The organism is Bacillus luti (assembly GCF_001884105.1).
Taxonomy (GTDB): domain Bacteria; phylum Bacillota; class Bacilli; order Bacillales; family Bacillaceae_G; genus Bacillus_A; species Bacillus_A luti.
Genome location: NZ_MACI01000010.1, coordinates 1 through 57,671 on the forward strand (window position 1 = coordinate 1; position 57,671 = coordinate 57,671).

Here is a 57,671-nt window from a genome sequence, read left to right on the forward strand (position 1 = left end):
GCCCCGAAGATAGACCGATATTCTATTTTCCCCTTCATTATACAACAACCTCATAACATTGTGAACTAAAAAATTGTAACTTATTAAAAATTAGTTATTTATTTTTAATAACCTAATAAAAATGACGAAATATTTTACAATACAACCCATATTTTTTATTATTCGGCATTTCTCTTATGAATTCCCTAGTCATATATAATTAAAAGTGATAAGATGTTGAATTGTTAAGATAAGAACATTTTCTGAATTATGGAGGAAATGTCATGAAGAAAGATAAGAGACACTCTATTCGAGAAGCAATGAAAAAAAACTTAAGAAAAGAATACTTTTATTTAAAAAAAGAATTACTTTTCTGCTGTCCAATCGATTTAGGCACATTCTCAAGCGAGACATACTATGCTGCTTTCGATGAAGATGGCATCAGTATTTATCAGTATGATAAAAAGACAGAAAGTAAATTAAAATTGTGCGAACGTCATCCATGGAAGAATTGGAATAAAGTGAAAGTTGATCACTATTTGACAACGTCTCAATTTATTTTTCAAGGTGAGCGAAACTGGATTTTATCCCTTTTCCAAAAAGGAAAAGAAGCTCAAAAAATTATCGAGGAGCATACAACTTTACAAACAGAAGTTGTTTCCCGCTCTTTCTTAAAAAAACTTCCTGGTTTTCGTTCTAATACACCTTTGAATAAATACATCGGCAGCATTTGCTACACTGCACTTATTGCATTTTTATTAAAATGGATGATTCCATTTCAAGCACCACAAATCGCCTTGTACTCTATTTCAATTGGTTGTATGCTTCTTGGCCTACTCTGTCTGACAATCGGTTTAATTGAACCGACTATTGTACTGTTTCGGACAAATGAGAAAACAAGAACAAAAGTCTTTTACTTATATAGCTACTTAGCTATTTCTGGATTTATATGTGTCTTTATTTTTTGGTAAAAGAAGCCGTCCCAAAATATATTTTGGGACGGTTTTCTGTTAGAAATAAGTTGCTCTTGTTATAATATTTCGTTGCTAAGTCGCTATCTTTTGGCAAAACATCGATACAATTTCATTTCCTATCGTAATCTTAAAAAAATAAATCTATTCAAAGTTTATACTTTCGGCACGTTTCCCTTACTTAACATATAATTGTTGATTTGGATAAATTCGCTCTTGCTGCAATCCATTTTTTTCTTTAATTTCATTAACTGTCATACTAAATTTCCGCGCAATACCGACTAAAGTATCTCCTTTTTGCACGATGTATAATGATGAAGAAACGACTTCATTTCTTTGTTCATTTAAAACAAACAATGGATTCATCGCATTCTTTTTCGCCATCGTCCACCTTCCTTGATGAACTTCTAAATGTAAATGCGCTCCTCGCGATTCTCCTGTATTCCCTACCTCTCCAACTATTTCCCCCTTTGAAATATAATCCCCTTGAACTACATATCTCTTATTTAAATGTGCATACACAGCCTCATATTCTCCATGTTTAATAAATACAACATTCCCATAACTACTTGAATAATAAGACTTTGTAACCTTCCCATCTTGAATGGCTGCCACAGGCGCTCCGATCGGTGCCGCTATATCAATACCATAGTGTTTTCCATTTCTTGTCCCAAAATAATCACTTATCTGACCTTCAACGGGCCATGTCCATCGATTTTCTTCTGCGTAAACATGTAATTGAGATAAATACAATACAGTCAATAACAAGACGCCACATTTTAACACTTTCATATACATCCTCCGTTTTCTAATCACCGCCATACCTTCTCTATTTTGGTATATTACAGAAAAAAGTATACAAAAAAAAAGAAAGTGAATCACTCCACTTCCTTCTCTTTTTTATCTCGAAAAACGATTGCACTGCGATTATACTCCACATCTTTCACTTGTAATCGAGCATTTATTACTCTAGCTACCGCAAACAAATAATCAGATAATCTATTTACATACTTTAGAACAACTTCATTTATTTCCCCTTCTTTTTGTAAAGACACTATACATCGTTCTGCTCGCCTTACAACTGTACGTGCAATGTGAATAGCAGCTGCCGACTCACTTCCACCGGGTAAAATAAAGCGCTCTAGCGGCGGTGCTTCTTCTATATACGAATCAATTCTTTTTTCTAAGCTTTCTACCATTTCGATTTTTACTTTATAAGGAATTTTCCCCGCTACTATCGCCAAGTCTCCCCCGCAATCAAATAGTTCATGTTGAATATTTTCAAGTTCATTGTAAATATCTCCAAAAGACTCGCTTTGTAGCTTAGTCATCGCATATCCAATATGAGAATTCGCCTCATCTATCGTGCCATATGCTTCCACTCGGATATCATCTTTATCCACTCTGCCGCCTATTACACTTGTTATCCCTTTATCTCCTGTTTTTGTGTATAATTTCATCGCTTTACGACACCCCTCTTATTCTTCTTCATTCGACTAAGATAGAAAAAAGTTCTACTATTATTTATTTAATTGATTTTACAAAAAAATAAAAAACAGCAGAACTTTATTCATTATCAACTTTAAAAATACATATCTAAATTATACGATTCGGTAAATATACAGAGAATGTAGTTCCCTCTCCAACAACACTTGAAACAGCAATTTTGCCATCATGGCCTTGCACAATATTTTTTGCAATCGCAAGCCCCAGTCCTGTTCCACCTTTTTTTCCACGTGTTCTAGCTTTATCAGCTTTGTAGAAACGATCAAATAAAAATGGAATATCTTCTTCTGGAATACCAGCACCCGAGTCTTGTACTTCAAAAATAAGACCATTATTTTTCGTATCAATTACAAGCGTTACATGTCCGCCTGCATTCGTATGACGAATTGCATTATCAATTAAATTCGTCAATACTTGTTCCATACGATCTGCATCAAACGGGTATTGCTCAATTGGATTTTTGAAATCAACCGTTAATGCGACTTCTTTATCCTTTGCAATCCCTTGGAATTTACGACCTATTTTTTCAACGAAAGGATGAATATCAACTTCACCTATATGTAACTCTACATTACCACTTTCCATACGCGCTAAATCTAATAATTCATTTACAAGTTTACCTAAACGAACAGATTCATCATAAATGATTTGAACAAATTCATTAATTTCTTCTTTCGTTTGCACAATATCATCTAAAATTGCTTCACTATACCCTTGAAGCATTACCATCGGTGTACGAAGCTCGTGTGATACGTTCGCAATAAAGTCCTGACGCATCTTCTCAAGACGGCGTTCTTCCGTCATATCACGCAATACAGCTACCGCCCCGCGAATTTTTGTTTGGTTGTAAAGCGGTGTCATAAGAACTACGTAATTACCTTTTTGTAAATTAATTTCAACCACTTGTTGTTGTTCGCTTTCTACAACGAGATGGAATAGTTCCACAAGTTCAGAAGGTAGTTTTTTACTTAGCTCTATCTCTTTTTCTTCTTGCCAAACTTGTAAGAAATGTTCAGCTGGCGGATTGATTACAACGACTGCACCTTCTTGATTTAACGTAATAACCCCATCTGCCATACTACTTAAAATACTAGCTAACTGTTCTTTCTCTTGCTGCAGAGCGTTCATATTAAACTTCAACTGTTTTCCCATTTGATTTAAGGCCGTTGCAAGCTCACCAATCTCGTCCTGAGATACCATAGGAGCTTTCGCATCAAACTTCCCACGCGCCACCTCAAAAGCAACCTCACGCATTTTACGGAGTGGCGCTGTAATTCGAGTAGATAGGAAGAATGCAAAGAACGTCGTTAATATAATCGCAATCCCTGCTGATAAGAATATAAAATCAGTCGTTCTCTCCATACCTTGTATCGGTACTTGTAAAGATTCGTATACGAACACTGCACTTTGATTTTTTGACTGTACTGGTTTTCCGACAATCATAATATCATTTTCAGTGTTTTTATTCTTTCTACTATTAGAAGCTTTTCTAATGTTATTCTTAATTTCTTTTTTGTCTGTAAAAACAGCCGCTAATTCTTTATCCTCTTTCAAATCATCCATTGTAAGAGTGACTAACCCTTCTTGTTTCGGCGAAGAAGATATTTCTTTACCATCTTCTACAATAATGATCCTTGAAAGTGGATCAGAGAATTTGTACGCGATATTCTCAATCGTTTTTACATCCGCACCTTCTTCAATTAACTCTGAAACACTTGTTGCAACTTTTTGAAGCCTAGCTTCACTCATATCAACATAATATGTTCTAAAAAACTGTGAAAGTAAAATCGCAACAAATCCAAGTACAAACGAAACGAGAAGTAATATGGTCATCCATAACTTCCCTACTACACTTCTCCAAAGCATCAGTCGTTCACAACCTCAAACTTGTAACCTACGCCCCAAACGGTAACAATCATCTTCGCAGCATCTGGTGATTTTTTGCTTAACTTCTCACGCAAACGCTTTACATGCGTATCAACTGTACGTAAATCTCCGAAGAATTCATATTGCCATACTTCTTTTAACAATTGCTCACGATCGAATACTTTATCAGGCGCTTTCGCTAAGAATAATAGTAATTCGTACTCTTTCGGTGTTAAGTTCACCTCATTACCATCTGCTGTTACACGGTGTGCATCATTATCAATTGTTAAATGAGGGAACACAGTAACATCTTTTGTCGTTGTATCTTGTGTAAAGAATGTTGTCGGTACAGAACGGCGTAAGACCGCTTTCACTCGAAGCACTACTTCACGTGGGCTAAATGGTTTCACAATATAATCATCAGTTCCTACCTCAAACCCTTGTACTCGATTTACTTCTTCACCCTTTGCAGTCAACATAATAATCGGCGTCGCTTTCTTCTCACGAACCCCTTTGCACACTTCAATACCATCTTTACCAGGCATCATAAGATCTAATAGGATTAAATCATAATCATTTTGCAGTGCCATTTCTAAAGCTGTATCACCATTGTCTGCTTCATCAATTGTGTATTGTTCTCTCTCTAAATACATTTTTAACAAACGACGAATACGATCCTCATCGTCTACAATTAAAATTCTTGATTCATTTTCCATTTTTACCCGTTGCGTACTTTTACCACAACGGTTCACACCTACCCTTCTACACTATTATGTTGCGCTATTCTCGTTTATTTAAGCAATCTTCTAAATGTTTCACTTTCCATATTATGCTTCACAAGAATAATAAAGTTTGTTCAATTTTTTTCCAAAACTATGTATTTTTTTTGAACAGTATATAATGTCCTCGACATCATTTTACAAAATCAACCGCTACTTTGTCATGTTTTTCTCAAAAAAGAAGAAAAGTTGACAAAAATAAAATAGGAAAGTGACATTCACTCTCCTATTTTATTTCTCTATGCGTATGAATGTAAACCCGCGATAATTAAGTTTACTACAATAAAGTTGAACATAATGATTGCAAAACCAATTACCGCTAACCACGCTGACTTCTCTCCGTGCCATCCTTTTGATAGGCGTAAATGTAATACCGCAGCATAAAAGAGCCAAGTAATAAGCGCCCAAACCTCTTTCGGATCCCATCCCCAAAAACGTGTCCACGCTATTTGTGCCCAAATCATCGCAAAAATTAATGCACCTAATGTGAAAACTGGGAATCCAATTGCAATAGAGCGATATCCGATTTCATCTAGTAAATCACTATTCGTATTCTTGACTAGCGGCTGAAGTGCTGCTGATACTCGTTTCCGTAAAACAAGTCTTAATACAAGATAAAGTAATGTTCCGACTAACACTGACCAAATAACAGTATTTAATTTTTTCGCATTTACAATCGCTGGAACTTCAACTGTCGGCTCTAATTTATTTTCTGTCAGTAACTTTCCTTCATGTGGCCCCACTAAAGCCGGAAGATTGTACTTCATTTCCACTTGTTGTTCATTTTTATCAATCCATTGAAACTTCGCTTCATATTTCATACTAGAAAATACTGTTGTGACTCCAATAAACCCAACTGTACAAACAAGTGTGAACACGACCGTTTCTAACCAAAATGTACGTTTACTTTTCACTGATTGATCTACATTTTTTAATAAATACATAACGCCCGTAATAAAACTAATTGCTAAGATCGCTTGTCCTGCTGCTGCAGTCGTCACGTGAATATGTAACCAATTACTTTTTAAAGATGGAATAAGCGGAGATATTTCCCTCGGAAACATACTCGCGTAGGCAATTAATAAAAGCGCAACTGGTAACGCAAAGAGTCCGATAATACTTACACGATACATAAAATACATGACAATAAATGCTCCGACAAGCATCATGCCGAAAAATGTACCGAACTCAAAAAAGTTACTCACTGGTGCATGTCCTGATGCAATCCATCTTGTAACAAAATATACTGTTTGTGCAATAAACCCTAAAATTGTAATCGTTATTCCTACATTTGCCCATTTATGACCCTTTTCTTTAATTGCTCCCCCGAAAAATAGAGTTGCAATTAAATATAAAATAAATGCGGTAAAGAGAAAGTTACTACTTATTTGCACCATATCGTTTCCCCACCTTAACTAATTTTTTTATCGACTACTTTATCGCTTGGCTGCGGAATTGCTGTACCTTCTATTACTCTTTCAATATCTTTCTTTAAACCGAACCAATTTTTATTCGTATGTCCTGCAATCCACCATTCATCATTAACGCGTTGTATCCAAATACGGCGATGATTCCAATACATCCCTTGAATCACACCAACCATAAATATAAATCCTCCAATACCGAGAATCCAAAGCGTTAAATCTTTCCTTATAGTAAGTGCTGTTGCATTTTGCATTTCCACACCTGCAAAGGACATTTTATATTTGTTATTCCCATCAGGTTCTATATTTTGCTGAATACCAACAAAACTCACTTCACCATCTGGTGTTTCAGGCGTAAACATTTTAAAGACGAATGCAGGATTGTTTGGTAATTTCGTTTTTGTGTTCGGTCTTCCATTCTCGTCAAAATAAAAATCAGGGAAATAACTTAATAGTTCTAGAGAATAACCATTTCCTAAATCATATTTTTCTGTAGGATTCGCTAAATTTACTTTAATCGGTCCCCACTTTTGATTACTTTCTTTATTTTGCAAGTTAAAGGACATACTTTTAAATTCACTTTCTTTATAATCGACTTGATAAACGGCAAATCGATCAAATTTCAGCGGTTCATTCACTCGAATTTCCGCTTCTTTTACTTTTTCTAGTCTCGGTTTTTGTCCTGCTATATTTTCGCCGACCGCTTTATATAATACAGCATTCGTTTGGAAGTTTTTCGCAATCATTTTATCACCTACACGATCAATTGCTTCATCAAAAACTTCCTTGTCTTTACTCTTATCATAAACTTCCTTTATAAACTTCTCGTTTTTTAAATAGTATTGACCATCTGTCCCTGGTATTTCTTTCGTTTCACCATCACGTAACCAAAGTGCTTCGTCTACGTACATACTTGGTAAAAAACGAAGCATCGCACCGAATAAAAAGATAATAAGACCGATATGATTCACATATGGACCCCAGCGTGAAAACCGTCCCTTTTCAGCTAAAATGTTACCGTCTTCCACTTTCACGTTATAGTTCGCTTTCTTTAAATTCTTTTGCACTCTTTCAAGGTCACCATCTTGCGGCGTACCAGTCCCATATAACCTTTGTCTCTTTAAAAAACTAGGATGTCTTTTCACCCCTTGTTTTTTTAGAGCTTTATAAAGTGGAATGACGCGGTCTAAACTACAGATCACAAGTGAAATACCGATAGAAGCAATTAAAATCATATACCACCATGAACCGTATAAATTATTAAATCCTAATTGATAGTATAATTGCCCTAAAAATCCGTATTCTTGTTTATAATATTCAGCTGGTGCAATCCCTGGAGTTATGTACATTTCTTGCGGAAAAATAGTTCCAATCGCCGATGCAGCTAAAGTGATTACAATGAGCCATACACCCACTTTTACAGAAGAGAAAAAACTCCAAATTTTATCGACTACCGTCTTTGTCTGCGTGAGAGATCTTCGAGCACTCCCCTCATAGCGCATATCCAATAGTTTTACATTTTCACTGCTTTCAAATGGTTTCCCACAAGCTTCACAAAAAACGGTTCCTATCGGATTAACATGTCCACATTCACACTTAATTTCTTTCAACACTCTCACCGCCCCTGTATCTATATGTACTATTGTATATTCTAACCTCAAGTTACCGCAATACTCAGAATTTTTAAACCAGAGGCACTATAGGTATGCACCTCGTATGTAAAGGCTTTCTTTATTGCGGCGTAATTTTCTTTAAATATCCTTCTAACTGTTCTTTCGTTTGTTCACCTATAATTTGCTCCACTACTTTTCCATCTTTATCAATCAAAAAACTTGTCGGTAATGGTCCTACTCCATATGTCCCAATAATCTTTTGACCTTTATCAATGGCAACTGGGAATTTCAAACCATATTGGTTGACAAAGTTCTTTACTGCGATATCCGTTTCGTCTGCATCTAACGCAATAATTTCAACGCCTTTTTCTTTATACTTTGGATATAATTCATTCATATAAGGCATTTCTTTTTCACAAGGTTTACACCAAGTTCCCCAAAAGTTTAAAAATACACCTTTTCCCTTTAAATCTTTTAGTTCAATTTTCTTTCCTTCTAAATCCGTCACAACAAAGTTAGGTGCTTCTTTTCCGATTTGCATTTTCTCTTTATCAGCAAAGAATCCTTGATAAAGTGTAAATCCTACAGCACCGCTTAAAATGAGCAGAATAATAACACGAAATAATAAGCGATTTTTCTTCATATTACCTCTCCTCTCCTCGGTAAATGATATGTAACATCTTCTGTAAATGTTGTATTGAATAAATCACCAGCAGAGCACTCTACTGGTGAAATTTTAACTCTATAAGCTTATCTTGGCTTTGTAGAAGCCAATGCACGTAATTGTTTCACCTCATGTGGTGTCAATTCTCTCGCATCACCAGGTCGCAAGCTTCCTACTTCTAGGAAAGCATAACGTTCACGCTTTAGTTTCACTACTTTACAATCTAACGCTTCAAACATACGACGTACTTGACGGTTACGTCCTTCATGAATTGTTAATTGTACAATCGCCATTTCTTTACGCTTGTCCCAAGAAATAATTTTCACACGTGCCGGTGCTGTTTTTCCATCTTCTAACATGACACCACGTTCTAACATGCGAATTTTCTCACCTGTTAATGGCCCTTTCACTTTTGCAACATATGTTTTTTCAACTTTATACTTAGGGTGCATTAACACGTTTGCGAAGTCCCCATCGTTTGTCATTAATAATACGCCAGACGTATCATAGTCTAAGCGTCCGATTGGGAATAAACGTTGTGTAATTTCAGGGAAAAAGTCTGTTACAACACTTCTTCCTTTATCATCTGATACACTCGAAATTACGCCAGTTGGTTTATATAGTAAAAAATAAACAGGTTCTTCTTTTTCAAGAGGGATGTTATTTACTTCTACTTTATCTTGAGGAGTTACTTTCGTTCCTAACTCCTTCACTATTTTTCCATTAACTTTCACTTTTCCTTGCTGAATTAATTCCTCAGCCTTTCTTCTCGATGCAATACCTGCTTGCGCAATCACTTTTTGTAATCGTTCCATTTCTTTTTTTCACCTCGAATTTATCTTACCTTACATTAGAAAGACTTGGCAACCGCATACGCTTTACGGCTTTTCGCCTCATCTTACTTAAACAACATAGCGATGATAATAAACATATAAAGGTTAAATCATGTTTTTACCTTTTATTATTGTCCATATTTTTCATATTGCTCACAATAAAAGTTCATTATTTTGTCAAAAATACCGCATAAAAAAACCACTATTAAGCAACACCTTAATAGTGGTCGTATACGTATTATAAGCGAAATAGCATAAAAAATGAATAGCATTACTGAAACAATAGAGAAACGAACACAATTGAGCATATAATTCCGATTAAATCAGCAAACAGTCCTACCTTTAATGCATCGCCCATTTTTCTAATACCAACAGCGCCGAAGTATACTGTTAAAATATAAAAAGTCGTATCTGTACTCCCTTGCATCGTAGAAGCCAACCTTCCAATAAACGAGTCTGGCCCATATGTGGCAATTAAATCGGTCGTAATACTTAAACCAGCTGATCCTGAAATCGGGCGTATAAGTGCTAGTGGAACAATTTCTGCTGGGACATGAATTAAATCTAACATCGGCTTCATTACAGATATCATCGCATCTAATGCACCTGAAGCTCGAAAAATTGAAATCGACACAAGCATTCCAACCATAAATGGTAAAATCGAAACTGCAATTTGAATCCCTTCTTTTCCTCCCTCAACGAACGATTCATAGGTCGGAACTTTTTTTATCGTGCCGTATAAAAGGATGAATCCAATTACACACGGTATGACCCATAATGAAATTGTATTTACAATACTCATTTTTTCCGCCCCTTTCTACTCCTTCTTCTGTAAAAATAGCGGTCAATCCAAATTGCTCCAATCATTGATAACACTTGTGCTATAAATGTTACCCCAACAATTTCAGTAGGATTTGCTGATTCATATGTCATTCGAATCGAAATGACGGTAGTTGGAATTAACGTAATAGCTGATGTATTTAATGCTAGAAACGTCACCATAGAACGACTTGCTGAATCCTTCCCACCATTTAATTCTTTCAGTTGTTCCATGGCTTTAATACCAAGAGGGGTCGCTGCATTACCTAATCCAAAAAAGTTCGCCATCATATTTGATAAAATAAATCCCATTGATGGGTGATCCTTCGGTATTTCTGGGAACAACCTTTTTACTATTGGCATAAAAAGTGTGACTAATTTTTTTAACAACCCTGCTTCTTCTGCAATTTTCATTAAACCGAGCCAAAATACTAAAACACTAATAAGTCCTATACAAATTGTTACCGCGTCTTTTGACCCTTCAAATACGGCTTTAGTCACTTCTTCCATCGTTCCGTTTATCATAGCGTACACAATCCCAATAACTGCCATCGCTGCCCAGACGAGATTAACCATCCTTCCCAACACCTATCATGTAAGAAAAAATTTCTTCCACATTATTCCAGTACATTCCCGTTGTAGCTACTAACTTCCGTTTACTATAAAATAAATTCCGTTCTCCAACCTTCTCATTGCCAACATATACGTCTGTCTTTCCAACCTTTACTCCATCCGTAAGTTTTGCACTTTTATCGAGTTCAACTTTTAATACTACGCTCTTTTTTTCCTCCTCAGTTAAAGGCACAGAAAAACTATTTTTCGTATAAACATGATTCGCATATTTCTTTTCATTTATTTCAGCCAACGCTCCTTGTCCTAAAACTTTCGTTTGCTTGAAACGTTCAAAACCTTTATCAAATAAATTCATATGATCATCCCAATCGCTAGAAGCGCTCAAAGTTACGACAATTAAATCTAGTCCATCTTTTGATGCTGTTGTAACAAGCGTCCGTCCTGCTTTCTTCGTAAAGCCTGTTTTTCCTCCTGTTGCAAATTCATAATAAGACGTCACAAGTTTATGTTTGTTTTTCCACGGATAATCCCACGAATCTGATTTATACGTTTTTGTTCCAAAAATCTTCTTAAAGGTTTCGTTCCCCATTGCATACTTCGTTAAAAGTGCCATATCGTAAGCCGACGAATAATGGGATCCATCTCCGTCTAAGCCATGCGGGTTTGAAAAGTGAGTATCTTTCATTCCAATTTGTTTCGCCTTTTCATTCATTAAATATACAAACCCTTCTATACTCCCTCCTACATTTTCAGCAATTACTTGTGCTGCATCATTACCAGATCTAAGCATAAGTCCGTATACTAAATCCTCTAACTTTACTTTCTGTCCAGGCTTCAAATAAATTGCTGAGCCTTCTACTCTCACTGCTTCATTACTAACCGCGACCATTTCCTTCATTTTTCCTGATTCAGCAGCTAACAAGGCAGTCATAATTTTTGTTATACTAGCAATCTTTTGTGACTCATGCTCAGCTTTTCCGTATAATACGCGACCTGACTGTTGCTCCATTAATACAGCATTTCGAGCACTGACATTACTGTTCATCTTTGCATATGTAGGAATTGGCATAACGCTTGCGTACATAATAAGAAGCGTAATTATTACACAAATTCGTCTCATATTTCCCCCCACGTCCTTTTGGCACTTTTTGTACAAGTGTATGCTTGGTCTTTTAAAATATGAACGAAATCTCCTTCTCCTTCCAATAAAAAAGACGCAGGGAACCTGCGTCTAATACGGTGTCCATTCTATTTGTTTCGCACTTTCAAATCTTTTTTCTACATCAGGCCAATTTACAACATTCCACCAATTTTTAATATATTCATCTTTTCGATTTTGGTATTGTAAATAATACGCATGTTCCCACACGTCTAGTACAAGGATCGGTATCGTATCCCATTGTGTAAACAATTGATGAAGTGTACTCTGCAAAATTTCTAACCTTCCAGATCGTGGTACCCAAACGAGGATCGCCCATCCTGACCCTTCCACTTTAGAAGCTGCTTCTGTGAAATGTTTTTGAAAACGTAAAAAACTCCCAAAATCTTGTTCAATCTGTTGTGAAAGAGCCCCTCTTGGACTTCCGCCACCATCTTTTTTCATGTTATTCCAAAATATCGTGTGTAAGTAATGACCTGATCCATGAAAAGCTGCTTCTCTTTCCCAATGCTTAATCAAATCAAATTGATTTGTTTTTCTCGCTTCGTCCATCATTTTCTCTGCCTTATTTAGTCCTTCCACGTAACTACGATGGTGTTTATCATGGTGTAACATCATAATTTCTCTAGAAATATACGGTTCTAACGCATTATACGGATAAGGTAATGGCGGGAGTGTGTGTCCTCCAATTGGAACAGCTCGTTCACTATCCCCTCTTTCATATAGTTCATATTCCTCTTCTTCCTGCACGAACACTTCCTGCAAATGATGCTGAATATGTTCTACATCATCACTTATTTCATACATAAACTCTGCATCTGTATCGTACTCATGCTCTTTCATACGGTCTAATAACGTTTGAATTTTATAAGCAAGCATATGGACATCATACACTTCCATTGCACGGCTATCTAATACGTGAAGAACACTTTCACACCAGCTTTCTACTTCATGAAAGTAATCTGTAAATACACCTTGCTGACTCATGTTACACCTCCTTAATGCTATCCCCTTAAATATATTCAAAGGAAATCCCTTATATAACTCTACAAAAGGAAAAGAAGCTAAGTCCCCCTAGCTTCTTTTTCGCAATTAATATTTGTGTAACATCTTTGTTTGGTAATCCGTTTCATAATATTCTAGTTCTTCACGCATCAATTGAAATTTACCTTCTAAATTCTTCATTACTTGCTCTATAGATGCAGGTGGCGTTTGTTGAAAAACGATAGAATTTTTCCCTGTATATGCAGAACGACTATTTTCATACCAATGATCGCTCTTTGGTGAAAAGAACTCTGCAATTACTTGATGATAAATTTTATACAAAATTTTTTCAGCCGCTATTTTTCGAAATGGCTGGTTATTCAACAAAACAAAACACGCATCATGCCCTTCTTCACAAAAAACGAGAAGACGTCTTATTGATGCTAATAACCCTTTATAATATTGCTCATTCCCTGCCGGTGTCTCTTCTAATAAAGAAGGCAACGTATGATAATTTACATAATTGGTTATCGAAGTAATAACATCTTCTAAAAATATAGAAACTTGTTCTGTTTGATTTTCAACCATCAAATTAGACATTTCTTCTCTCTCCTTTGCAATTTCACGCAATTTCTATTCTTTTATTTTTATGTAATTCAGCCAATATTTCTTGTACTTCCACCACTGTTTCTTCATTAAAATATTGCTTAAATTCTTCTATATTATTGAGATATAAACGTTTTTGTGCGCGAAGTTCCTTATCTTTTACTAAACAAGATATCGCTACAATATCCCGTAAATATATGTCTTGTTCTTCTACTTTACATACTGGATTTCCTTCAAAAGGAGTAATTTCTTGTAAAACTTCTTCAAAATATCGAAGGTATAAAACCGAAAAAGTTTTCTCCTTACCATTTAATATATATGTCACTTCAGATCTATTAAAAAAATCTTCTGATGTATTAGGCTTTGCTTTCTCTAATTCATACCCTGCATAACCTATTATAATCATCTGTTTCCCCTCTCTTCCGTCTTTCACTTTATTCTAACTTAATTTTCTAATAAACAAAATATTCTTTTAAATATACCTATATAAAAAATAGCTTCCCTATACAGGAATTTACCTTTTTATTTTTCTTGAAGTTTGTCATAATAATATTATTGTCTCAGTTTTCTTATACAAGGAGAGTTGTATTTATGTCGTTTTCATGGAAACGTTTCTTACAAATCGGGAAAATAATCTTCCCATTTGTTGTATTAACAATTGTATTCTTTCAAGCAAAAAAAGAATTGGCAGGCATTTCTTTCTTAGAAGCGATTGATACAATTAAAAACATTCCAACTGGAGGAGTCTTTTTAGCAATTACACTTGGTGCATTTGCTGTATCCACAATGTTCTTTTATGACTATGTGATGCTTCGTTACTTGAAGGCTGATATACCTGTCCAAAAGATTTTCCGTATCTCATGGATTGCTAATACTTTAAATGGGTTTATCGGATTTGGCGGTCTCGTTGGAGCTGGTGTACGCACAATGCTGTATCGTCCATACATAAAAGAAAATGGAAAGCTTATTAAAAGTATTGCCTGGATGACAACTGCCTTTATTAACGGATTGGCCATTCTTTCATTCCTCGGTCTTATCGGAATATTAGACACTCGCTTTATTTTACATGAAAAGCCGTGGCTCTGGCCCGTTATTATCTTCTTTGCTCTGTTCGTACCTATATATATTGGCTTTTCTAAACTTAAAAATAGAAAAACAAAGCAAACCGAAGAACAAGAAGAGGAAGAGAAAAATCCAACCGTTTTATACTCATTAGTATCATTAGTCGAGTGGGTATCTGCTGGTATTGTTATGTACGTCATTTTAATCTTATTTGGAATTGATATCGAATTTCAAAAGTTTTTAGGTGTGTATGTCATTGCTGCTTTAGCTGGTGTCGTCAGTCTTGTTCCTGGTGGTCTTGGTTCATTTGACCTTGTCTTCTTAACTGGACTAGGACAATATGGCATTGATACTGGTGTATTACTGCCTGCTATGTTATTATATCGCCTCGTCTATTACATCTTACCGTTCTGCATTGGTCTCATTTTTGCAGCTTTTGAAATGACTGGAGTGGCCATTAAAAAGTTTGAAGACAAGCCTTTTATTGCGCCTGCATTAGAAACAACTGGTGTTATATGGACTTTGCAGCGTGACTTTTTAGGAAAACTAGGTTCATGGGCATCTGCTGCTTTAACAGTTTTTGCTGGGTTAATGGTTATTTTATCGACCATTCTACCAACAAGTATAAACCGGGCACACGCCTTACATATTCTAGCACCAAAATATCTTATTCAATTTTCTTTTAGCTTATCGCTAACATTCGGTATTCTCCTCCTAATCCTCTCACGGGGGATATATTACGGAACAAAACGTTCTTATTATATGACGATTGTTTCGTTAATTGGAGCAGCTATCTTTAATACACTAAAAGGAATTGATATTGAGGAAACATTTATTTTATTAATCGTACTCGCTGTATTATATATGCTTCGAAAAAGGTTTGTACGCGAGAAAATGGAAGTTTCACTTTCTGATATCGTAAAAGTTTTTATATTCTTATTAGTAACATTATATTCATATAAATATTTAGGCGTTTTATTTGCAAGTGCAAAAGAAGCTTTTAAACCTGATTTTGTCGTTCGTAACATTACACAAGTGAAACGAAGTGCATTAGCCGCTGCCTTTTTCGTTCCTACTTTTTTACTGATTGGCTCACTCATTGCCAATCGTTATCGAAATGAATTTCCCGGGCAACCAGCTAACGATAAAAGATTACAAAACTTTTTAGATGAACATGGTGGAAATGTACTTAGTCATTTAGGCTTCTTAGGAGATAAACAATGCTTCTTCAGTAGTGATGGGAAAGCGCTCCTTCTCTTCTCCATAACCGGGAAACGTCTTGTTGTACTAGGTGATCCAATTGGTGATTCATCATCCTATCGTACTGTGTTGCAAGAGTTTTTAGCTGAGGCTGATCGATTTGGATACATTTGCGTATTCTATCAAATCGAAAGTAAATGGATGAGTTTATATCATGATTTTGGTTATAACTTCTTTAAGCTTGGTGAAGAAGCTGTCGTTGATTTAAATACATTTACAATAACAGGAAAGAAACGCGCTGGTATGCGAGCGACTTTCAACCGTTTTGAAAGAGAAGGCTATACATTCTCTATTCATGAGCAACCATTCTCAGACGAATTATTTGAAGAGTTACGGAAAGTTTCAGATGCATGGCTCGGCGGAAAAAAAGAAAAAGGTTTTTCACTCGGATACTTCGATCGTGAGTATATTAGCCGCGCGCCTATCGCTACATTATCTGACGCAGAAGGACAAATCATCGCGTTCACAACCTTTATGCCCGTATATCAAGACGGATCATTGTCTGTTGATTTAATGCGTTATTATCCAGATGCGCCTAGCGGTATTATGGATGCCATTTTCATTCACTTATTCCACTGGGCAAAAGAAAATGACTACCACTCCTTTAATATTGGGATGGCACCACTTTCAAATGTTGGTGTATCAACACAATCGTTTTGGTCTGAACGAGTTGCCGCTGCCATCTTTAATAATGTTCGTTATACGTATAGCTTCAGCGGATTACGACATTTTAAAGAAAAATATAAGCCAGCATGGAGCGGTAAATATTTAGCATTTAGAAAGAATCATTCTTTACCAATTACAATGCTCTCTGTAACAAAATTAATAGGAAAACGAAAAAACAGCTAAACATTTAGCTGTTTTTTCGTTTTTGAACTTGTACAATAAACTCCTTCTCATATTTCTTGCCATTGATATAGAAAGTTCCCCACATTTTATATGTTCCTTCTACAGGAAATGTAATGCGATATTGTAATTGCTCTTCTGTATCAACAGGTATAGCGTATAAAAAGTTTTCCCTCTTATCATCCACGATATAGAGAGACTCTACTTCGCCCCTCTCTGAATGTAATTTCAATTTCACACCCTTTTTTGCTTGAAACTGAAATGTTAACGTCGCAGGCTCATTCGGATGCAATGCACCAAATAAAAGAGAAACTTCATATTCTCCTATTTTTTTTGTAAGTACACTATCGATTGGGGTTTTCACCTTTTTCTTATTTTTCTCCTCTATTTCTTTCCCAAAATTTTTCTTAGCGAATGATTCTACGGACTTATTTTCTTCTTCATATAAAAATATTGTATACTCTTCATCTTTCGCTATTTTGGAAGATAGCTTATATGATCCATTCCCTGCAAATGCAGGTTTCATTTGTTGTACCTGTTTTAATTGTCCATCTACAATAACTGCCCTAATTTGATCATTCACACCACGAACTTCATTATTGTTTTTATTTCGTAATTGAAACAAAATATCAACTTTCTCATTTCCCTTTCCATTTGACACATCCCATTTTACTTCCTGAACATCTCCTACCGTCTCTACGGTTTCTTGATATTTTTTTATGTAAAATCCTCCTGCTACAATAAATAACAAAGCAACAAGTCCAATGAAAAGGTTCTTCAAAACATCACCTACCATTTTTATTGTCTTATCCATACAAAACTTCTTACATATATATTCTAGATTATGATTTATGAAATCCTTCTAGTTTGCACATATTACAAATTATAAAAAGATTTTAATTGAGAGGATTCGTAGTGTATAATGCAAATGATATTGATTTCTATCAATACATTATAAGGAGGACTTTTCATGAGTGTACATATTGAAGCAAAACAAGGTGAAATCGCTGAATCTATTCTATTACCTGGTGATCCATTACGTGCAAAATATATCGCTGAAACATTTCTAGAGGACGTTACTTGCTATAACAACGTACGTGGTATGCTAGGATTCACTGGAACTTATAAAGGAAAACGAGTATCTGTTCAAGGTACTGGTATGGGTGTTCCTTCTATTTCTATTTATGTCAACGAATTAATCCAAAGCTACGGGGTTAAAAATTTAATTCGCGTTGGAACTTGTGGTGCGATTCAAAAAGACGTAAAAGTACGTGACGTTATTATTGCAATGACAGCCTGCACTGATTCTAATATGAACCGTTTAACATTCCCAGGTTTTGACTTTGCACCAGCTGCAAACTTTGATCTTTTAAAGAAAGCTTACGATGCAGGAACTGAAAAAGGATTACACGTTCGTGTTGGTAATGTTTTAACAGCAGATGTATTTTATCGTGAAAGCATGGACATGGTTAAAAAGCTTGGAGATTACGGTGTATTAGCAGTAGAAATGGAAACAACTGCTCTTTACACATTAGCAGCGAAATATGGTGTAAATGCCTTATCTGTATTAACAGTAAGCGATCACATCTTCACTGGCGAAGAAACAACATCTGAAGAGCGTCAAACTACATTTAACGAAATGATTGAAATCGCTTTAGATGCAGCAATTCAACAATAACACACTAAAGAACTTGTCATACGTCTGGCGAGTTCTTTTTATGTGACTTTTTATAAAAAACTACTTTAGGAAGAGACAGATTTCTCCACTCTACTTTCTTGTCACGTTTGCTATAATAAAATAATCATTTACAGTATTTCTCATAAGAGGTGACGCAGTGAAAAACAGAAGTATCGTCTTTAAACTATTCTTATTAACGTCAACATTATTTACAATCATATTCCTCCTTTTTTTCCTAGGACAATCTTTATTTTTAGAAAAATTTTATATTAATAAAAAAGTAAAAACCGTTCAAACCGCTTTTGAAAAATTCATAGACAATTACGAAAAAAGTGGTAAAAGTTATGAGGAAATTAGAAAACTTAAACAAGAATTTCATGATAAAACCAATGCTGACATGCAATTTTTAGATTCTAACGGCATTATTAAAAGCGAAAACAATTTCTACATTGATGTAATTAATACTAACAATCACAAAACGTACTCTATCCCACTCAATAATCTTTTAACACCTGAAGAATATAATAAATTTGAAAATTTGGGTTTGAAAAAAGATGGAATGATTCATGTAGCTGGATTCGTACAGGGTAATATAATAACACCACTAGAATTAACAACAAATTATAATCGATGGCGAAACGAACATGTCAATTCAGATTTCCAATCAATAAATGGTAATCCTTCTAAAAATAAACTTACAAGCCGATATAAAACTACTACTCAAATTGTGTTTACTGGTGTTATCTCTAAGTTACAACTCCCTTCAAAAGCTGAGGTTCGTCTTGCAAATGATTTTGAAACATTACAAGCCGTTCAATCTTTTGCAGGTACTATTAGGGATGGCACTTCTAACTCCCAGCAATTAAACACTTATATATTAGATGGCGGAGAGAATATAAAAAATAGTATCTTTGTAAAACCTATTATGGAAAACGGAAAGATTACAGAATATGCTTTTGCAATAGCATCTTTGCAACCTGTTAATGAAGCTATGCTCGTTTTAAAAGACTATTATGTCTATGCCTTAATCATCGTGTTTCTCGTAATTATTTTGTTATCCTTCTACTACTCAAAAATCATTGTAAAGCCATTAATTAAGATTAATCGCGTTACGAAGAAAATGGCTAATTTTGATTTTAGCGAGAAATTACCAGTTACAGCAGACGATGAAATCGGCGGACTTTCTGGCAGTATTAATACATTGTCAGTAAATTTAAAAGACCGGATCGATCGATTAAATGTTGCCAATACAAAATTACAACAAGATATTGAACGTGAACGCCAATTGGAAAAGACACGAAAAGAATTCATCTCTGGTGTATCACACGAATTAAAAACACCACTTAGTGTAATTAGAAGTTTCGCCGAAGGGATTAAAGATGGCGTTAGTAAAGATACGACGTATTATACAGATGTTATTTTAGAAGAAACAGAAAATATGAACAGACTAATTGTAGAAATGTTAGAATTAGCAAAATTAGAATCTGGTACGTACAAACTAGAAATGACAACATTCTCAATCGGTGAATTAATTCAACAAGTCTATACAAAGTTATTATTTAGTATGGAGGAAAAGCATTTACAAGTGGATGTCGATGTAAACTCTTCCATCTATGTGAAAGCGAATCGTAGTCGTATTGAGCAAGTAGTTGTGAACTTACTAAGCAACGCCATTCGTTATACGCCTGATGGAGAAAAAATACAAGTCTCTGTTGTAGAAACGGAAGATACAGTAAAAGTCGAAATCGAAAATACAGGAAATCCCATACCAGAAGAAAGTCTTGAAAAAATTTGGGATCGCTTCTATCGTTTAGATGCATCTCGTAGCCGCCATACTGGAGGTACCGGTCTTGGGTTATCTATTGTTAAAAATATTTTGGATCTCCATCATGCCGAGTACGGTGTATATAATACGGCTAATAGTGTTGTATTCTATTTTAATTTACAAAAAGTAAAAGAAGTCAAATAATTTGTCTTAATTTCACTAGGAGTTCACATGAAATTCACACTCTCCCTTTATAGTAAGAAACAAGTTAATCCTTTCCTTTACACATATAAAAGAGGAGAGTGCGTGAAATGAAACAAGCAGGACAACCTATTCAAAATGAAAAACAATTAGAAACTATCAAAAATATACTTTTACAATCTTCGAAACGTGATGGCTTATTATTCGTATTAGCTGTAAATTCTGGTTTAAAGGTAAGTGAAATCTTACAGTTAAAAGTTAGCGATGTAATTGATGAAAATGAAAATGTTCGCCATTCCATTTTATTTTACAATGAAAAAGTAAAGAAACATAAATGGTTTGCTGTAAATGAAGACTTACAGCACGCAATCGAAGACTACATGAAAGAACGTAAAACTTGGAAACGTAATGAGCCATTATTAAAGTCTCAAAAAGGAACAAAATCTATTACGAGACAGCATGCATGGTACATTTTAAACAAAGCTGCAAAAGAAGTTGGATTAGAAGGGATTAGCTCACATACACTTCGAAAAACTTGGGGCTATTGTGCATACAAATCAGGTGTTGACATTGCATTTTTACAACACTTCTTTGATCATAGTACTCCATCAAAAACTTTAAAGTATATCGGTATTGCATAATAATTTTTATACATAAAGAAGGTTACCATTTATAGTTTTGGTAACCTTTTTTATGTTTCACATCCACTTCTCTTGTCTCTCCTATACTGTAGTGGTACTCTTATAGTAAGGGGGAGAAATTATGAACACATTAACAATTGAATTACCGCAAGAAACGGCTGAAAAACTTGATTTATTAAAACAAGCTTACGAAAAGAAAACAGGTGCTACCATTTCTGAGAGCACTCTCGTTCAAACACTTATCTCAAAAGAATTTATCCAAGCGATAACTCCTTTTGATTTACAACAATTTATCAATGGAAAAGAACAGCATTAATCGCTGTTCTTTTTTATTTCTATTCAAAATATAAAAAGTTTTTTACTTATTTTTCGAAAAACCATTGACAATGATAATGATAACCATTATCATTTATTACGAAGCCAACAATTGATGAATCAACCAAACGCTCAGTAACATTGTTACCCCTCTTTTTCATATAGAAAGGCACTGTACATTCCCCCTGTTTGTACAGTGCCTTTCTTGTTTTACCACTCGAACAAATTTAATTGCTCCGGTTTCGGCTCACCATATGTAACGTTCATCATTTTCATAAGTTGCTTCGCATTATCTGCGGCATCTCCACCTGAATTGTTGTTAAATAGTACGTAAATGTCCTTTGTCTTCTTTTTTAATTGTTCTAAGCGTTCTACCCATTCTTCCAATTCTTTATTGTTATAACGATATAAACAGCGAACCGCCCTCCAATTTTCCCCTTTATCCAGCCAGCCATGTACATTCCGGCCATGAAAACGTATTAATGCCATGTGTGAATTCGTTACTTCTAACACGAGTGGTACCGACCCTATTCCTGCCTGCGGTTCATCACAAATTGTATGAATCCATTTCTCCTGTTCTAAAAACTGTATAGTCTTATCTCTCATTTTCGGATAAAACCATGTTTGATTTCGAAATTCTATTGCGCACGGTAAACCTTCCATTTTTTCTTTCGTATATCGAAGGAAATCTACATTTTTCTTTTTGCAATCAAACCATGGTGGAAATTGAAATAAAATTGTTTTTAACTTATTCGCTTCTATTAAAGGAAGAATGGATTGTTTATACACATCAAACATCTCATCAAACGTAGAAAAAGGAATTTCTCCTTTCATATGCCCTGTCATTCCTTGATATGCTTTTACGACAAATGAAAAATCTTTTGGTGTTTCTATCGCCCATTTCGTATAATTTCGTGCAGGTTGCATCGCATAAAATGAACTATCTACTTCTACAATGGGAAAATGCTCACTATATGTCCGTAGCTTATTTCTATTTTCATAGGGATCTATATATAAAGAATCATGATCTCCCCACCCTGTCACTCCAATGAAAAGCAAACCTATTCCTCCCTTTCTACCTTCATCTTACATTCATTTTACTTACTTCCTAATCCCTTCGGCTAATCCATTTCATTCAGTAGCCTTTTCTTTAAGAGTATCCGTATAAAAGTATGATATACTAAATGGAAGAATTTTTAAATTGAGGGGTTATTTATTTATGCTTCCAAACGATGCTACTGTATCTCATGAAAAACGAATAGAAGAACTAGAAAATAAAGTACGTTTTTATGAAGAACTTGTGGATCAATTACCACATCATTTCACATATAAAAATCCACATATTGGTTTACAAATAAAAAAAACACGAACAACCCATTCCATTCACAACATACGTAAAGAGAATAAAGAGGCAGATTTTCAACTTACTTGCGATTCACTATTTTTATTTGAACAAATCGAAAAACACTTTGTTCATATTTTTGATGCTTTTTCACATCATGTAACCTTCATTGATAGTCAAGGCAATATTACTTTATGCAATCAAGCTGCTGCAGATGATTTTGGCGTAATACGCAACGAAATAATCGGCAAGCCAATTCAACAATTATTAAACTTGCCAAAAGAAAAAATTAAAGCTATTGAAACATTAAAAACAGGCACCGAAATATATAATGAAGAAGTTTTAGATAAAAATTATGGTATTATAAATAACCGGATTATTCGTGATTATAACGGAGAGATTTTTAGAGTTATTAGTGCCTTTCATTATTTAAACACAGAACGTGATGCAGAGAAATTTTCATTAGCAGGGAGAATCGCAGCTGGGATTGCACACGAAGTACGCAACCCACTTACAACCGTACGAGGATACTTACAATTTTTACAAGAAAGTGTTTCGTCATCTAATAAAGACTTATTTAAGAATTTACTGATTCCTGAATTAGACCGTGCAAATAGTATTATTACACAATTTTTAGCTATTTCCAAAACACGTGAATTTACAAGGGAACCCTTTTCTATTAATACATTTTTACGTGAATATATTCAGCAGCTACTCGCCAGTGAAGTCTTTTTACATAATATTTCGATTGACTATAATTTTTCCACCAAATTAGATGGTGTGTTAGTCAATATTGATCGTCATGAGCTGGTACAAGTTTTTTTAAACTTATTTCAAAATGCTGTCGATGCCCAAGGCGAAAAGCCTCTTTCTATTCAAATCTCTAGTTATCGCCTAGATAACTTTGTTCGGATTACTTTCACAGACAACGGGACTGGTATTCCTCCAGCTATTCAAGAATATATTTTTGATCCATTCTTCTCAACAAAAGACTCTGGAACAGGACTAGGCTTATCAGTAACGAAGAAAATTATTCAAAATCACAACGGTACATTAAAAATGGCTAGTAATCAAAACGGTACGACTTTCACGATTTCTATTCCCATTTCACCCCAAACAAACCTGGAAAAAATGAATCAATACAAATGATAAACTCTTTCACAAAATACACGCCAATCGTTAAGTTACGTTTAACGATTGGCGTGTATTTTTTATTCTAACCTATTTTTCTTTACCTTATATAAACCTTTCTCTATCTCACAATTCTTCTTACTTAATAGGTAAACTTCTTATTTTTTTTTGAAAATGGTAGTTTGTCCATCACGAATTTAGCTTAATTTTCATTTTAATATATAGTAATGGCTATTTATTATATGAAAGAAAGAAAGAAATGAACAGATGAACAATAAGAATAAAGGAAAAGTATTTTATGGTAATGATTGTTGCGAAGTAAGAGCTTGTAGTTTTATTAACATCTCTAAGTCCGAACTTAAAGAGTTCGTTAGACTTCTTCAAGTTCTTGGTCAAGCTATTCAAGCTGTCTTTCAAAACCCTTCTCAAGATCATATCGATAACTTGATTGATGATTGATGCCCTAAATAATCTACAAAAATTTCTCAATTGCTTAGATTTGTCTCCTGCACAAAAACAAATCGGAAATTCTATTATCGCTAATCTATTAACTATTTTAAAAACACAACCTTTCTCATGTGGTGCATTATATGTTGAACTACAAAGCCTGCTTAATTATTTATTATATATTGCTAAGTTATTCAAAATTGATTGCTGTGCTACTGATAAACTCGTTAAGCTCATTGCAGAAATTCAAGCTATCTTAGTTCAATATGGATCTGGATGTCTAGGTGGCAGTACTACAGGCGCTACTGGCGCTCAAGGGCCAGCGGGTGCCCAAGGCGCTACTGGTGCTCAAGGTGCTACTGGACCGGCGGGCACTCCAATTCCTGTAACTATAGCTGTAATAGGAAACTCAAATCCTCAAACTATATCACCTGGAACAAACATTCAATTTAATCAAGTTTTCGAATTAAATAACATTAATTTTAATGACACTTCAGATACTTTAACAATTTTAGAAACAGGCGTATATGATATTAGTTTCTCAGCATCTACAACTTTCCCAGGCTCTTCACCATTTGGATTCGGCATTTCATTCAATGGCCAACCACCTACTCGTAATTTTTCAACTAACGTTATCGGTAGTGCTGTTTCCTTCTCTACAATCGTTACTTTACAAGCTGGTACAACAATTGCTGTACAACCTACAGCAAATACGATTTCTATTCCGAACACAGGTGACACAACAGCAACACTATCTGTCTTCCGAATTTACTAATTGTTACTGTATAAGTATATTTATATTAATGTATTTCGTTTGACTGTGTATTAAATCTCTCTTTATATAGAAAGGAGCACTTATTTGGGAGGATAAGTGCTCCTTCTTTACGTTTCTTTACCTCAAATTTACTCTACCTTAATCCTCGTTTTGTATGATAAATAGTGAAGTCAAAGATATGAAAGAGGGATGAAAATGAGAGTTATATCACTATTACGCATTTGGATTGGTCTTATGGTATGCATTATTTTATGTGTAGGATTTTTTTTAACTCTAAAATATTCCACTATATCAAAAGCAGAGAGAAAAACAGTTCCATACGAACTTCTGTATACAAAGCAAAATAGCATTCCATATTCTTCTTCTACTCATAATGAAAAAAAGGTTATAAAAGGAATGCTTATTACAAAAGCTTCGACTTACGAAAACCTACTTCAAATTGCTGAAACAATTAAAGATCAGTATAAAAATAAAGACATAGATGAAATCACCCTTTCCATCCATAATGAAAATAATGGTGATTATGAAGAAGAATTACCTTATGAACCTATTAGTAAGGGGAAAATAATCGTCACATACGACCCTCAATCTTTTGGCAGTACAACTGTTACACTTAACGAGTAATATCATTTATCCCGATTGGTGTGAGCTAATAATCAGTGCGGATGAACAAAATCCCACTGATTATTACTTTAATTATCCATAGAAAAAAGAGGCGAATCTCATTATTCGCCTCTTTTTATTACCAAAATGATGGGATCAGTTCTTTCACTTTATCAAACCACTCTTGCTGCACTTGTTTTCTTTGTTGTTCCTCTTCTTTCCTTCGCTTCTCTTCTTCTTTTCTACGTTTTTCCTCTTCAATTGTTTGCAATTGTTTTTTGTAATCAGCCTCAGATATGAGCGACAACTGGAATGCTTTTTGAGCTGGATTCGCATTCGCCTTTTTCATAATATCCCGGAACATCGTCGTCGTAATTTGACTTCCTCCCGGTACATAATGCTCATTATCCGTTTTATCATATCCTACCCAAATCGCACCTACTAAATCTGGCGTATACCCAACAAACCATGAATCCTTCGCACCAGCACTTGGCCCATTTACAAGTTGAGTCGTCCCTGTTTTTCCTGCTGTATCAATATTGTTAACTTTCGCTTTTTCACCCGTTCCTTTTTCGACAACACCTTTTAATAAGTATGTCATCTTTTGAGCAATTTTCTCACTCGTCACACGTGTCTCTTTCTTATACCATTTTCCAATTGTTTCACCTTCAGCATTTTGTATCTCTCTAATTGCATGAGCTTCCACTTGAACACCATCATTTGCCAACGCACTGTACGCTTGGGCCATTACAAATGGAGAGGTTCCCACATGCATCCCGCCCAAAGCGATTGGATACGTACGATCTTCTGGTACTAATGGAATACCAAATCGCTCTAAAGATTTCAACCCTTTGTCTAACCCTATTTGCTCTAATAGCCAAACAGCTGAAACGTTGTATGACTTTGCCACCGCTTCATACATTGTCACATCACCGTGAAAAGTATGATCACTATTTTGCGGTTTATATTCTTTAATATTAAACGGTTCGTCCTTTAATATATCGTATACTTCATACCCCTGTTCTAAAGCTGGTACATATACAGCGAGAGGCTTTAATGTTGAGCCGGGTTGTCTCTTTAATTGGGTTGCATGGTTAAACTGTAAAAACTGATATGGTCCTCTACCCCCAACTAAAGCTGGAACACCACCTGTTTTTGGATTTATAAGAACTACACCCGTTTGCATAAGTTGGTCTGAGCCGTTATCTTTGAAATAATTATCATTATTTACAACATCTTCTACAGCCTGTTGTTTTTTCGGATCAAGCTCTGTATAAATACGATAACCACCTGCTAAAATTTCATTTTGTGTCAATTCGTACTTATCCATCGCTTCTCTAACAATATAGTCTACATATTGAGAATATTTCCCTTTATATTTGTCATCAACACCACGTCTTAATACAAGTCCTGTCTCTTTTTCTTTATTGTACTGTTCTTCAGAAATATAGCCTTGCTCTTTCATTAAACTTAATACGACATTACGTCGTTCGATAGATTTATTAAAGTTTTTATAAGGCGAATACGCAGACGGTGCTTTAATCAAGCCCGCAATCGTAGCAGCCTCTGAAATTGTTAGATCTTTTACATCTTTATCAAAATAAGACTTAGCTGCCCTTTTTATGCCCCAAGCACCTTCACCAAAATAAATTTGGTTCATATACATTTCAATAATTTCATCTTTTGTATAAGTACGCTCTATTTTTTTTGTTAAAAAATATTCCTTTATTTTTCGAGAGTATGTGCGGTCTTGTGTCAGAAATACATTTTTCGCAAGTTGTTGTGTAATTGTACTTCCACCTGCCACAACTTCTCCTGCAGTGAGATTTTTAAAAACAGCACTGATAATTCCACTGTAGTAAATACCGTGATGGTTAAAAAATTCCTTATCCTCTACAGCAACAATTGCTTGAACCATAATGTCAGGAATATCTTTCCGTTTGACACCTTCTGTTTTAGAAGAAGCTAATTTAGTCGCAACTTCATTATTTGCATCGTAAATTAAAGTCGGTTGTGGAACAGCTTGTTTTAATTCAGATATGTCTTGAATGGAAATTATTATATTTATAGCTATAAATAAAATAGCGAGCAAACTCCCTAATACAATTAATGAATTACGAAGTTTCTTCCTCTTATTGAACCACTCAAGCATTTTTTTAAAGTGAGTGTTCTTCAATTTCATTCGTTCACTTCCTTCGTTTGTTTACACTCTTCTTTTCAAAAGGAAGAATATACCTCCTTTTAAATTTATTATAATAACGTAGTGGTTCCTATAGTGTAAAGCTTTTCTTTCACATTCATACTTTTTGCAAGAAAAGGACATTCTACAAGTAAGATATTCCTTATCGAATACTAATATTATTAATAGAACAACGCGAGTTATGTTAAGTTTTTGTAAACTTTTCGATAAAATGTTTTAAAAAACGACAGTTTTTTGTTAGAATTGATTAGCCAATATATTTTACATATATTACTTTTGTGGGGGTAACAATAATGGTCTTTAAATCAAAAAAAGATAAATTTTCTGAAATGCTAATGAATGTTTCCGAAAATTTAAAAGAAGGCGCGCAGTTTTTCGTGGAGTATAAAATTAAAAATGCTAGCGATTTAAAAGAGTTTTCTATGCGCATGAAAGAGTATGAGTCAAAAGGTGACTCATTTATTCACGAAATCATTATGGAGCTAAACAAAGCGTTTATTACTCCTATTGAACGTGAGGACATCCTACAACTTGCAATGAGTATGGATGATGTATTAGACGGATTAGATCACAGTGCTGGTCTGTTCGAAATGTATTCTATTACAGAAGCTGATGAATACATGATTAAATTCGTAGAAGCAATTAATCAATGTGCAATTGAGATTGCAAACTCTGTTGAATTAATGTCTAACAAAAAATTAGTCGACATTCGTACAAATGCGATTAAGATTAAGGATTACGAGTCACAATGTGATGATATTCGCCGTCATGCGATTAAGCACTTATTCTCTCGTGAAAAAGATCCGATTAAGATTATTCAATATAAAGAGATTTACGAAGAGCTTGAAGAAGTAGCAGATAGCTGCCAAAGCGTTGCAAACGTATTAGAAACAATTATTATGAAGAACGCGTAAGGAGTTTGATCATGGATACACTCTTGATACTGACCGTTTTAGTAGTCATTTGCGCTTTAGCTTTTGACTTTATCAATGGATTTCACGATACAGCAAACGCTATTGCAACGGCTGTTTCAACGAAAGCTCTAAAGCCTAGACATGCAATTATTATGGCAGCTATTATGAATTTTTTAGGTGCGATGACATTTACAGGTGTAGCAAAAACTATTACAAAAGATATCGTTGACCCATTTGCTTTACCTAATGGTTCTCTTGTAATTTTAGCTGCTTTGCTTGCGGCAATAGCATGGAATTTAATCACTTGGTACTATGGTATTCCAAGTAGTTCTTCTCATGCAATCATTGGCTCAATCGCAGGCGCAGCAATCGCTGCTGCTGGTATTAGTTCATTAAACTATAAAGGATTTATAAAAATTCTTGAAGCTTTAATCATTTCACCGATTATCGCTTTTGTTATTGGTTATATCGTATACAGTATTTTTAAAGTCGTCTTTAAAAACTTTAACTTAACGAAAACGAACAAAAACTTCCGTATATTCCAAATATTTACTGCAGCATTACAAGCCTTTACACATGGTACGAATGATGCACAAAAAGCAATGGGAATCATTACGATGGCTCTTATGGCCAATAACTATCATACTTCTGACGAAATCCCTTTCTGGGTACAATTAGCCTGCGCAACTGCAATGGGTCTTGGTACTTCTGTCGGTGGATGGAAAATTATTAAAACTGTCGGTGGACAAATTATGAAAATTCGTCCTGTAAATGGTGTAGCTGCTGATTTATCATCATCACTTGTTATTTTCGGTGCAACATTCATTCACTTACCGGTTAGTACAACACACGTTATCTCTTCTTCTATTTTAGGGGTTGGGGCTTCTCACCGTGTGAAAGGTGTAAAATGGGGAACTGCTAAACGCATGTTAATTACATGGGTAATTACGCTTCCTATTTCAGCTTCTTTAGCTGCTTTATTTTACTATTTACTACACTTAATCTTTTAATTAAAAGTCGTCTTCCTTATTTTTCTAGGAAGACGACTTTTTTGTGAACAACCCTATTTCTCATTGAAAAGCGTGTATAATAATTGGTGTATAAGTTATTTAGAGGAGTTGGCAATTTTGGAATACATCATGTTACTTTTCATCGGACTAATCGCCGGGACAGTCGGAAGCCTAGTTGGACTCGGAGGCGGAATTATTATTGTTCCATTATTAATTGGATTACACAGTTTATCCCCACAGCTCGCAGTGGGAACTTCTATGGTAACAGTCGTTTTTACAGGACTGTCTTCCACCCTTACTTACATGAAGCATAAGCGAGTAGATTACAAAAGTGGACTTATTTTATTTATTGGGAGTGGCCCTGGAGGTATTATCGGATCATGGGCAAACAAATTTTTAAACCAAGATACATTTTCTTTATATTTTGGGGTGTTCCTTATTTTCGTCTCAATTCTTCTTATGTTACGAGATAAATTAAAACCTCTTTCCTTATCAAATATGACTGTAATTAAGCGTTCTTTTACAGATAACGAAGGAAATACTGTAAACTATCAATTCCCACCGCTTCTCGCTATCTTTATTGCCTTTATAGTTGGATTTATTTCTGGTTTATTTGGAATTGGTGGCGGCGCCTTACTTGTTCCAGCGATGATGCTCCTTTTTGCATTCCCAGCACACATTGCTGTAGCAACTTCGATGTTTATCGTATTTCTATCAGCAATTGTAAGTTCTGCAACTCATATCTCCCTTGGAAATGTTAGTTGGATTTATGCATTAATTCTTATTCCTGGTGCGTGGATTGGTGGAAAAATCGGGGCTTATATAAATACAAAACTTAGTGGTAAAGCAGTAATTAATTTATTACGTATCACATTAATTATTCTTGGAACTAGATTAATCATTACGTCCGTCTTATAACGCGTTCTTTTTAGAATGCGTTTTTTTCTTATACACATGAATATAAAAACGTTCCAAGGAGAACAAGTAAGATGAGACAAACACCTAATAGCATAAAATTTGAAATATGTACGTTCCTCAAGTTGACCACTCCTATAGCTACGACTGTTACCTTAATGATAGCGAAAAAAGAGTCCACTTGCAGTTACAAAGTGTTAACAATGCAAAATCATTTATTACAAATCTTATCCATATATTTCATTTCGTTGTATAATCTATCGATTCAATAAAAAAAGATGTCATATTGACATCTTTTTAGTGAAGAAGTGACCATCCCATAAAGTCCTCATGTACTTGGCACGCCCTCTTATCGTTTCGATCATATAATTCAGCATAACTATCGGTTTCTTCATCATAGGCCATTGTATAAATAATTTGGCCGTCTATTTCAACGGATAGAACAACTCCACCTTTCATCTCTTCCACATGAATGATAGCATTCGCCGGAATTCTCATATCCGTCATCTTCATCGCATCTAACAATATACTAAACCCCCTACAGCGTATTCATTGCTAGTACTATTACACACTAAATAGTATACTACTGTAATAGCATACATTTCGTCAATGAAATTGCTATTTAAATAGCATATTGTCTTTATACATATAAGCTAAAATAGAAGAAATAGAACTGTTTAAATGGGGGGCTAACATTGATTTTACACAAGGGAGATGTACTATTCCGTCAAGGCGAAGACGGTCCTTTATATTTTATTAAATCCGGTTTATTAAAAGTGGTTAGGTTACAAGAAGATGGGACATCATTTTTATTTAACATTATCGTTCCAGGTGAAACGATACCTCACCATTCATTAATTTCACCGAAAGAATATCACGGTACAGCTATCGCTTTAATAAAAACAGAGGTAGAACCTATTATGAGCAGCGAATGGTACGATAAACTTCAGGCAAATCCTGAATCATATGCCAATATCGCTATGCAATTACAATCAAAATTAAGAATGATGCAACAACGTATTGATCAATTGACAACCGTCTCTCCGAAAGAGCGCCTTCATCGTTTACAAGAGTGGTTCACCTTATATTTAGGTGATATCCCTATTTATGAAATATTAACACAAAGTGAAATTGGTCAACTAATAGGTGTACGCCGTGAAACAGTAAATCGATTATTAAGAGAACAAGCAAAAAACGAGGTAAAATAATACCTCGTTTTTTGTTTGTTCCAGCTCCCACTATTGTAAGCTTGCTGCTGGACCGAAAAATTCATAATGAATGTGCTCTTGTTTCACACCTAAATCAGTTAGTGCAGCATTTATATGCTTCATAAATGGCACCGGACCACAGAAATAAAATTCTGCTTCAGTTGTCGGAATAATAGATTGTAACCATTCGCCTTCAATAAAGCCTTCCTTATCAAAGTTCTTCATTTCTAAATCTTTTTCAGTCGGTGCAGAATAGCAAGTGTATGCTTTAACTTGTTCGTATTCATTATCTACTGCCTCAACGTGTTCTTTCATTGCATGTGTATTACTATTTAGCGCTGCGTGAACAAAACATACATTACGTTTTGACTCTTGTTCAATTAACGTATTTAGCATACTCATCATTGGTGTAATACCTACCCCACCACTAATGAGTACAACTGGTAATGTCGAATTCATGTTTAATACGAAATCTCCTGCTGGTGCACTTACTGGTAACATATCCCCTTCTTCTACATGATCATGTAAGTAATTAGATACTTTACCATTTGGTGTATCTACACCTTTTTCTTTCTTTACACTAATACGATAATATTCTTTTCCAGGAGCATCTGATAAGCTATATTGACGATTATGTGTATATGTTTCACCTTCGATATTGATTTGAACCGTTACATATTGTCCTGGGATGAATGAAGAAACTTTCCCGCCATCTTCAGGTTTTAAATAGAATGACGTAATAACATCACTTTCTTTCACTTTTTTAACGACCACAAAGTTACGGAAATCTTTCCATCCACCTTCTTTATGTGCCGCTTCTTCATACATCTCTGCTTCAATGCTAATGAATGCATCAGCAATGACACCATAAGCTTCTCCCCATGCGTTTAAAACTTCATCAGGTGCACCTGCGACCTCTTTAATTGCACGTAGTAAACATGTACCTACAATCGGATAATGCTCTGCCTTAATACCTAAGCTTCTATGCTTATGACCAATTTGTTTTACAACTGGAATAATAGCTTCTAAATTATCAATGTACGTTGCAGCTGCATAAACAGCATTCGCTAGCGCTTGTTGTTGTCTTCCCTTTTTCTGGTTCGTATGATTGAAAATATTTAATAACTCCGGATGTTCCGAAAATAAAATTTCATAAAATCTCGTTGTAATTTCAACGCCTTTTTCTTGTAATAACGGTACTGTTGACTTTACGATTTCAATTGTTTTTTCACTTAACATTGTATCCCACTCCTCTATTTCTTTAACTGTTTTTAGTGTAACTGAATTGTGTAATACAGATTGTGATTTTAATCACTATTAACACGGTGTTTTTGTGAAAAATATATGAACATTGCACTTACAAAAGAAAATAAGCCAACTAGAATGCTAGCTAGCTTATTATTTAGACTGTATTGCTTGTTCAATTACCCTTATATCTTTCCCATCTCCAAATTCTGTATACCCCCAGATGTTCGTTTCACCTCTATATTTATTTACGATAATATCTAAGTCATGGTATACACGATGTGCATAAACTACATACTCAATATTTTGAAGTTCCACACCTTTTTTTACAATTTCATAGCTTCTATTTACATCACGTTTTATTTTTTCATTCTTTATTTCTGTATGTATATTTTTTAAAGACGATTCTTGTTGTTGAAACCATTGTTTAAATTGGTTCCAGTCCCCTTCTGTATAATTCTCTGCTTTACCATAATTTAAGAAATTATTATAACTTTCATGTGTCATACGAATAAAATCAAGTACTTTCGTCTCTTCTTGCACATCTTCTATTTGAGCTATTGTACTTACCTCAGCAGGCTTATCCGCATAATGTAACAGCACTTTCATAAGACTATAACTTGCAATAATCATCACGATAATAACCCCGAACACACTTAACAATTTCTTCATATACAGAACTCCTTCTCTACTAGGAATATTACAATATAGTACTACACTTGTAACATTCTCTCGTAGAATTATAATTCCTGTACAAATCCTTCCCATCATTTCGACACTATTTTTCTACACACTTCGCCTTGGCAAATGCTCTTGTAAAACAATGTATCCTTCATAAGCTGTATAACCAAGAATAGCCATTAGTCCGATATAACAAGCAAATACCGTCCATTTCGTTTTCGTATCCACTTTATAATAGTTTTCTTGTTGTTTCTTTTCTATATCCCATTCATGTAATTTTCTTTCTGACATTTCAAACGCTTCTCTTATATGAATCGTATGCGTCTCTTTCTCATCTTCATACGGAACGTAATCAAGTGGTTCAAACTTTGGTAAAAGATACTCTAACACTTCAATTTTTTGAAGCTCTCCTATTTTTAATTCTTTTTCACGCTCTCTTTTCCTTAATCCATTCATTTCATGCTGCATCATATATATATTTCGATGTACCGCACCAGTTTCTTTTAATTCCTCTTCAAGCTTATCGATATATTCTTTCATTCCATCAATTCTATAGCCCAATTCCTTAATCGGCTCGTCTCTCTTTATAACTCTATATAATTCCATACAGCCGATAATAACAATAAATCCTCCTAAAATGCTTTTAAAGTAAATTGAATAACCTAACAATAAAACAAGCCCTGCTCCCCAAATTTTCGTACTCACAACTGAAATAATTCGGCCACCATCTAACGGTGAAACTGGAATCAAATTAAAGAAATTAATCATACTTCCAAGCAAAATAATGAGCGCCCAAAATGGCTCTTTCGTTATTATATAAAGTGGGATTGCAGGTAAAAAGGAAAGCAATCCGAACAGAGGTCCCATATAGGCAATATAGGCTTCATCCTTTGCATTTTTCGGCATCTCTTTCATCCCAATCAAGGCCCCCATAAATGGAATAAAAATCGCCGGCGATGTTGGTATACCTTTTCTTTTCGCAGCCCACAAATGTCCCATCTCATGAACAAATAACAAGTAAATAAGTGCTACCCCAAATTTCCATCCATATATAACTGCGTATGCACCAAGCGATAGAAACATACTAAATACGGTTGAAAACTTCGCTAATTTAAAAATTGCAAATACCCACTTTAACTTAGAAAGTAAAAATAGCCCTATTGCAACAATAATTCCCCATAATCCTTTTTTATTATTTTTCATATTCCTCTCCTTTATCTCTCATTAATGAATCATATTCATTCCTCAAAGCTTGTTCTTTTCTCTATTATGACATATTTTTTTCTATTGTTAGAAATAATGTTTATATAATCCATTTTTAGCCAAAAATATAAATAAAAGGAGGTGAACACAATTGAATTTACAATCTCTCATAATAGGCGCTCTATCGTTTTTAGCTTCAACTCTTATCTTTTATACCGTTAGTTACGTATTATTATTAGATTTGTTGCCCAATCACGTATTTATTGCCCTTATCATCCTTTCCGCTCTTATGATTTCTTTTCTTATTACACGAAAATCAATGAATGAGCCATCTGCAAAAGCAAAGTAATAGAGAGGGGTGCTTTCCCCTCTCTATTATCATTTCCTAGGAAAGGCCCTATAAATTTTGTGTTTCACCTTATCTTTGTAAATTCATTTTTTCACCATACTCTTTAACAATTTGAATGATATTTTGAAAAACACCTATTTTTTCTTTTTTACTATTTAATATTTTCAAATCATAATTTTCATAATATGTTTCTAATGACTTTAATTGTGATTCTGAAGCACCTTGTATCGGAACAGTAGCATGCAATTCATACTGTTTATACCCTTCCCTTACCTTTTCACCTAAAATTTTTTCACTCTCTTTTGCTCCAATTAATTTTTGAACTTTTTCTGGGAAAATGACTTGCAAATAATATTCTTGTTCCTTCTCTAACTTGTTGTATAATGATTGTGAAATCGTATACCGTACCGTATAATTCACTTTTTGATCGCCTGCTTTAATATGAAACGCGGTAATCTGCAAATCTTTTTTTGTTACTTCCGTTAAAGGACCTACCTGCATCTCATCTTCTTTTTGTTCTGAAACATTTGGAAATATAGCCAAAAGCTTTTCCGTATCTTTTGTATTCAGCATATACATAGCTTGCTTATGTTGTACCCACCCTCGTCTGTCTTCTCCTCTTAGCCATGCATAATATATTTCTTTTTTCCCATCTCTACTAATTTGTATTTCATATTCAGGTTCACCGAAGCTACCTGTTATTTCTTGTTTCTCAGCTTTATCCATAATGTCTATTACTACCTTAGCTTCTGCTTCCTGTAACTTTTTCTCTTTATGTTTTTTTTGTATAACGGTTACCCCTATTGTTTCGTTCACTTCATTCACCGTCTCTTCCACTTTTTTTGTTTCTTTTTTTTGCTCAATTTGACTACAAGATGCTAGTAACATAGCAAATAACAACAATACATATTTCCTTTTCAACTTAATCCCCCCTTTTACAATAAGAAATTCTTATAATCTTCATATAAAAAACAAAAACGTGAAACACTATAAAATAAGCTATACTAAGCATTGAAAGGAGGTTTTTTTATGTCCATTAATTTTCACGATGCAAATAATAAATACACATACGCACAGCGAAACGCCCATATTTCTTGGGGAGAAATAATAAAAAGTATTACAAATATACAAAACAAGCAAATAATTGATATCGGCTGTGGTGGTGGAATTTATACGAAAGAACTTGCTCTTATGGGAGCCAAAAATGTTGTTGGACTTGATTTTTCAAAAGAAATATTACAAGCCGCAAAAGAAAATTGTAGTGGCGTTCCAAATATTTCATTCATTCAAGGTGATGCACATAGTATCCCATATCCTCATGAAACATTCGACATTGTGATTTCGCGCGCAGTGATTCATCACTTACAAGACATTCCTACATTTCTACGTGAAGCTTCTCGTATATTAAAGAAAAACGGTGTACTTATTGTACAAGACCGAACCATTGAAGATTGTACGATTCCTGGCAGTCCCGAACACATTCGCGGATATTTTTTCTCAGTCTTTCCAAAACTCATTGAAACCGAATCAAAAAGAAGACCAAAAACAAATACTATACAGCAAGAATTACAAAAACATTCTCTTCATGTGTTCCCCGCTCAAACACAATGGGAAATACGAAAAACACATGATTCTGTAGAAGCATTACTACAAGATTTATCTCCTCGAACAGGTCGATCTATTCTATACGAATTAACAGATTATGAACTTTCTCAACTTCTACACCACATCCAAATCGCATTACAAAACGTATCCCCTATTATCGAAAGAGATCGTTGGACAATTTGGAGCGCCATGAAACTGTAAGGAAGGAAGCCTCACAAAATAATGTGAGGCTTCCTTCTTTCATAATCTAACTTTGCAACACTCTTGATACCCTCCACTTCTGGCCTGTGCACTTCCACACTTCGGACATACTAAATATCTAGACTGATTTGTCAACAAACTACCTTTTTGAAAGAGTAAAACTTCTGCTTGTTTAAATGAACGCGAATAATATAACCACATAAAACCAATTATAGCAATAATGCCAAATAATACTCCCATCGCAAGCATTTCAGTCACCTCTTTTGGTTTGTTCTTTCCAGCAAGTGGATTGTTGTATTATTCTCTATAAATTCAATTAATCCCTTCTTCACTCCTATAAATATCAATTTTCTCCACAATTTTTACAATTACCTACAAATTTTCACTTCTCTTTTACAAAACCATTTTAAGAATCTTCCCCCTTCAAATAGTTTATATAATCGAATATATTCCGATATCTAAATGCACAAACTAAAAAATATGTTGACTTTCTAAAAAAATCATGTAACAATACTGTCAGAATACTTGAATAAAAATTCATTGACGAGAACGAGTACGTTATAGAACTGTTCCCCAGAGAGTTGGCGATTTGCTGCAAGCCAACGTTCAGCGTGTAACCGAAAATCATCTCCGAGAAGTAGAACCGAATGTCACAGTAAGTTCTTACCGGCTGTCCACCGTTACAAGGAACACGTATCATGTTGTACGTTGCAAAGCCGTATACATATAGATTTATTTCTACATGTATAAATTAGGGTGGTATCGCGGGTAAATATAACTCGTCCCTTTCTTTAGGGACGAGTTTTTTGTGTTCTTACAAATGAATTTTAAAAAAGGAGGAAAAAAACAATGAACACTGTATCAAAAAAACATATTTTTTTCACGGGTCTTATGCTATTTTCTTTATTTTTTGGGGCAGGTAATTTAATTTTCCCTCCCATGCTTGGACAAAATGCTGGTGAAAACTTTTGGCCTGCAATGATTGGATTTTTATTAACAGGAGTCGGTTTACCGTTACTAACTGTTATCGCAATCTCACTATCTGGAAATGGAATGCAGCAACTTGCAAGTCATGTCCACCCATCATTCGGAATTTTCTTTACTGTCGTTGTATATATCGCAATTGGTCCTTCAATGGGCATTCCGCGTGTCGCTAACGTCGCTTATGAAATGGGAATTAGTTCTTTCTTGCCAGAAACAATTCGCTCTAGTAACCTAGCACTATTTTTATACACGGTCATCTTCTTTGCTATCGTATTTTGGCTTAGTTTAAATCCATCTAAACTTGTCAATCGCATTGGAAATATATTAACACCTATTTTATTACTATCTATTTTCTTATTGTTTGTTAAAAGTGTATTTACACCACTCGGACAATCAGGACCAGCAATGCAAGAGTATCAAACTTCTCCAATCTTCAAAGGTTTTATGGAAGGATACTTAACGATGGATACCATTTCAGCACTTGCATTTGGAATTATCGTTGTAAACGCAATTCGCTCTACCGGTGTGAATGATCGCAAATCCATTGCCATCGCAACAGGAAAAGCAGGGCTTATTGCCGCTACAGGGCTCGTACTTGTATATGGTGCACTTGGATGGCTTGGTGCAACGAGTGTCTCGCTCGGATATGCAAAGAATGGTGGACAATTACTTACTGTAATCGTACAACAATTATTCGGTCCGTATGGTCTGCTTCTATTATCTCTTATCGTTACACTAGCTTGCTTAACAACATGCGTTGGACTCGTATCTGCATGTAGTCAATATTTCTCAACATTATTTACAAAATTTTCATACAACGCATTCGCGAGTCTCATTTGTACATTAGGATTATTAGTTGCCAACCTAGGTTTAACAAAAATTATCGCCATCTCTGTCCCTGTTCTACTTGTTGTATATCCAATTGCGATTGTACTCGTTCTACTTTCATTACTTCATAAGTATTTTGGTGGATATCGCTCTGTATATGTAGGTGCATTAATTGGAGCAGCAGTTGTGAGTGTATTTGATGGATTAAAACAAGGTGGAATTCCTGTTTCATTTATCACACCATATTTTGAATCTATTCCTTTATATAATGAAGGGATCGGCTGGCTCGTACCAGCATTAGCTGGAGCTCTTATCGGATTTACTATCGCTAAACTAAGCGGTGCAAAAAAAGTCCCATTAATAGCCGACTCTCATGAAGCAAAAGCATCATAAAAAAACTCCCACAAGGGAGTTTTTTTACATTTGATAAGCACTATGATTAAAACTACTTATTTTATACGCTTTCGTATAAAAATCAATATTTGTATCAACTGTTTCTACTTTAACGACATCATAGCACTCTTCTTGCTTTACTAAAAATAAATAGTATTCTTCTGTCGCCTCAATAATTGCAATTTTATCTGTTTCAACATTATATTGTTCACAAAGCGCTTGTAATGCGTTCACATAATCCTCTAATTTTTTCGATTTATCCATTCCAAATATTGTTTGAACTAACATATACATTCTCCCCCTTGTATGTACTGTTAACACTATAACGATAACGCTTACATTAGTTACCGTCAATAAAAAGCTTTGGCAAGATGAATAGCCAAAGCCTCTTATCATTTCGTCAATTGATGTCTAAATGCATAAATAACCGCTTGCGTTCGGTCACTTACATTTAACTTATTTAAAATATTGCTCACATGTGTTTTCACTGTTTTTAGAGCGATAAATAGTTCATCTGCAACTTCCTGATTGCTTTTCCCCTCTGCAATTAATAACAAAATTTCATACTCTCTTTCTGTTAACTCTTCATGCAAAGGTTGTTCCTTCTTCTGGCGCATACGTGACATCATTTTACCAGTGACTTTTGGCTCTAATACAGTTTCTCCATCATAAGTAGCTCGCACTGCATCCGCAATATCACTTGCTCTTGATGTTTTTAATAAATAACTTGTTGCTCCGGCCTCAATAACAGGATATAATTTTTCATCATCTAAAAAACTTGTTACAACAACAATTTTCGCTTCTGGCCACTCTTGAATAATAGCCCTTGTTGCTTCAACTCCATCCATCTCATCCATGACAAGATCCATTAAAATAATATCTGGCCTTAATTGCAGCGCTAACTCTGACCCTTTTCTTCCATTCTCAGCTTCTCCAACTACTTCAATATCTGGCTGGGTTGATAAATAAGCTGATACACCCATGCGAACCATTTCATGATCATCAACTAGTAATACTTTGATCATACTTCTCCCCCTCTCTCAATCATAATTGGTACTTTCACTTCAATTTGCGTACCTTTATTTGGAAAACTCAGCACTTTTAGTGTCCCACCAATTTCATGAACACGCTCTTGCATAGATCTTAAACCGTAGGAACCAGCCTTATTAACTCCTACTTCAAATCCAACACCATCATCAATGATTTTTAATATCGCATATTGATCAATTTTACGAAGACGCACTTCCGTTTTCTTTGCCTTCGCATGTCGTAACGTATTTGATAGCGCTTCTTGCACAATACGGAATAAATGGTCTTCTACACCTTTTTTTAATTCAATAGGTTCGATAAGCCATTCAATTTTCATATGTTGTTTTCGCGATAATTCCGTTAACAACTCTTCTATACCTTCAGTCAGTTTTTTACCTTCTAATTGTACAGGGCGTAGATGGAGCAATAATGCCCGCATTTCTGATTGCGCATTTACAACCATATTTTCAACAAGCTGTAATTGTTTTTTTGTCATATCTGGAAATTCAACCACTTGTTCATTAATCGCTGACATCATCATCGACATTGCAAAAAGCTGCTGACTTACTGAATCATGCAGCTCCCTCGCCAATCGATGCCTTTCTTGGGAAATCGCTTCTTGTCTCATCTCTTCATTCCAATGAGCTCGTTCATTCGTTACTTTTTGAAAGAGTCCAGCTTGCTCCTCTAATCGACGAGCAAGAACGATTACTTTTCGTTCCACTTCATGAAATTCATCATCTGCAGTAAACGAAACATCACTCGGAAAATTCCCTCGCTCTACTTCAAATAGAAACGTATTTAACCCTTGTATGCGCTGCTCTATATAGTAACCGATTGCATACCCTACAATTCCCCCGATAAGTAAACTTGTAGTCATAATAAACAAGCCAATTGGAACAGAAGCGATGGATTCCTTCCATAATAAATCATACACTTGTTGCTCGCTTTTCCATACATAGACAATTGTACAAATAAGCGCGATACTCACAGAGGACAACATAGAATAACGAATATACATCCACGAAATATTTTTTTGTTTCTTCATTATACTTTCCTCACTTCCGTATCGCCTACGACAAGCGAAGAAATAATTTTAATACGACGAGGAGCCTCTTTATACTGCTCTGTTCTAAATGTAACATTGCGGTTAAACCCTGTCTCTTCATGACCTGGCAAGAGCACACGTCCGACAATAACAGAATGATTTAAAGACAGTTCAATATCATATGGCACATATAAACGAATATTACCAACGACACCTCGAATAACAATTACTGTTTCTCCTTCTGGAATCATAGCAGTTGTTAAATCTATTTCCACATCACAAGCACCATATTGAACATTAATATCCTCAAGTTCATAAATATGATCCATCATTCGGACATTACCTACAAACATATTTTTCAAATACGGCTCTGTACGATATATTTGCTTCTCTTCATCTATATATCCTTTTTCTTTAATTTCAACCTTCATTGCTTTTTGCTGCTGCCCTTGCTGAATCAGTTGATAACCAATTAAAGCTAAACAAGCAAATACTACGAGTACAAAGGCTGCTGATGAGAATAAAAAGAATAAAAGTACGATGCCGCCAACAAATAAAAATACATTTCCCCTAACATAACGATTTTTCTTACGATAATGCCTTCCAAACATAATCATAATAAATGCAAAAATTAAACCACCTGGTTCAAAATGTCCAAGTATCATATCAAGAAAAAGACCGAATCCAAATATGATGAGGAGCATCCCCATTAATTGCGTTTTTGAAAAGTGCTTTTTCATTTCAGCTCCTCCCCTCTTCGTTACATATACATAGAAGAAAAGGCATTGCTTTCCAACACCTTTTCTCCTATCACTATATCATAAGCCTGTTTTATAATATACTACAATTATTTTGTTACTTCCTTCGTTAACGACACTTCACTTTTTTCTTTCATTTCACGCTCAAGCTTTGCAATTTTCATATCAAATGTGTCACGTTCATGCTCATCATTCATACGAGTTTCTAAGTCGCGAATATGATCTTCAATTTCTTCAAATCGTAAGAACGGATTATTCTCATCCATTTTATGCATCGCTGTATTCATACGACGATTTGCATGTGCCATATTTTCACGAGCCATTAGTTCCATACGCTTTGCGTGCATTTCTTTTAATTTATTTTTCATTTCAGAAAGACGGCGCTCTAATTCATCAATTTGCTCTACAACACCTGCATACATTTCTTCTAATCGAGTTACTTGCCCTTCATAATAAGCTACCTCTTCTAACGCACGCTCGTGCAATTGTAATTCGCCTGCTTCTTGAGCAATAACAGCTTGCTTTGATCTTTTATTAACGAAATAGCGTGCTTGCTCAAGCTCACGAGCGAAGTTAGATTTTAATGTTTTATGACGCTGAATTAACTTCTCAATTTTTGTTATTTCACGCTCACTATCGCGTAAATATTGGTTTAACATAGCAATTGGATTTTTTCTTTCCTTCTCATCTAACACGTTATGAAAATCAGCTAAAATTGCATCGCGTACACGTCCGAATAAAGATTGTTTCATTATAAATCTTCCTCTCTTCTACTTTATTTATGATTTGGTTTATTCTTTTAGTTTTTCATTAACTTGTTCCACTCATCTTCAAAGTTGCTATATGGTTTAGAACTTTCTGGAGCAGCGTCAACAACTACATCTTTTTCTTTTTTCCACTCACGGTATCCATAGTATAAAACTACTAAAGCAGCGATACCGATTAATGCTGGTGAATGTGATAGGGCAATTGACAAGCCGATTAAACCGACAATACCCCAAGCTAACTTTCCAAAAAATGATTGTGCTCGCACAAATGATTTGTAGCTCCAGTACACAACTCCTGCTCCGATTGCGAATCCTACAATACCAGCAAGACTACCAAGAGCAATTAGAGCCAAAATACCGGCCGCGATAAACGCTAGAAATTGTTTCATCTTGTGCTTGCCTCCCTTCGATTTGATACTCTTATCTTAACTATTTTTTCATCTTTCCATAACGAGCTTAAGAACCGTTTTTGACTCAGACTTAAGACTGAGTTGAATTCAGCCCTTTACATAAAAAAACCGCGCAGAGAATATTCTCTGCGCGGTTTCAATACATAACGGTAACTTTCATATTAAATTAAGCTGTTTTATGATACTCTTTTTTCTCAGCTACTTTCGAAAACCTTGGAAATCCAATCAAAATCGAAACAATCCCGCATACCCCTACTAAAATTGGATAAAATGCATATGGTAACAATTCAATCGGAGATAACGCAGCAAATCCTGCCGCAGTTAACATTTGAGCACCGTACGGAATTAAGCCTTGCACACAACAAGAAAAGAGATCTAATACACTCGCTGATTTACGTGGATCAATTTCGTATTGATCTGCAATGTTTTTCGCAAGCGGCCCTGTAAAGATAATAGAAATTGTATTATTCGCTGTACACATATTCGTCATACTCACTAAGCCAGCAATACCGAACTCCGCACCTTTTTTCGAGCGAATGTTACGTGTTAAAAGATTCATTAAATATTGAATACCACCATTATATTGAATCAGTTCGACCATACCACCAATTAAAATAGCAAGTAATACTAACTCCATCATACCGCCCATTCCTGTCGTTACACTTTTAAAGAAACTCTCTAACGTGTAACTTCCATCTATAAGGCCGATAGCACCAGATAGTACAGTTCCACCTGTTAACACAATAAGTACATTCCAGCCAAGTAACGCTGTAATAAGTACTCCTGCATATGGTAAAATCTTTATCCAGTCAAAACTATGAGCTTTGACTTGCGTATCGCTTCCTAAAGTGATGATTACTAATAGTACAATCGTAATAATCGCAGCCGGTAATACAATTAAAAAGTTCGTCTTAAACTTATCTTTCATTTCTGTTCCTTGTGAACGAACAGCTGCGATTGTTGTATCTGAAATAAACGATAAATTATCACCAAACATCGCACCGCCAACAACGGTCGCCATCGTAAGTGCAATTGAGATATCAGTTTGCCCACTAATACCTACAGCAATTGGTGCTAACGCTGCAATGGTTCCCATCGAAGTTCCCATCGCTAATGAAATAAATGCCCCAATAATAAAAATTCCAGCTACGATAAATCCTGGTGGCAAAATAGATAACGCTAAATTAACAGTTGAATCTACTCCGCCCATTCCTTTAGCTGTTTCAGAAAACGCACCTGCAAGTACAAAAATTAATACCATAATCATAATATCTGGATTTCCTGCACCTTTAGCAAAGCGCTCTACTTTCACATTAAAGCTTTCTTTACGATTCATCGCTAAAGCGATTCCTACAGCAATTGAAATCGCTACAAGTATCGGCAATTTATAGAAATCACCTGTAATAATTCCAGAACCAATAAATAGCGCCAAAAATATCCCAAGCGGTAATAAAGCTAAACCATTTCCTCTCGTTTCTTTCAAAGTACCATCTCTCCCTAGTTTCAACCTTTTTTCTAATGAATAACAAAAGACCTCTTCCAATGAGAAGAGGTCTTATACATCTATAAGAAACACTCTTCTCATCTTTCAAGCACATGCTTGCTGGATTTGGCACAGCACTCTGAAATCGAGTCCGCTGCCGAGGCATCGTAGGGCCAGTCCCTCCGCCTCTCTTTATAAGAAGGTTTCGTATTTATTTTTTAATAATAATTTCTTTCCTAACTTTACTCGCTTACAAAACAAAAGTCAATTATTTTTTGTATAGATTTTTTTGGTAATTATACAAAAACGCGAATACAGCAATCATTTCCACTTTTCAATTTCTTCATCCAATATTGAAATCCAATAAAATTCATTATTTTTTATAGCTGCTATTATCCATTTTGTTGTATGCAAAGCTAACTCATATTCTTCCTTTGTAATATCACCAATTTTATAAGCATCCTCTAACTCGTCTTCATCCAATACATAGATCTCACCGTTCGGTAACAATACTACATCTAAATATAAATCATCAAAATAAGGTAAACCACGCTCGTCTATTTCATATTCTTTCGCTACGTCAATATAATATTGCACTAATGTTTTTTGATCATCTAGCATAGCTGTTATGGCAAAGTTCTTCCCATTTATGAAATACTGAATCCACGTATACTTATCCCCTGCAATACAAATTTCTTTACCTGCGTATTCTTTACAACTCGGTTCTCTCACCTTCTGTATGTCCAGTATTCCTAACATACCCTCTTCTACTTGCTTCACTATATAATCCTTCTCTATTAGTCGTTTCCACGAAGAACCATCCCCATATTTACGTTTCATTACGTCCGCTCCTCTTCTATATATAGAAAAGCCCCCACATATTATGTGAGGGCTTGTTCATATTATAATTAAGCCGCTTGACCCTTTTCAGAAATCTCTTTTAAATAAGCTTGTCCTTTTTCAGCGTCATATTGACCTTCCCACTTAGACATAACTACAGCTGCTAAAGAGTTACCTACAACGTTAACTGCTGTACGAGCCATATCTAAAATACGGTCAATACCTGCAATAAATGCTAAACCTTCAGCTGGAATACCTACTGTACCAAGTGTTGCTAGTAATACAACGAATGATACGCCCGGTACACCCGCGATACCTTTTGATGTAACCATTAATACAAGTAATAATGTAATTTGTTGCGTAATAGATAAATCAATACCGTACATTTGCGCTAAGAAAATCGCCGCAATCGCTTGATATAAAGTTGATCCATCTAAGTTAAATGAATAACCTGTCGGAATAACGAAAGATGTAATTGCTTTCGGACAACCGAACTTCTCCATCTTCTCCATGATTTTCGGTAAAACCGTTTCTGAACTTGCTGTAGAGTACGCTAAGATCAGCTCGTCTTTTAAAATCTTAAAGAATTGGAAAATGTTAATGCCAAATATTTTCGCTGTAAGTCCTAAGACAACTACAACGAAGAAGATCATTGCTCCATATACAACAATGAGTAATTTTCCTAACGGAATTAATGAAGCTAAACCGAATGTAGAAACTGTAACACCAATTAGTGCAAATACACCAAACGGCGCAAATTTCATAACTTGGTTCGTTACGTAAAACATTGCATCAGCTACACCTTGGAAAAATTGAAGAACCGGTCTTCCTCTTTCACCAATTGCCGCTACACCTAAACCAAATAGTACAGAGAAGAAAATAATCGCAAGCATATCTCCATCAGCTAACGACTTCACAATGTTCGTTGGAACAATATTTACAAATGTATCTGCAAATGAATGACTTTGTACTTGCTCTGTCGTATGTGTATATTTCGAAATATCTGTCTTCGTTAACTGCTCCATATTTACGCCTTTTCCTGGCTGGAAAATATTCGCTATTAATAGACCGACAATAATTGCAATTGTTGTAATAATTTCGAAGTAAATAATTGTTTTTCCACCTAGTCGGCCTAGTTTTTTAACATCGCCAACACCAGCAACCCCAACAACAATACTTGCTACAACAATCGGTACAACGATCATTTTAATTAATCGGATGAAAATATCACCAATTGGTTGTAAATAACTTACCACTGCCGGATTGCCAAAGAAAATCGCCCCAACCGCAATACCAAGCGCAAGTCCTATTAATATTTGCCACGCAAGTCCTATTCTTTTCATATTTGTTGTAACCCCCTCTTAGATGCGTAACTCTATCTCTATAAAACTAAGAAATTAAGAGTATTACATATTATTCGACAATTCACTACATTTTGTCCCTGTTAAAAATCATAAATCAAAAATTAAAATCTGACAACTAAATAAGTTTGCCCGAATGCAAATAATTTTCTTGACAAAAACAAAACCCATGTCAGAAAACCTCACATGAGAACGATTCCTTATCAGTGTTTTATTGACTTCTCTACAAATATTTAACTATATAAAACAAATATGTTATTTTCCTTTATTTTACAAAAAATATACGATATATTCTCTTTGTTGTACTCACAAAAAAATGTAACTACCATGACAATTAAATTTAAAAGATGCTAAATTCCGACAAAATTTAGCATTTTTATAAAATTTCCTTTACATTATGATTACAACGATAGACACTCCCCTTCTAATGATATATAACATTCATAGGGAAAGGAGCCAAACAACAATGAAAAAGAAATTTGCAGCGTTTAGTGTTTTAGCAGCAGGAACGATTTTGGTCTCTCCGCTACTTTCACCTGTATACGCTGAAACGAATCAAGATAAATTATCTAACATACAATCAGAATTAGACGGCAAACAAAGTGACTTACAAAATAAATCAGCTGAGAAAGACCAAATAGAAAAGGAAATTCAAGAATTACAAAAAAAAATCGATGAATTAACTACATCTATTAATAAAAACGAGGCTGAATTAAACGATACGAAGAAAGAAATTAGCAAAACACAACAAATAATTGCTGAAAAAAAGAAACATATAGAACAATTACAAACAAACATAGATACACGTCAAGAAGTTATTAAACAACGACTACAATCTATGCAAGAAAAACCTCGTACAAGTATTATTACAGAGGTCTTAACAAACTCTGCAAACATTGCTGATCTTGTTGATAATATGTATTCCGTAAGTTTGATTTTAAACAACGATACAGATATCGTGAAAAAACAAACAACTGATCAAAGTGCTGTGACAACTGAAAAAGAGGCTGTTGAGAAAAAAGAGCAACATCTAAAAGAATCCGAGCAAAAATTAGAACAAAAGCAACAAGAATTACAAAACAACCAACAACAGCAACAAACGCTTATTAACGATCTACATACGAAAGTAGCAAAAGTAGATTCAGAGATTGAAGGATTAGAAGAATCAAAGGGTATTTTAGAAAATCAGCGTCAAGCTGTTCAAAAAGCAATTGAAGAAGAAAAACGTGCAGAGGAAGCTCGTAAAGCTGAAGAGGCACGCAAGGCGGAGGAAGCTCGCAAACAAGCAGCTGCCACACCTGCTCAAGCTGCTCCGGTACCGCACGATACAAACATCGGTGGATTTATTAAACCAGCAGCAGGATCAAAAACTTCTGGGTTCGGCGCACGTTCTTTAGATAACCATAAAGGAATCGATATCGCTGCTTCAGGAACCGTTCCAATTATCGCTGCAGCAGATGGTGTTGTTATTCGCTCAGAGTTATCATCCAGTTACGGAAACGTTGTATACTTATCTCATCGTATAAACGGAAAAACATATACGACAGTATATGCTCATATGAGCAGCCGTTCTGTATCAAATGGACAAACTGTAAAACAAGGAACTCAACTTGGATTTATGGGGAATACTGGCCAATCATACGGACAACATTTACACTTTGAACTTCACCTCGGAGAATGGAATGTCGGTAAGACAAACGCAGTTGATCCATCTCCTTATATCGGATTATAAAAACTCGGTGCATACCGAGTTTTTTATTTACACTTCACACAATATAGGCATTCCACATAGACTATAACTACATGCCTATATTTTACGAGGTGATTCATATGAATACACAATTACAACAAGAAATAGAAGAAGCTAGAGAAACGTACATTGGCCGGTTATTTACATTTGGCGGCTCAGCGTTGTTTTTAATCGGTTCATTCATCGCAGTCGTCACAGCTTATAAAGCATATAATCGTTTATTGCAATCATCAACATAAAAAAAGACGGGGATCCCCGTCTTTTTTTATGCAAACATTTTAAATACACCTATTGCATTTAAAAATACAATTATTACAGTTACTGGAATAATATAACGAAGTAAGAAGAACCAAATGTTAAATAGCGTTTTCCCTTTCGTTTCCGTAACTTCTAATTCTTTCATTAATAACTCTTTACTCATTTTATTGGGTACAAATAGCGAAATAGCTAGTACCCCTAACGGCAGCAACACATTACTTACCGAAAAATCAACGAAATCAAAGAATGTTTTTCCAAATATTTTCACATCACTCATAATCCCAAATGATAATGCCGATGGAATTCCAACCGCAAAAATAAGAATACCAATTAATAATGATGCGGACGGACGCTTTTTCTCATTATCTTTCGCAACAGATGCTACAACAATTTCAAGCATTGAAATCGCAGATGTTAAAGTTGCAAAGAAAAATAACACTAAAAACATAATGAAGAAAAATTGTCCAAATGGTATTTTCGCAAAGACAGCAGGAAGAACGATAAACAGTAGTCCTGGTCCTTCTGTCGGCTTAACGCCTAATGCGAAAATCGCTGGGAAAATCGCTAATCCTGCAAGCACTGTAATAAATACAGTTAAACTTACAATAGATGTTGCTGATTTCGCTAAATGTTCCTCTTTCTTCAAATACGAACTATACGTTACCATTACTGAGGCACCTACCGTTAATGAGAAGAAAGATTGTCCCATCGCATATAAAATCGTATCTGCTGTAAGCTTTGAAAAATCTGGTTTTAAGAAGAACTCTACCCCAGCCATAGCACCATCCAGTGTTAAAGCACGAATAATGATAGCAATAAATAAAATGAATAATAGCGGCATCATGTACTTACTTGCCTTTTCTATACCTTTTTCTACACCTTTACTAACAACAAAAATAGTACAAAGCATAAAGACAAATTGCGCTCCAATTGCGCTTACTGGATTTGAAATTGTTTCACCAAACAATTTTCCATAATCAACAACACCATTCCAGAAGCTTCCTGTAACACTATAGTATAAGTACAGTAAAATCCATCCACCTACAACACTATAAAAAGATAGTACGCTAAAACAAGTAACAACCCCCATACGACCAATCCAAGGATATAACTTGCTATTTGGCACCAATACTTTATACGCTGTAACTGCCTCTTTTTGAGTGCTACGTCCAATAACAAATTCTGCTATTAGAAGCGGCATACCTATAAATAAAGTTAATAGTAAAAATACAAGGAAGAATGCGCCTCCCCCACCATTACCTGCAACATATGGAAATTTCCATATCGCACCAAGACCTACTGCGGCTCCGGCTGCTGCGAGTACAAAGCCAATTTTCGACGTCCATTGCTGTGTTTCTTTCATCATAAATTCTCCTTTTCTGAATATTTAAACTTTTACCAATTATACACTTTCATTTCATACTCGCACACCTCCTTTAGAAAATAAAAAAGTCCCCTACACGCAAATATGCATGTAGAGGACGATATATGTAATGTAAATACCGTGGTACCACCTCAATTGGATTGATAAATCCCACTTGTTCAAGTACAGGAAAAATTCCGATACTCTATCCTTTTAACGGCGGAACCCGGGTTGCCTACTACAATGTTCAACATACCTCTCGCAAGCCCATTCTGTATATTTTATCGTACCGGGCTCACACCTTACCCCAGCTCTCTGAACGTATCAAATATACATACTCTTCTTGCTCATCGATTTCATCTATTGAAGTTACTTGTGATTATAAATTATATTTTTATATTTGTAAAGCGCAATTTATTTTTTGTTATTGGAGAACTTCCCCCTCTAATTTCCGTAAAAAACTTTCTCTTTTTTCCTCGCTTTGCACATATACTGATTTCAATACTTCTTGTAGCAATATATGTCGTTCTCTCTTTTCTAACTGCAACTCTTTTAACTTGATTCTTACTTCATATAGAAACTCTAAATATATTTCGTATGTTTCATCATATTTATTTGCGATATCATCTCGAATTTTTTTCGCAAGCTTTGGACTTGCTCCTCCAGTAGAAACCGCTATATTAAGTAACCCACGATGAATTGCCGCCGGAAAATGAACATTACCACTTTCTGGGTTTGTAATAACATTTACCAATTGATTCTCTGCGCTATCCTCAGCAACTTGTTCATTTAATATAGAATCACTACTCGCTGCGACAACTAAAAAAGCATCTTTAATATCACTTTTTTCATACTCTCTTTGATACCAACGAATTTTCTTCTCCTCCACAAGTTTCACTAAATTTGCGTCTAATTCCGGACTTACTACAACTATATCCGCACCTTGTTTTAGTAAAGGAATAATTTTAAATCCCGCAACTTTCCCTCCACCAATGACAACAACACGTTTCTTATCAACTCGCACTGTAAGTGGATACATATTGATCTCCTCTCAATATTTCCTTCGTTTTTTGGATTAACATTTCTCGAAACGCTTCATTCTTTCCTAAATACGGGCTTATTTTTATTCCTTCCAATTCATATTGACGCACTTCTTTTTCAATATATTTCATAAGTAATCCTGTAAATAACAAATAAGGTAGCACAATGATATGCTCTTCTTTTCGTTCTACAACTTCCTTCAATTTCCCCTCAAATTTTGGTTCTGCAGCCGCTAAAAAACAAACTTCTACTTTATCAATTTTTCCCTCCGCTTGAAATAAAGCAGCGATCCGATTTATATCTTGTAAAGTTTCAGGATCGCTACTGCCCCTTGCGACAAGTAAAAGTGTCACTTTATTTTTATATTCTTCAATACCGCTTCCTTTATATACCGATTTTATAAGTGTTCTTGATACACCAAATGGATTACCGTAAGACACTTTAATATGAGGAAATTGATCATTTAACTTTTGTAATTCAAACGGAATATCATTTTTCACATGACCTGCCGCTAATAAAAATACAGGAATAGCGATAATCTCTGTCGCACCACGCTTCACACATGTACGAAAGCCTTCTTCAATAGAGGGATTCGCTAACTCTAAAAAACAAACTTCTTGAATCGTTGCCTCTATACGGCTCATACATGACGTAATAAATTGAATTGCCTCTTCTTTTGCTTCCCTCAACCGACTTCCATGACATATATATAAAATAGCCTTCATTTTACAACACTCCACTTACTTGATAGGCATTTTCCGTTTGTTTCTCAAACCAATGAATCTTTTCTCTAAAACGGACAACTTCTCCAATTACAATCATGCTCGGATTTTGAATTTGTTCTTTTCTCGCAACCTCCACAATTGTTCCTAACGTCCCGACAACTGTGCGCTGCATAGACGTCGTTCCCCGCTCAATAATAGCAGCAGGTGTATTTTTTTCTTTCCCATGCTTCATAAGTTGTTCACATATGTAGGGCAAATTACTAACCCCCATATATACTGCTAAAGTCTCTACACCCTTCGCTAAACTTTCCCACTTTACTTCCTCTTCAGCATCTTCTTTCCTGTGTCCTGTCACAATAGCAAAACTTGCACTTGCATCACGATGGGTCACCGGAATCCCCGCATAAGCAGGTGCAGCTATTCCAGAGGAAATACCTGGGACGATTTCAAATGGTATCCCTTGCTTCGCTAGCGCTTCAGCTTCTTCTCCACCTCTACCAAATACAAACGGATCTCCCCCTTTTAACCGCGTTACAATTTTTCCTTTTTTTGCGTATTTAATAAGAAATGTATGAATCGTCTCTTGCTTCATCGTGTGATAATTCGGGAGCTTCCCGCAATAAATTAAATCCGCTTCAGGCTTTGCGTACGAAAGCAACTCTTTATTCACAAGACGGTCGTATAAAATAACATCTGCCTTCTCAATACATTTCAATCCTTTCACAGTGATTAAATCTGGATCCCCAGGGCCCGCTCCAACGATATATACTTTTCCCATCAGCTCTCCTCATTTCTACTATTAAAGTGAAACTTCCATCCTTATATACGAATGGAAGTTTTCATTACTTCATATTTCAATGTTCCTTACTCGTGAATAACAAAGGCCGCGCTTTTTCGAATCTTCTTTTTTTCAAATAAGGAAATCTCCTTTATTTCCGGTAACGGTAAAAAATGTTTTTCAAGCTCAATCTCTGCAAGCTTAAATGCCTGTTCTTCACTTTGAGCAACGACAACAATCGGAACGATATTATTCGCTAATACAGCTTCAAATCGGTATAAGTCCATATTGCCCCTCCTAAGACGCTATAACTTCCTCTAACACGTTATTTAACGCTATTTGTAATGTATCTACGCCGATACGTTCAACAAAATCATAAAATGTTTCAGCTGGTAACTTATTTTTTTTGAAATAACTTATAAATGATGCGAGCACATCCGGTAAATCTTCACCGTCTATTTTCCCTTTTAGCTTTTGATTATAAGCACCGCCATCTAGTAACGTTCCGCCGACATAAATTTCAAACGCCTCAACAATTCCTTTTTCCTTCGTTTTCATTTTCACCCCTTGTAATCCAATGTCAGCAATTTGACGTTGACCACATGAATTCGGGCATCCTACCATATGAATTCGAACAGGAACGTCGAGTGCAATTTGTGTATCTAAGTACTCAGCGATTTGGCGTAACCTTTCTTTCGTTTCTACTAATGCGAGATTACAATATTCAATACCTGTACATGAAACCGCATGACCAATAAATGATTTCGGATTTGCAGAAATTGCTTCAAATAATGGTTCGCTTAATAAGCCTGCAACATTCTCTGGCGGAACATTCGGAATAATGAAGTTTTGCGAGTTACAAGTACGAATTTGCCCGTTACCATATTGCTTTGCAATTCTTGCAATCTCAAACATTTCTTCTGCATGTAAACGCCCTACAGGCACATTAAAGCCGACATATTTTAGTCCCTCTTGTTTTTGATCTTGAACACCATAAAAATAACCTGCATTCCATCCTTTTAATGCACTTTCTCCTTTACTTTGTAAAGACCCTGTATACTCTAGTAGTTTCTCTTTAAATTTCTCCGCTCCCCAGTCTGCAACAAGAAATTTCAAGCGTGCTAAATGACGCTTTTCACGATATCCAAAATCTCGGAATATAGTAGCAATCGCAATTGCTACCGCCTTCACTTCTTCTGGTAGAACGAATACATCTAATTCTTCCGCTAAATATGGACGAGCTGATAATCCTCCGCCTACTTTTATATGAAAACCAACTTTTTTCTCACCATTTATTTCTTTCGTAGCAGGTGTAAATGCCACACAGTTAATCTCCGCATTTGCTGAATTATAAATGTTAGAACTAATGGACATTTTAAATTTACGTGGTAAGTTAGAAAACTCTTCATTATGTTGAAAGTAGTCATATACCTCTTTTACAATACCTGTTGTATCAAACAGTTCATTTGCATCAATTCCCGCAAGTGGATTTCCTGTAATATTACGCGTTATATCACCACACGCCCCTGCTGAAGATAATCCAACTCTCGCTAACCTTTTAAAAATATCTGGAATTTGCTGAATCTCTAACCAATGAAACTGAATCGCCTGTCTTGTCGTAATATCGATTACATCACGTCCATAATCCTCAGCGATAGAAGCAAGCGCTTCTGCCTGCGCATTTGTAATAATCCCAGAAGGAATATTTACACGCATCATAAAGTATCCAGCTTCTTTCGGACGCTGCAAATACAATCCTGCCCATTTAAATGCGTCCCACTCTTCTTTCGGAATAGATTCGAATCCATTCTCCGCATAGTAAGGAATGTCATTAAAGATTTCCAATCCATCTTTTTCTAATTTATTCTTCTCAGTCTGATTTAATTTTTCATTGTTAACCCATACTTTTTCGTAACTCATTTTTAATCCCCCTATATAAAGTGAATCTTTACTCAGTGAGGATTGTGTTCACCTCCCACTGAGTATTAGCCTTAACCAATCAGGCATTTACAGACGGCAGGGCTCCCACCTAACTTCTTTTCCCAAGCCGAATTTTGAGGTAGGTGTTTTACAGCCCGTTAGTGCGGGATAAAACTACGCTCTTGTAAATACTTCACAATTTGTTCTGCACATTCTTCAATAGAATACTTATGTGTTTCTACAATTAATTCTGCTCGTTCTGGCTCCTCATATGGTGAATCAACACCAGTAAACTGTTTAATATCACCTTTTCTTGCCTTTTTATAAAGACCTTTCGGATCACGTTTTTCACACTCTTCAATCGGACACTTCACAAACACTTCAATAAATTCATCCGCCGCTAATAGATCTCTAACTTGTTTTCGGTCTACTCGAAATGGTGAAATGAATGCTGTAAGAACAATCGTTCCTTGATCTACGAATAGTTTAGAAACTTCACCGATACGACGAATATTCTCTGTACGATCACTTTCAGAAAACCCTAAATCATTATTTAAACCATGGCGTATATTATCCCCATCTAGCACATAGTTTCCGATATTCTTTTCAAATAGTTTACGAGCAACCGCATTCGCTACTGTAGATTTACCCGAAGCTGATAAACCCGTAAACCAAATTACAAAACTATGATGACCACTTTTCACTCTTCTCTCATCTTTTGAAACAGAGGCTGTATGCCAAGTAATATTTGTATTCATCTCTTTCTCTCCCTATTTTGTTACTACACCTTTTTTCAAACCTTTAATTAGCACTTCCACTACTTCTTTACGACTAAATGTACTTGGCGGAATCTCACCGTTTCTTAATAGCTCCCTTACTTTCGTACCGGATAAAATGACATGATCCTCTTTTCCGTGCGGGCATGTTTTCGTTGAAGCCATTGCTTCACATTTCCTGCAGTAAAAGCTATGTTCAAAAAATAGCGGTGTAATCCCTAACTCTTCCACTGTAAAGTTTGTAAAAATCTCTTGCGCTTCATATGTTCCATAATAATCTCCTACCCCGGCATGATCACGCCCTACAATAAAGTGGGTACATCCAAAATTCTTTCTTACTAATGCATGAAATATCGCCTCTCTTGGCCCTGCGTAACGCATCGCCGCAGGAAACACACCCAAAAAGACACGATTTTTCGGATAATAGTTTTGAAGTAATACTTCATAGCTTTCCATCCTTACATCAGCAGGAATATCATCTGATTTCGTTTCCCCAACAAGCGGATTCAAAAAGAGACCATCTACAATTTCAAGAGCAGACTTTTGAATATATTCATGAGCGCGATGTACCGGGTTTCTCGTTTGAAACCCAACTACTGTTTTCCAACCACGCTTTTTAAATTCTTCTCGCGTTTCAATTGGATCTAAATGATAAGAAGGAAATTGATTATTTTCAAAGCGTTTTGTAAGAATAATAGCTCCTCCAACATAAACGTTTGGTCGTTCATATAATTTTTTCACTCCTGGATGAGCCTCATCCGTCGTTTTATATACAAGTAACGCTTCTTTTTCTTTATCTGGTACAAAAATATCTTCTATTTGAATGACACCATATATTTTCCCATCGTTAACAAGCTTTACTTCCTCTCCAACTTCCAGCCTCTCTGCTACACCTTCTGTTACCGGCAATGTAATTGGTATACTCCATATGCTCCCATTTGCTAAACGAAGGGTTTCTACGACCGAATCATAATCATTCTTACCTAAGAAACCTGTAAGTGGGCTATATCCACCTGTCGCTAGTAGCTCTAAATCACTTAACGCAACGTTGTCTAATTTAATTTCTTTTTCAATTTGTGATACGTCGTATGTCTCATCTATACGGTTTACTAATTCGTTTCTTGTACTCATTTTCTATATCCTCTCTTAGCTTTATTTTTCAATTCATCTTATTGATCATGAAGACCACATTCTGTTTTCAGTTTTCCAGCCCATCTACCATCTCTTGAATCGCCACCATCTACAGGTAACGTACACTTCTCACACCCAATACTTGGATAGCCAACATCATGTAATGGGTTATACGGCAAACTATGTTTGTATACATATCGCCACACTTCTTTCCATGTCCAATGAATAAGTGGACAAATCTTAATAGATTGAAAACGACGATCTTGATTTATAAAGTTTGTATGTTTGCGAGTTTCCGATTGTTCCCTTCTTAAACCTGATATCCATGCCTTTTCATTTGCTAACACTTTTTCTAAAGGTGAAATTTTCCTAATTTTACAACAAAGATTCGGATTGCTTTCCCATAGCCTGTCACCATGCAACTTTGCTTGTTCATCAAGTGTAAGTTCTGGCTGTTTTTCTATAATGTTTAATGAAGGAAATCGTTCCCGCACTTTTTGAATTAATTCATACGTTTCTTGAAAATGAACATTTGTATCCAAAAATACAACTTTAGCAGATGGATTTACTTGGTTTATAAGATGCAGTAGTACCATACCTTCCACTCCAAAGCTACATGCGTATACGATTTCTTCTTTATATTCTTTATAAGCCC

At 35.3% G+C, this 57,671-nt stretch carries 58 protein-coding genes, 1 pseudogene, 1 riboswitch and 2 other annotated features (1 of these 62 running past the window's edge); of the genes and pseudogenes, 18 read left to right on the plus strand and 41 right to left on the minus strand.

Annotation, left to right across the window (positions count from 1 at the left end; all coding sequences use genetic code 11):
• The first annotated feature begins 263 nt into the window (after nucleotides 1-263).
• Nucleotides 264-950, plus strand: a complete 687-nt coding sequence (locus BAQ48_RS02045) for a hypothetical protein (RefSeq protein WP_000710834.1) — start codon at nucleotides 264-266, stop codon at nucleotides 948-950.
• A gap of 177 nt (nucleotides 951-1,127) precedes the next feature.
• On the opposite strand, the gene BAQ48_RS02050 is transcribed toward BAQ48_RS02045, so the two are convergent.
• From BAQ48_RS02050 to BAQ48_RS02115, 14 genes are all read right to left on the minus strand, one after another.
• Nucleotides 1,128-1,742, minus strand: coding sequence for a peptidoglycan DD-metalloendopeptidase family protein (locus BAQ48_RS02050; protein WP_071709802.1), 615 nt, complete (start codon nucleotides 1,740-1,742; stop codon nucleotides 1,128-1,130).
• Between the two features lie 86 nt (nucleotides 1,743-1,828).
• The gene (locus BAQ48_RS02055) at nucleotides 1,829-2,410 is read right to left on the minus strand and encodes a cob(I)yrinic acid a,c-diamide adenosyltransferase (protein ID WP_000781251.1); all 582 of its coding nucleotides are present in this window, start codon (nucleotides 2,408-2,410) and stop codon (nucleotides 1,829-1,831) included.
• Nucleotides 2,411-2,546: 136 nt separating this feature from the next.
• Nucleotides 2,547-4,322 (minus strand): sensor histidine kinase ResE, encoded by a 1,776-nt coding sequence (gene resE, locus BAQ48_RS02060; protein WP_084064359.1) that lies wholly within the window; start codon nucleotides 4,320-4,322, stop codon nucleotides 2,547-2,549.
• Complete coding sequence (gene resD / locus BAQ48_RS02065) at nucleotides 4,322-5,038, minus strand: DNA-binding response regulator ResD (protein ID WP_002017976.1); 717 nt, start codon at nucleotides 5,036-5,038, stop codon at nucleotides 4,322-4,324. The genes resE and resD overlap by 1 nt, the downstream gene beginning before the upstream one ends.
• A gap of 302 nt (nucleotides 5,039-5,340) precedes the next feature.
• Complete coding sequence (gene resC / locus BAQ48_RS02070; RefSeq protein ID WP_071709803.1) at nucleotides 5,341-6,498, minus strand: cytochrome c biogenesis protein ResC; 1,158 nt, start codon at nucleotides 6,496-6,498, stop codon at nucleotides 5,341-5,343.
• A 14-nt stretch (nucleotides 6,499-6,512) separates the two neighbouring features.
• Nucleotides 6,513-8,138: a cytochrome c biogenesis protein ResB gene (gene resB, locus BAQ48_RS02075; protein ID WP_071709804.1), complete on the minus strand. Its 1,626-nt coding sequence runs from the start codon at nucleotides 8,136-8,138 to the stop codon at nucleotides 6,513-6,515.
• A gap of 118 nt (nucleotides 8,139-8,256) precedes the next feature.
• Nucleotides 8,257-8,781, minus strand: a complete 525-nt coding sequence (resA, locus tag BAQ48_RS02080) for a thiol-disulfide oxidoreductase ResA (RefSeq protein WP_071709805.1) — start codon at nucleotides 8,779-8,781, stop codon at nucleotides 8,257-8,259.
• A gap of 107 nt (nucleotides 8,782-8,888) precedes the next feature.
• On the minus strand, nucleotides 8,889-9,617 hold the full coding sequence (rluB, locus tag BAQ48_RS02085) for a 23S rRNA pseudouridine(2605) synthase RluB (protein WP_071709806.1): 729 nt from the start codon (nucleotides 9,615-9,617) through the stop codon (nucleotides 8,889-8,891).
• Between the two features lie 289 nt (nucleotides 9,618-9,906).
• On the minus strand, nucleotides 9,907-10,437 hold the full coding sequence (gene spmB, locus BAQ48_RS02090) for a spore maturation protein SpmB (protein WP_000029515.1): 531 nt from the start codon (nucleotides 10,435-10,437) through the stop codon (nucleotides 9,907-9,909).
• Complete coding sequence (gene spmA / locus BAQ48_RS02095) at nucleotides 10,434-11,030, minus strand: spore maturation protein SpmA (protein WP_000247803.1); 597 nt, start codon at nucleotides 11,028-11,030, stop codon at nucleotides 10,434-10,436. The genes spmB and spmA overlap by 4 nt, the downstream gene beginning before the upstream one ends.
• Nucleotides 11,023-12,147 (minus strand): D-alanyl-D-alanine carboxypeptidase DacB, encoded by a 1,125-nt coding sequence (gene dacB / locus BAQ48_RS02100; RefSeq protein WP_071709807.1) that lies wholly within the window; start codon nucleotides 12,145-12,147, stop codon nucleotides 11,023-11,025. Before dacB ends, spmA begins: the two co-directional genes overlap by 8 nt.
• A 111-nt stretch (nucleotides 12,148-12,258) precedes the next feature.
• A complete protein-coding gene (locus tag BAQ48_RS02105; RefSeq protein WP_071709808.1) occupies nucleotides 12,259-13,173 on the minus strand; it encodes a superoxide dismutase in 915 nt (304 codons plus the stop codon).
• Between the two features lie 105 nt (nucleotides 13,174-13,278).
• Nucleotides 13,279-13,770 carry a YpuI family protein gene (locus BAQ48_RS02110; protein ID WP_071709809.1) on the minus strand — a complete coding sequence of 164 codons (492 nt, stop codon included), beginning with the start codon at nucleotides 13,768-13,770 and terminating at the stop codon, nucleotides 13,279-13,281.
• A 22-nt stretch (nucleotides 13,771-13,792) separates the two neighbouring features.
• The gene (locus BAQ48_RS02115) at nucleotides 13,793-14,182 is read right to left on the minus strand and encodes a hypothetical protein (protein ID WP_071709810.1); all 390 of its coding nucleotides are present in this window, start codon (nucleotides 14,180-14,182) and stop codon (nucleotides 13,793-13,795) included.
• A 185-nt stretch (nucleotides 14,183-14,367) separates the two neighbouring features.
• Here BAQ48_RS02115 and mprF point away from each other — a divergent pair, with 185 nt between their 5' ends.
• Entirely contained in the window at nucleotides 14,368-16,947 is a 2,580-nt protein-coding gene (gene mprF / locus BAQ48_RS02120; protein ID WP_071709811.1) for a bifunctional lysylphosphatidylglycerol flippase/synthetase MprF, read from the plus strand.
• 4 nt (nucleotides 16,948-16,951) lie between these two features.
• Here the strand turns inward: mprF and BAQ48_RS02125 are convergent, their stop codons facing one another.
• Complete coding sequence (locus BAQ48_RS02125) at nucleotides 16,952-17,740, minus strand: hypothetical protein (RefSeq protein ID WP_071709862.1); 789 nt, start codon at nucleotides 17,738-17,740, stop codon at nucleotides 16,952-16,954.
• Nucleotides 17,741-17,914: 174 nt separating this feature from the next.
• On the opposite strand from BAQ48_RS02125, the gene deoD reads away from it, so the two are divergent.
• From deoD to BAQ48_RS02145, 4 genes are all read left to right on the plus strand, one after another.
• The gene (gene deoD / locus BAQ48_RS02130) at nucleotides 17,915-18,622 is read left to right on the plus strand and encodes a purine-nucleoside phosphorylase (protein ID WP_000110707.1); all 708 of its coding nucleotides are present in this window, start codon (nucleotides 17,915-17,917) and stop codon (nucleotides 18,620-18,622) included.
• A gap of 157 nt (nucleotides 18,623-18,779) precedes the next feature.
• A complete protein-coding gene (locus BAQ48_RS02135; protein ID WP_071709812.1) occupies nucleotides 18,780-20,591 on the plus strand; it encodes a sensor histidine kinase in 1,812 nt (603 codons plus the stop codon).
• A gap of 107 nt (nucleotides 20,592-20,698) precedes the next feature.
• On the plus strand, nucleotides 20,699-21,229 hold the full coding sequence (locus tag BAQ48_RS02140) for a tyrosine-type recombinase/integrase (protein WP_000806236.1): 531 nt from the start codon (nucleotides 20,699-20,701) through the stop codon (nucleotides 21,227-21,229).
• 121 nt (nucleotides 21,230-21,350) lie between these two features.
• A complete protein-coding gene (locus tag BAQ48_RS02145) occupies nucleotides 21,351-21,545 on the plus strand; it encodes a DUF3924 domain-containing protein (RefSeq protein WP_001094864.1) in 195 nt (64 codons plus the stop codon).
• A 209-nt stretch (nucleotides 21,546-21,754) separates the two neighbouring features.
• Here the strand turns inward: BAQ48_RS02145 and BAQ48_RS02150 are convergent, their stop codons facing one another.
• Entirely contained in the window at nucleotides 21,755-22,603 is an 849-nt protein-coding gene (locus tag BAQ48_RS02150) for a DUF72 domain-containing protein (RefSeq protein WP_071709813.1), read from the minus strand.
• A 160-nt stretch (nucleotides 22,604-22,763) separates the two neighbouring features.
• Here BAQ48_RS02150 and BAQ48_RS02155 point away from each other — a divergent pair, with 160 nt between their 5' ends.
• The 3 genes and pseudogenes from BAQ48_RS02155 (at nucleotide 22,764) to BAQ48_RS02165 (ending at nucleotide 25,863) form a co-directional block, all read left to right on the plus strand.
• Nucleotides 22,764-24,035 carry an ATP-binding protein gene (locus BAQ48_RS02155; protein ID WP_071709814.1) on the plus strand — a complete coding sequence of 424 codons (1,272 nt, stop codon included), beginning with the start codon at nucleotides 22,764-22,766 and terminating at the stop codon, nucleotides 24,033-24,035.
• A 249-nt stretch (nucleotides 24,036-24,284) separates the two neighbouring features.
• Nucleotides 24,285-25,239, plus strand: a pseudogene (locus BAQ48_RS02160) (Gly-Xaa-Xaa repeat protein).
• 195 nt (nucleotides 25,240-25,434) lie between these two features.
• Nucleotides 25,435-25,863: a hypothetical protein gene (locus tag BAQ48_RS02165; RefSeq protein WP_071709815.1), complete on the plus strand. Its 429-nt coding sequence runs from the start codon at nucleotides 25,435-25,437 to the stop codon at nucleotides 25,861-25,863.
• 118 nt (nucleotides 25,864-25,981) lie between these two features.
• Here BAQ48_RS02165 and BAQ48_RS02170 read toward each other — a convergent pair whose 3' ends face one another.
• Entirely contained in the window at nucleotides 25,982-28,024 is a 2,043-nt protein-coding gene (locus tag BAQ48_RS02170) for a transglycosylase domain-containing protein (protein WP_071709816.1), read from the minus strand.
• A gap of 311 nt (nucleotides 28,025-28,335) precedes the next feature.
• On the opposite strand from BAQ48_RS02170, the gene BAQ48_RS02175 reads away from it, so the two are divergent.
• The 3 genes from BAQ48_RS02175 (at nucleotide 28,336) to BAQ48_RS02185 (ending at nucleotide 30,884) form a co-directional block, all read left to right on the plus strand.
• Nucleotides 28,336-28,956 carry a DUF47 domain-containing protein gene (locus tag BAQ48_RS02175; protein WP_000231448.1) on the plus strand — a complete coding sequence of 207 codons (621 nt, stop codon included), beginning with the start codon at nucleotides 28,336-28,338 and terminating at the stop codon, nucleotides 28,954-28,956.
• An 11-nt stretch (nucleotides 28,957-28,967) separates the two neighbouring features.
• The gene (locus BAQ48_RS02180; RefSeq protein ID WP_000380268.1) at nucleotides 28,968-29,966 is read left to right on the plus strand and encodes an inorganic phosphate transporter; all 999 of its coding nucleotides are present in this window, start codon (nucleotides 28,968-28,970) and stop codon (nucleotides 29,964-29,966) included.
• A gap of 117 nt (nucleotides 29,967-30,083) precedes the next feature.
• The gene (locus BAQ48_RS02185) at nucleotides 30,084-30,884 is read left to right on the plus strand and encodes a sulfite exporter TauE/SafE family protein (protein ID WP_071709817.1); all 801 of its coding nucleotides are present in this window, start codon (nucleotides 30,084-30,086) and stop codon (nucleotides 30,882-30,884) included.
• Nucleotides 30,885-31,178: 294 nt separating this feature from the next.
• Here BAQ48_RS02185 and BAQ48_RS02195 read toward each other — a convergent pair whose 3' ends face one another.
• Entirely contained in the window at nucleotides 31,179-31,406 is a 228-nt protein-coding gene (locus BAQ48_RS02195; RefSeq protein ID WP_000883004.1) for a hypothetical protein, read from the minus strand.
• A gap of 170 nt (nucleotides 31,407-31,576) precedes the next feature.
• On the opposite strand from BAQ48_RS02195, the gene BAQ48_RS02200 reads away from it, so the two are divergent.
• Nucleotides 31,577-32,089, plus strand: coding sequence for a Crp/Fnr family transcriptional regulator (locus tag BAQ48_RS02200; protein WP_071709819.1), 513 nt, complete (start codon nucleotides 31,577-31,579; stop codon nucleotides 32,087-32,089).
• 30 nt (nucleotides 32,090-32,119) lie between these two features.
• Here BAQ48_RS02200 and hmpA read toward each other — a convergent pair whose 3' ends face one another.
• The 3 genes from hmpA to BAQ48_RS02215 all read right to left on the minus strand — a co-directional run bounded on the left by hmpA (nucleotide 32,120) and on the right by BAQ48_RS02215 (nucleotide 35,218).
• Nucleotides 32,120-33,328, minus strand: a complete 1,209-nt coding sequence (gene hmpA, locus BAQ48_RS02205; protein ID WP_071709820.1) for an NO-inducible flavohemoprotein — start codon at nucleotides 33,326-33,328, stop codon at nucleotides 32,120-32,122.
• 159 nt (nucleotides 33,329-33,487) lie between these two features.
• Entirely contained in the window at nucleotides 33,488-34,006 is a 519-nt protein-coding gene (locus tag BAQ48_RS02210; RefSeq protein ID WP_071709821.1) for a hypothetical protein, read from the minus strand.
• A gap of 114 nt (nucleotides 34,007-34,120) precedes the next feature.
• Nucleotides 34,121-35,218: a site-2 protease family protein gene (locus tag BAQ48_RS02215; RefSeq protein ID WP_071709822.1), complete on the minus strand. Its 1,098-nt coding sequence runs from the start codon at nucleotides 35,216-35,218 to the stop codon at nucleotides 34,121-34,123.
• Nucleotides 35,219-35,369: 151 nt separating this feature from the next.
• On the opposite strand from BAQ48_RS02215, the gene BAQ48_RS02220 reads away from it, so the two are divergent.
• Nucleotides 35,370-35,567, plus strand: a complete 198-nt coding sequence (locus BAQ48_RS02220) for a hypothetical protein (RefSeq protein WP_001053353.1) — start codon at nucleotides 35,370-35,372, stop codon at nucleotides 35,565-35,567.
• Nucleotides 35,568-35,636: 69 nt separating this feature from the next.
• On the opposite strand, the gene BAQ48_RS02225 is transcribed toward BAQ48_RS02220, so the two are convergent.
• Nucleotides 35,637-36,488 carry a YhfM domain-containing protein gene (locus BAQ48_RS02225; RefSeq protein WP_071709823.1) on the minus strand — a complete coding sequence of 284 codons (852 nt, stop codon included), beginning with the start codon at nucleotides 36,486-36,488 and terminating at the stop codon, nucleotides 35,637-35,639.
• A gap of 108 nt (nucleotides 36,489-36,596) precedes the next feature.
• Between BAQ48_RS02225 and BAQ48_RS02230 the strand changes: the two genes are divergently transcribed.
• Nucleotides 36,597-37,373 (plus strand): class I SAM-dependent methyltransferase, encoded by a 777-nt coding sequence (locus BAQ48_RS02230; protein WP_071709824.1) that lies wholly within the window; start codon nucleotides 36,597-36,599, stop codon nucleotides 37,371-37,373.
• 39 nt (nucleotides 37,374-37,412) lie between these two features.
• Here BAQ48_RS02230 and BAQ48_RS02235 read toward each other — a convergent pair whose 3' ends face one another.
• Nucleotides 37,413-37,622, minus strand: coding sequence for a hypothetical protein (locus tag BAQ48_RS02235; RefSeq protein WP_000880632.1), 210 nt, complete (start codon nucleotides 37,620-37,622; stop codon nucleotides 37,413-37,415).
• Between the two features lie 282 nt (nucleotides 37,623-37,904).
• Nucleotides 37,905-38,163 (plus strand) — a binding site (T-box leader).
• 59 nt (nucleotides 38,164-38,222) lie between these two features.
• On the opposite strand from BAQ48_RS02235, the gene brnQ3 reads away from it, so the two are divergent.
• Nucleotides 38,223-39,578 carry a branched-chain amino acid transport system II carrier protein BrnQ3 gene (gene brnQ3 / locus BAQ48_RS02240; RefSeq protein ID WP_071709825.1) on the plus strand — a complete coding sequence of 452 codons (1,356 nt, stop codon included), beginning with the start codon at nucleotides 38,223-38,225 and terminating at the stop codon, nucleotides 39,576-39,578.
• Between the two features lie 24 nt (nucleotides 39,579-39,602).
• Here the strand turns inward: brnQ3 and BAQ48_RS02245 are convergent, their stop codons facing one another.
• The 9 genes from BAQ48_RS02245 to gltP form a co-directional block, all read right to left on the minus strand.
• Complete coding sequence (locus BAQ48_RS02245; protein ID WP_116758452.1) at nucleotides 39,603-39,974, minus strand: DUF3922 domain-containing protein; 372 nt, start codon at nucleotides 39,972-39,974, stop codon at nucleotides 39,603-39,605.
• Nucleotides 39,971-40,603 (minus strand): response regulator, encoded by a 633-nt coding sequence (locus BAQ48_RS02250; RefSeq protein ID WP_000598710.1) that lies wholly within the window; start codon nucleotides 40,601-40,603, stop codon nucleotides 39,971-39,973. The genes BAQ48_RS02245 and BAQ48_RS02250 overlap by 4 nt, the downstream gene beginning before the upstream one ends.
• Nucleotides 40,600-41,655, minus strand: coding sequence for a sensor histidine kinase (locus tag BAQ48_RS02255; protein WP_071709827.1), 1,056 nt, complete (start codon nucleotides 41,653-41,655; stop codon nucleotides 40,600-40,602). Before BAQ48_RS02255 ends, BAQ48_RS02250 begins: the two co-directional genes overlap by 4 nt.
• Nucleotides 41,655-42,395: a cell wall-active antibiotics response protein LiaF gene (liaF, locus tag BAQ48_RS02260; RefSeq protein ID WP_071709828.1), complete on the minus strand. Its 741-nt coding sequence runs from the start codon at nucleotides 42,393-42,395 to the stop codon at nucleotides 41,655-41,657. The genes BAQ48_RS02255 and liaF overlap by 1 nt, the downstream gene beginning before the upstream one ends.
• A gap of 107 nt (nucleotides 42,396-42,502) precedes the next feature.
• The gene (locus tag BAQ48_RS02265) at nucleotides 42,503-43,165 is read right to left on the minus strand and encodes a PspA/IM30 family protein (RefSeq protein WP_000814149.1); all 663 of its coding nucleotides are present in this window, start codon (nucleotides 43,163-43,165) and stop codon (nucleotides 42,503-42,505) included.
• Between the two features lie 47 nt (nucleotides 43,166-43,212).
• Nucleotides 43,213-43,569 carry a lmo0954 family membrane protein gene (locus BAQ48_RS02270; RefSeq protein ID WP_000808647.1) on the minus strand — a complete coding sequence of 119 codons (357 nt, stop codon included), beginning with the start codon at nucleotides 43,567-43,569 and terminating at the stop codon, nucleotides 43,213-43,215.
• Nucleotides 43,570-43,756: 187 nt separating this feature from the next.
• The gene (locus BAQ48_RS02275; protein WP_071709829.1) at nucleotides 43,757-45,073 is read right to left on the minus strand and encodes a Na+/H+ antiporter NhaC family protein; all 1,317 of its coding nucleotides are present in this window, start codon (nucleotides 45,071-45,073) and stop codon (nucleotides 43,757-43,759) included.
• Between the two features lie 95 nt (nucleotides 45,074-45,168).
• A riboswitch (SAM riboswitch) is annotated at nucleotides 45,169-45,274 on the minus strand.
• A 120-nt stretch (nucleotides 45,275-45,394) separates the two neighbouring features.
• Complete coding sequence (locus BAQ48_RS02280; RefSeq protein ID WP_071709830.1) at nucleotides 45,395-45,913, minus strand: ribonuclease FAU-1 family protein; 519 nt, start codon at nucleotides 45,911-45,913, stop codon at nucleotides 45,395-45,397.
• A gap of 68 nt (nucleotides 45,914-45,981) precedes the next feature.
• Entirely contained in the window at nucleotides 45,982-47,256 is a 1,275-nt protein-coding gene (gene gltP / locus BAQ48_RS02285; RefSeq protein WP_000821137.1) for a glutamate/aspartate:proton symporter GltP, read from the minus strand.
• Nucleotides 47,257-47,740: 484 nt separating this feature from the next.
• Here gltP and BAQ48_RS02290 point away from each other — a divergent pair, with 484 nt between their 5' ends.
• Together BAQ48_RS02290 and BAQ48_RS27790 are read left to right on the plus strand one after the other, a co-directional pair.
• Nucleotides 47,741-49,006, plus strand: a complete 1,266-nt coding sequence (locus tag BAQ48_RS02290) for a murein hydrolase activator EnvC family protein (RefSeq protein WP_071709831.1) — start codon at nucleotides 47,741-47,743, stop codon at nucleotides 49,004-49,006.
• Between the two features lie 98 nt (nucleotides 49,007-49,104).
• Nucleotides 49,105-49,263, plus strand: a complete 159-nt coding sequence (locus BAQ48_RS27790; RefSeq protein WP_001095992.1) for a hypothetical protein — start codon at nucleotides 49,105-49,107, stop codon at nucleotides 49,261-49,263.
• 26 nt (nucleotides 49,264-49,289) lie between these two features.
• Here the strand turns inward: BAQ48_RS27790 and BAQ48_RS02295 are convergent, their stop codons facing one another.
• From BAQ48_RS02295 to BAQ48_RS02335, 9 genes are all read right to left on the minus strand, one after another.
• Nucleotides 49,290-50,645, minus strand: a complete 1,356-nt coding sequence (locus tag BAQ48_RS02295) for a sodium-dependent transporter (RefSeq protein ID WP_000665438.1) — start codon at nucleotides 50,643-50,645, stop codon at nucleotides 49,290-49,292.
• A 111-nt stretch (nucleotides 50,646-50,756) separates the two neighbouring features.
• Nucleotides 50,757-51,005, minus strand: a binding site (T-box leader).
• A gap of 64 nt (nucleotides 51,006-51,069) precedes the next feature.
• Nucleotides 51,070-51,684 (minus strand): NAD(P)-binding protein, encoded by a 615-nt coding sequence (locus tag BAQ48_RS02300; RefSeq protein ID WP_071709832.1) that lies wholly within the window; start codon nucleotides 51,682-51,684, stop codon nucleotides 51,070-51,072.
• Nucleotides 51,659-52,411 carry a sirohydrochlorin chelatase gene (locus BAQ48_RS02305; protein WP_071709833.1) on the minus strand — a complete coding sequence of 251 codons (753 nt, stop codon included), beginning with the start codon at nucleotides 52,409-52,411 and terminating at the stop codon, nucleotides 51,659-51,661. Before BAQ48_RS02305 ends, BAQ48_RS02300 begins: the two co-directional genes overlap by 26 nt.
• 1 nt (nucleotide 52,412) lies before the next feature.
• Nucleotides 52,413-53,189 carry a uroporphyrinogen-III C-methyltransferase gene (cobA, locus tag BAQ48_RS02310; protein ID WP_071709834.1) on the minus strand — a complete coding sequence of 259 codons (777 nt, stop codon included), beginning with the start codon at nucleotides 53,187-53,189 and terminating at the stop codon, nucleotides 52,413-52,415.
• An 86-nt stretch (nucleotides 53,190-53,275) separates the two neighbouring features.
• Nucleotides 53,276-53,476, minus strand: coding sequence for a DUF3906 family protein (locus BAQ48_RS02315; protein ID WP_071709835.1), 201 nt, complete (start codon nucleotides 53,474-53,476; stop codon nucleotides 53,276-53,278).
• 10 nt (nucleotides 53,477-53,486) lie between these two features.
• A complete protein-coding gene (locus tag BAQ48_RS02320; RefSeq protein WP_071709836.1) occupies nucleotides 53,487-55,109 on the minus strand; it encodes a nitrite/sulfite reductase in 1,623 nt (540 codons plus the stop codon).
• A gap of 158 nt (nucleotides 55,110-55,267) precedes the next feature.
• Nucleotides 55,268-55,867 carry an adenylyl-sulfate kinase gene (gene cysC / locus BAQ48_RS02325; protein ID WP_001095373.1) on the minus strand — a complete coding sequence of 200 codons (600 nt, stop codon included), beginning with the start codon at nucleotides 55,865-55,867 and terminating at the stop codon, nucleotides 55,268-55,270.
• A 12-nt stretch (nucleotides 55,868-55,879) separates the two neighbouring features.
• The gene (gene sat, locus BAQ48_RS02330; RefSeq protein ID WP_071709837.1) at nucleotides 55,880-57,016 is read right to left on the minus strand and encodes a sulfate adenylyltransferase; all 1,137 of its coding nucleotides are present in this window, start codon (nucleotides 57,014-57,016) and stop codon (nucleotides 55,880-55,882) included.
• A 38-nt stretch (nucleotides 57,017-57,054) separates the two neighbouring features.
• A protein-coding gene (locus tag BAQ48_RS02335) for a phosphoadenylyl-sulfate reductase (RefSeq protein WP_071709838.1) crosses the window boundary here: on the minus strand, nucleotides 57,055-57,671 show its 3' portion. Its footprint extends 85 nt past the window's final position; only the last 617 of its 702 coding nucleotides appear in the window; its start codon lies beyond the right edge, outside the window — the gene reads right to left on this strand; the stop codon is at nucleotides 57,055-57,057.

Bases quoted from the DNA above. Each gene is read 5' to 3' on its own strand.
- mprF (WP_071709811.1), top strand. From the start codon at position 14,368: ATGTCGTTTTCATGGAAACGTTTCTTACAAATCGGGAAAATAATCTTC.
- sat (WP_071709837.1), bottom strand. From the start codon at position 57,016: ATGAGTACAAGAAACGAATTAGTAAACCGTATAGATGAGACATACGAC.
- brnQ3 (WP_071709825.1), top strand. From the start codon at position 38,223: ATGAACACTGTATCAAAAAAACATATTTTTTTCACGGGTCTTATGCTA.
- BAQ48_RS02295 (WP_000665438.1), bottom strand. From the start codon at position 50,645: ATGAAAGAAACACAGCAATGGACGTCGAAAATTGGCTTTGTACTCGCA.
- BAQ48_RS02210 (WP_071709821.1), bottom strand. From the start codon at position 34,006: ATGAAGAAATTGTTAAGTGTGTTCGGGGTTATTATCGTGATGATTATT.
- BAQ48_RS02055 (WP_000781251.1), bottom strand. From the start codon at position 2,410: ATGAAATTATACACAAAAACAGGAGATAAAGGGATAACAAGTGTAATA.
- BAQ48_RS02290 (WP_071709831.1), top strand. From the start codon at position 47,741: ATGAAAAAGAAATTTGCAGCGTTTAGTGTTTTAGCAGCAGGAACGATT.
- BAQ48_RS02255 (WP_071709827.1), bottom strand. From the start codon at position 41,655: ATGAAGAAACAAAAAAATATTTCGTGGATGTATATTCGTTATTCTATG.
- liaF (WP_071709828.1), bottom strand. From the start codon at position 42,395: ATGAAAAAGCACTTTTCAAAAACGCAATTAATGGGGATGCTCCTCATC.
- BAQ48_RS02230 (WP_071709824.1), top strand. From the start codon at position 36,597: ATGTCCATTAATTTTCACGATGCAAATAATAAATACACATACGCACAG.
- BAQ48_RS02155 (WP_071709814.1), top strand. From the start codon at position 22,764: ATGCTTCCAAACGATGCTACTGTATCTCATGAAAAACGAATAGAAGAA.
- hmpA (WP_071709820.1), bottom strand. From the start codon at position 33,328: ATGTTAAGTGAAAAAACAATTGAAATCGTAAAGTCAACAGTACCGTTA.
- rluB (WP_071709806.1), bottom strand. From the start codon at position 9,617: ATGGAACGATTACAAAAAGTGATTGCGCAAGCAGGTATTGCATCGAGA.
- BAQ48_RS02110 (WP_071709809.1), bottom strand. From the start codon at position 13,770: ATGTCTAATTTGATGGTTGAAAATCAAACAGAACAAGTTTCTATATTT.
- BAQ48_RS02180 (WP_000380268.1), top strand. From the start codon at position 28,968: ATGGATACACTCTTGATACTGACCGTTTTAGTAGTCATTTGCGCTTTA.
- BAQ48_RS02115 (WP_071709810.1), bottom strand. From the start codon at position 14,182: ATGATTATAATAGGTTATGCAGGGTATGAATTAGAGAAAGCAAAGCCT.
- BAQ48_RS02045 (WP_000710834.1), top strand. From the start codon at position 264: ATGAAGAAAGATAAGAGACACTCTATTCGAGAAGCAATGAAAAAAAAC.
- BAQ48_RS02315 (WP_071709835.1), bottom strand. From the start codon at position 53,476: ATGGACTTATACCGATTTGAAGCTGTATTAGCGAATAATATCGTTCCG.
- BAQ48_RS02145 (WP_001094864.1), top strand. From the start codon at position 21,351: ATGAACACATTAACAATTGAATTACCGCAAGAAACGGCTGAAAAACTT.
- BAQ48_RS02270 (WP_000808647.1), bottom strand. From the start codon at position 43,569: ATGAAACAATTTCTAGCGTTTATCGCGGCCGGTATTTTGGCTCTAATT.
- cobA (WP_071709834.1), bottom strand. From the start codon at position 53,189: ATGGGAAAAGTATATATCGTTGGAGCGGGCCCTGGGGATCCAGATTTA.
- cysC (WP_001095373.1), bottom strand. From the start codon at position 55,867: ATGAATACAAATATTACTTGGCATACAGCCTCTGTTTCAAAAGATGAG.
- BAQ48_RS02105 (WP_071709808.1), bottom strand. From the start codon at position 13,173: ATGAGTCAGCAAGGTGTATTTACAGATTACTTTCATGAAGTAGAAAGC.
- BAQ48_RS02265 (WP_000814149.1), bottom strand. From the start codon at position 43,165: ATGAAACAATCTTTATTCGGACGTGTACGCGATGCAATTTTAGCTGAT.
- spmA (WP_000247803.1), bottom strand. From the start codon at position 11,030: ATGGTTAATCTCGTCTGGGCAGCGATGGCAGTTATTGGGATTGTGTAC.
- BAQ48_RS02320 (WP_071709836.1), bottom strand. From the start codon at position 55,109: ATGAGTTACGAAAAAGTATGGGTTAACAATGAAAAATTAAATCAGACT.
- BAQ48_RS02215 (WP_071709822.1), bottom strand. From the start codon at position 35,218: ATGAAAAATAATAAAAAAGGATTATGGGGAATTATTGTTGCAATAGGG.
- BAQ48_RS02250 (WP_000598710.1), bottom strand. From the start codon at position 40,603: ATGATCAAAGTATTACTAGTTGATGATCATGAAATGGTTCGCATGGGT.
- BAQ48_RS02165 (WP_071709815.1), top strand. From the start codon at position 25,435: ATGAGAGTTATATCACTATTACGCATTTGGATTGGTCTTATGGTATGC.
- BAQ48_RS02170 (WP_071709816.1), bottom strand. From the start codon at position 28,024: ATGAAATTGAAGAACACTCACTTTAAAAAAATGCTTGAGTGGTTCAAT.
- resE (WP_084064359.1), bottom strand. From the start codon at position 4,322: ATGCTTTGGAGAAGTGTAGTAGGGAAGTTATGGATGACCATATTACTT.
- dacB (WP_071709807.1), bottom strand. From the start codon at position 12,147: ATGAGACGAATTTGTGTAATAATTACGCTTCTTATTATGTACGCAAGC.
- BAQ48_RS02140 (WP_000806236.1), top strand. From the start codon at position 20,699: ATGAAACAAGCAGGACAACCTATTCAAAATGAAAAACAATTAGAAACT.
- BAQ48_RS02235 (WP_000880632.1), bottom strand. From the start codon at position 37,622: ATGCTTGCGATGGGAGTATTATTTGGCATTATTGCTATAATTGGTTTT.
- BAQ48_RS02300 (WP_071709832.1), bottom strand. From the start codon at position 51,684: ATGTATCCACTTACAGTGCGAGTTGATAAGAAACGTGTTGTTGTCATT.
- resC (WP_071709803.1), bottom strand. From the start codon at position 6,498: ATGGTGCAAATAAGTAGTAACTTTCTCTTTACCGCATTTATTTTATAT.
- deoD (WP_000110707.1), top strand. From the start codon at position 17,915: ATGAGTGTACATATTGAAGCAAAACAAGGTGAAATCGCTGAATCTATT.
- BAQ48_RS02050 (WP_071709802.1), bottom strand. From the start codon at position 1,742: ATGAAAGTGTTAAAATGTGGCGTCTTGTTATTGACTGTATTGTATTTA.
- resD (WP_002017976.1), bottom strand. From the start codon at position 5,038: ATGGAAAATGAATCAAGAATTTTAATTGTAGACGATGAGGATCGTATT.
- BAQ48_RS02245 (WP_116758452.1), bottom strand. From the start codon at position 39,974: ATGATAAGAGGCTTTGGCTATTCATCTTGCCAAAGCTTTTTATTGACG.
- spmB (WP_000029515.1), bottom strand. From the start codon at position 10,437: ATGAGTATTGTAAATACAATTTCATTATGGGTCATACCGTGTGTAATT.
- BAQ48_RS02125 (WP_071709862.1), bottom strand. From the start codon at position 17,740: ATGGTAGGTGATGTTTTGAAGAACCTTTTCATTGGACTTGTTGCTTTG.
- BAQ48_RS02305 (WP_071709833.1), bottom strand. From the start codon at position 52,411: ATGAAGGCTATTTTATATATATGTCATGGAAGTCGGTTGAGGGAAGCA.
- resA (WP_071709805.1), bottom strand. From the start codon at position 8,781: ATGAAGAAAAATCGCTTATTATTTCGTGTTATTATTCTGCTCATTTTA.
- gltP (WP_000821137.1), bottom strand. From the start codon at position 47,256: ATGAAAAGAATAGGACTTGCGTGGCAAATATTAATAGGACTTGCGCTT.
- BAQ48_RS02280 (WP_071709830.1), bottom strand. From the start codon at position 45,913: ATGAAACGTAAATATGGGGATGGTTCTTCGTGGAAACGACTAATAGAG.
- BAQ48_RS27790 (WP_001095992.1), top strand. From the start codon at position 49,105: ATGAATACACAATTACAACAAGAAATAGAAGAAGCTAGAGAAACGTAC.
- BAQ48_RS02175 (WP_000231448.1), top strand. From the start codon at position 28,336: ATGGTCTTTAAATCAAAAAAAGATAAATTTTCTGAAATGCTAATGAAT.